This window comes from Streptomyces sp. NPDC101490 (genome assembly GCF_044767145.1).
Classification (GTDB): Bacteria; Actinomycetota; Actinomycetes; order Streptomycetales; family Streptomycetaceae; genus Streptomyces.
Window position 1 is genome coordinate 1 of record NZ_JBIWNI010000024.1, and the last position, 56997, is coordinate 56997.

The 56997-nt window shown below is 72.9% G+C and carries 49 protein-coding genes, 1 tRNA gene and 1 riboswitch (1 of these 51 only partly in view); of the genes, 13 read left to right on the top strand and 37 right to left on the bottom strand.

From position 1 onward, the window contains the following. Positions 1-202: 202 nt before the first annotated feature. The 10 genes from ACIRQY_RS30010 to clpS all read right to left on the bottom strand — a co-directional run bounded on the left by ACIRQY_RS30010 (position 203) and on the right by clpS (position 7972). Entirely contained in the window at positions 203-1153 is a 951-nt protein-coding gene (locus ACIRQY_RS30010) for a PLP-dependent cysteine synthase family protein (RefSeq protein WP_403930933.1), read from the bottom strand. A gap of 5 nt (positions 1154-1158) precedes the next feature. After that, complete coding sequence (locus ACIRQY_RS30015; RefSeq protein ID WP_351782771.1) at positions 1159-1437, bottom strand: MoaD/ThiS family protein; 279 nt, start codon at positions 1435-1437, stop codon at positions 1159-1161. A gap of 90 nt (positions 1438-1527) precedes the next feature. Beyond that, positions 1528-1644 (bottom strand): putative leader peptide, encoded by a 117-nt coding sequence (locus ACIRQY_RS30020; protein WP_351782774.1) that lies wholly within the window; start codon positions 1642-1644, stop codon positions 1528-1530. 44 nt (positions 1645-1688) lie between these two features. Then, entirely contained in the window at positions 1689-2474 is a 786-nt protein-coding gene (locus tag ACIRQY_RS30025; RefSeq protein WP_403930936.1) for an ABC transporter ATP-binding protein, read from the bottom strand. Continuing rightward, entirely contained in the window at positions 2471-3565 is a 1095-nt protein-coding gene (locus ACIRQY_RS30030; protein WP_403930938.1) for a FecCD family ABC transporter permease, read from the bottom strand. Before ACIRQY_RS30030 ends, ACIRQY_RS30025 begins: the two co-directional genes overlap by 4 nt. A gap of 10 nt (positions 3566-3575) precedes the next feature. Next, complete coding sequence (locus ACIRQY_RS30035) at positions 3576-4550, bottom strand: ABC transporter substrate-binding protein (RefSeq protein WP_403930939.1); 975 nt, start codon at positions 4548-4550, stop codon at positions 3576-3578. Positions 4551-4610: 60 nt separating this feature from the next. Beyond that, a riboswitch (cobalamin riboswitch) is annotated at positions 4611-4682 on the bottom strand. A 137-nt stretch (positions 4683-4819) separates the two neighbouring features. Then, positions 4820-5257, bottom strand: coding sequence for a Mov34/MPN/PAD-1 family protein (locus ACIRQY_RS30040; protein ID WP_403930941.1), 438 nt, complete (start codon positions 5255-5257; stop codon positions 4820-4822). A 76-nt stretch (positions 5258-5333) separates the two neighbouring features. Then, positions 5334-6758: an amino acid permease gene (locus tag ACIRQY_RS30045; RefSeq protein WP_403930943.1), complete on the bottom strand. Its 1425-nt coding sequence runs from the start codon at positions 6756-6758 to the stop codon at positions 5334-5336. Between the two features lie 324 nt (positions 6759-7082). Further along, positions 7083-7667 carry a DUF2017 domain-containing protein gene (locus ACIRQY_RS30050; RefSeq protein ID WP_403930945.1) on the bottom strand — a complete coding sequence of 195 codons (585 nt, stop codon included), beginning with the start codon at positions 7665-7667 and terminating at the stop codon, positions 7083-7085. Then, positions 7667-7972, bottom strand: a complete 306-nt coding sequence (clpS, locus tag ACIRQY_RS30055) for an ATP-dependent Clp protease adapter ClpS (RefSeq protein WP_351782794.1) — start codon at positions 7970-7972, stop codon at positions 7667-7669. The genes ACIRQY_RS30050 and clpS overlap by 1 nt, the downstream gene beginning before the upstream one ends. Positions 7973-8084: 112 nt before the next feature. Here clpS and ACIRQY_RS30060 point away from each other — a divergent pair, with 112 nt between their 5' ends. After that, complete coding sequence (locus ACIRQY_RS30060; protein WP_403930947.1) at positions 8085-9461, top strand: nicotinate phosphoribosyltransferase; 1377 nt, start codon at positions 8085-8087, stop codon at positions 9459-9461. Positions 9462-9636: 175 nt separating this feature from the next. Beyond that, complete coding sequence (locus tag ACIRQY_RS30065; RefSeq protein WP_351782797.1) at positions 9637-10236, top strand: nicotinamidase; 600 nt, start codon at positions 9637-9639, stop codon at positions 10234-10236. A 95-nt stretch (positions 10237-10331) separates the two neighbouring features. On the opposite strand, the gene ACIRQY_RS30070 is transcribed toward ACIRQY_RS30065, so the two are convergent. Both ACIRQY_RS30070 and ACIRQY_RS30075 read right to left on the bottom strand, forming a co-directional pair. After that, positions 10332-10643 (bottom strand): hypothetical protein, encoded by a 312-nt coding sequence (locus ACIRQY_RS30070; RefSeq protein ID WP_351782800.1) that lies wholly within the window; start codon positions 10641-10643, stop codon positions 10332-10334. Between the two features lie 134 nt (positions 10644-10777). After that, positions 10778-13216, bottom strand: coding sequence for an immune inhibitor A domain-containing protein (locus ACIRQY_RS30075; RefSeq protein ID WP_403930950.1), 2439 nt, complete (start codon positions 13214-13216; stop codon positions 10778-10780). A 357-nt stretch (positions 13217-13573) separates the two neighbouring features. On the opposite strand from ACIRQY_RS30075, the gene ACIRQY_RS30080 reads away from it, so the two are divergent. Then, complete coding sequence (locus ACIRQY_RS30080; protein ID WP_403930952.1) at positions 13574-13852, top strand: hypothetical protein; 279 nt, start codon at positions 13574-13576, stop codon at positions 13850-13852. A gap of 16 nt (positions 13853-13868) precedes the next feature. On the opposite strand, the gene ACIRQY_RS30085 is transcribed toward ACIRQY_RS30080, so the two are convergent. Together ACIRQY_RS30085 and ACIRQY_RS30090 are read right to left on the bottom strand one after the other, a co-directional pair. Beyond that, complete coding sequence (locus ACIRQY_RS30085; protein WP_403930954.1) at positions 13869-14615, bottom strand: RDD family protein; 747 nt, start codon at positions 14613-14615, stop codon at positions 13869-13871. A gap of 101 nt (positions 14616-14716) precedes the next feature. Continuing rightward, complete coding sequence (locus ACIRQY_RS30090) at positions 14717-16306, bottom strand: RDD family protein (protein ID WP_403930956.1); 1590 nt, start codon at positions 16304-16306, stop codon at positions 14717-14719. Positions 16307-16741: 435 nt separating this feature from the next. Here ACIRQY_RS30090 and ACIRQY_RS30095 point away from each other — a divergent pair, with 435 nt between their 5' ends. Next, positions 16742-17233, top strand: coding sequence for an SsgA family sporulation/cell division regulator (locus tag ACIRQY_RS30095; protein ID WP_366441026.1), 492 nt, complete (start codon positions 16742-16744; stop codon positions 17231-17233). Positions 17234-17424: 191 nt separating this feature from the next. On the opposite strand, the gene ACIRQY_RS30100 is transcribed toward ACIRQY_RS30095, so the two are convergent. Further along, entirely contained in the window at positions 17425-18819 is a 1395-nt protein-coding gene (locus ACIRQY_RS30100) for an FAD-binding oxidoreductase (RefSeq protein ID WP_403930958.1), read from the bottom strand. Between the two features lie 97 nt (positions 18820-18916). On the opposite strand from ACIRQY_RS30100, the gene ACIRQY_RS30105 reads away from it, so the two are divergent. Beyond that, a complete protein-coding gene (locus ACIRQY_RS30105) occupies positions 18917-20605 on the top strand; it encodes a tetratricopeptide repeat protein (RefSeq protein WP_403930960.1) in 1689 nt (562 codons plus the stop codon). A gap of 286 nt (positions 20606-20891) precedes the next feature. On the opposite strand, the gene hppD is transcribed toward ACIRQY_RS30105, so the two are convergent. Beyond that, positions 20892-22037 carry a 4-hydroxyphenylpyruvate dioxygenase gene (gene hppD / locus ACIRQY_RS30110; RefSeq protein ID WP_403930962.1) on the bottom strand — a complete coding sequence of 382 codons (1146 nt, stop codon included), beginning with the start codon at positions 22035-22037 and terminating at the stop codon, positions 20892-20894. A 121-nt stretch (positions 22038-22158) separates the two neighbouring features. Here hppD and ACIRQY_RS30115 point away from each other — a divergent pair, with 121 nt between their 5' ends. The 4 genes from ACIRQY_RS30115 to ACIRQY_RS30130 all read left to right on the top strand — a co-directional run bounded on the left by ACIRQY_RS30115 (position 22159) and on the right by ACIRQY_RS30130 (position 25150). Beyond that, positions 22159-22626, top strand: a complete 468-nt coding sequence (locus ACIRQY_RS30115) for an Lrp/AsnC family transcriptional regulator (protein WP_351782826.1) — start codon at positions 22159-22161, stop codon at positions 22624-22626. Positions 22627-22805: 179 nt separating this feature from the next. Further along, on the top strand, positions 22806-23387 hold the full coding sequence (locus ACIRQY_RS30120) for a winged helix-turn-helix domain-containing protein (RefSeq protein ID WP_351782829.1): 582 nt from the start codon (positions 22806-22808) through the stop codon (positions 23385-23387). Positions 23388-23477: 90 nt separating this feature from the next. Beyond that, a complete protein-coding gene (locus ACIRQY_RS30125) occupies positions 23478-23681 on the top strand; it encodes a hypothetical protein (RefSeq protein ID WP_403930965.1) in 204 nt (67 codons plus the stop codon). Next, positions 23678-25150 (top strand): MFS transporter, encoded by a 1473-nt coding sequence (locus tag ACIRQY_RS30130; RefSeq protein WP_403930967.1) that lies wholly within the window; start codon positions 23678-23680, stop codon positions 25148-25150. The genes ACIRQY_RS30125 and ACIRQY_RS30130 overlap by 4 nt, the downstream gene beginning before the upstream one ends. On the opposite strand, the gene ACIRQY_RS30135 is transcribed toward ACIRQY_RS30130, so the two are convergent. The 6 genes from ACIRQY_RS30135 to ACIRQY_RS30160 form a co-directional block, all read right to left on the bottom strand. Further along, positions 25083-25877, bottom strand: coding sequence for a hypothetical protein (locus ACIRQY_RS30135; RefSeq protein WP_403930969.1), 795 nt, complete (start codon positions 25875-25877; stop codon positions 25083-25085). The genes ACIRQY_RS30130 and ACIRQY_RS30135 overlap by 68 nt on opposite strands. A gap of 361 nt (positions 25878-26238) precedes the next feature. Further along, positions 26239-26880 carry a helix-turn-helix domain-containing protein gene (locus ACIRQY_RS30140; RefSeq protein WP_351782840.1) on the bottom strand — a complete coding sequence of 214 codons (642 nt, stop codon included), beginning with the start codon at positions 26878-26880 and terminating at the stop codon, positions 26239-26241. Between the two features lie 506 nt (positions 26881-27386). Next, entirely contained in the window at positions 27387-29183 is a 1797-nt protein-coding gene (locus ACIRQY_RS30145) for a DEAD/DEAH box helicase (RefSeq protein ID WP_403931053.1), read from the bottom strand. A 355-nt stretch (positions 29184-29538) separates the two neighbouring features. Beyond that, positions 29539-29934, bottom strand: coding sequence for a type II toxin-antitoxin system death-on-curing family toxin (locus ACIRQY_RS30150; RefSeq protein ID WP_403930972.1), 396 nt, complete (start codon positions 29932-29934; stop codon positions 29539-29541). Continuing rightward, positions 29931-30131: a CopG family transcriptional regulator gene (locus ACIRQY_RS30155; protein WP_351782846.1), complete on the bottom strand. Its 201-nt coding sequence runs from the start codon at positions 30129-30131 to the stop codon at positions 29931-29933. Before ACIRQY_RS30155 ends, ACIRQY_RS30150 begins: the two co-directional genes overlap by 4 nt. Positions 30132-30263: 132 nt before the next feature. Next, positions 30264-31754, bottom strand: coding sequence for an MFS transporter (locus tag ACIRQY_RS30160; protein ID WP_403930974.1), 1491 nt, complete (start codon positions 31752-31754; stop codon positions 30264-30266). A 180-nt stretch (positions 31755-31934) separates the two neighbouring features. On the opposite strand from ACIRQY_RS30160, the gene ACIRQY_RS30165 reads away from it, so the two are divergent. Continuing rightward, positions 31935-32009: transfer RNA gene (locus ACIRQY_RS30165), tRNA-Cys, on the top strand. A 232-nt stretch (positions 32010-32241) separates the two neighbouring features. Here the strand turns inward: ACIRQY_RS30165 and ACIRQY_RS30170 are convergent. The 4 genes from ACIRQY_RS30170 to ACIRQY_RS30185 all read right to left on the bottom strand — a co-directional run bounded on the left by ACIRQY_RS30170 (position 32242) and on the right by ACIRQY_RS30185 (position 36457). After that, a complete protein-coding gene (locus ACIRQY_RS30170) occupies positions 32242-32910 on the bottom strand; it encodes a hypothetical protein (RefSeq protein WP_403930976.1) in 669 nt (222 codons plus the stop codon). Positions 32911-33000: 90 nt separating this feature from the next. Further along, positions 33001-33678: a hypothetical protein gene (locus ACIRQY_RS30175; RefSeq protein ID WP_351782854.1), complete on the bottom strand. Its 678-nt coding sequence runs from the start codon at positions 33676-33678 to the stop codon at positions 33001-33003. A 17-nt stretch (positions 33679-33695) separates the two neighbouring features. Further along, positions 33696-36014 (bottom strand): hypothetical protein, encoded by a 2319-nt coding sequence (locus ACIRQY_RS30180; RefSeq protein ID WP_403930978.1) that lies wholly within the window; start codon positions 36012-36014, stop codon positions 33696-33698. 14 nt (positions 36015-36028) lie between these two features. After that, entirely contained in the window at positions 36029-36457 is a 429-nt protein-coding gene (locus ACIRQY_RS30185) for a hypothetical protein (protein ID WP_351782859.1), read from the bottom strand. Between the two features lie 431 nt (positions 36458-36888). Between ACIRQY_RS30185 and ACIRQY_RS30190 the strand changes: the two genes are divergently transcribed. From ACIRQY_RS30190 to ACIRQY_RS30200, 3 genes are all read left to right on the top strand, one after another. Next, positions 36889-37923, top strand: coding sequence for a serine/threonine protein kinase (locus ACIRQY_RS30190; RefSeq protein ID WP_403930980.1), 1035 nt, complete (start codon positions 36889-36891; stop codon positions 37921-37923). 292 nt (positions 37924-38215) lie between these two features. Then, the gene (locus ACIRQY_RS30195) at positions 38216-40393 is read left to right on the top strand and encodes a protein kinase (RefSeq protein ID WP_403930982.1); all 2178 of its coding nucleotides are present in this window, start codon (positions 38216-38218) and stop codon (positions 40391-40393) included. A gap of 76 nt (positions 40394-40469) precedes the next feature. Beyond that, positions 40470-42569, top strand: coding sequence for a serine/threonine-protein kinase (locus ACIRQY_RS30200; protein WP_403930984.1), 2100 nt, complete (start codon positions 40470-40472; stop codon positions 42567-42569). Positions 42570-42666: 97 nt separating this feature from the next. Here the strand turns inward: ACIRQY_RS30200 and mycP are convergent, their stop codons facing one another. The 11 genes from mycP to ACIRQY_RS30255 form a co-directional block, all read right to left on the bottom strand. Beyond that, positions 42667-43896: a type VII secretion-associated serine protease mycosin gene (gene mycP, locus ACIRQY_RS30205; protein ID WP_403930986.1), complete on the bottom strand. Its 1230-nt coding sequence runs from the start codon at positions 43894-43896 to the stop codon at positions 42667-42669. Positions 43897-43919: 23 nt separating this feature from the next. Beyond that, positions 43920-45452 (bottom strand): hypothetical protein, encoded by a 1533-nt coding sequence (locus ACIRQY_RS30210; RefSeq protein WP_403930988.1) that lies wholly within the window; start codon positions 45450-45452, stop codon positions 43920-43922. Positions 45453-45499: 47 nt separating this feature from the next. After that, on the bottom strand, positions 45500-45934 hold the full coding sequence (locus ACIRQY_RS30215; RefSeq protein ID WP_403930990.1) for a hypothetical protein: 435 nt from the start codon (positions 45932-45934) through the stop codon (positions 45500-45502). Between the two features lie 174 nt (positions 45935-46108). Continuing rightward, positions 46109-48430 (bottom strand): xanthine dehydrogenase family protein molybdopterin-binding subunit, encoded by a 2322-nt coding sequence (locus tag ACIRQY_RS30220; RefSeq protein ID WP_403930992.1) that lies wholly within the window; start codon positions 48428-48430, stop codon positions 46109-46111. Next, a complete protein-coding gene (locus ACIRQY_RS30225) occupies positions 48427-50553 on the bottom strand; it encodes a 2Fe-2S iron-sulfur cluster-binding protein (RefSeq protein WP_403930994.1) in 2127 nt (708 codons plus the stop codon). Before ACIRQY_RS30225 ends, ACIRQY_RS30220 begins: the two co-directional genes overlap by 4 nt. Then, on the bottom strand, positions 50550-51425 hold the full coding sequence (locus ACIRQY_RS30230; RefSeq protein WP_351782883.1) for an FAD binding domain-containing protein: 876 nt from the start codon (positions 51423-51425) through the stop codon (positions 50550-50552). Before ACIRQY_RS30230 ends, ACIRQY_RS30225 begins: the two co-directional genes overlap by 4 nt. Before the next feature lie 225 nt (positions 51426-51650). Continuing rightward, a complete protein-coding gene (locus ACIRQY_RS30235; protein WP_403930995.1) occupies positions 51651-53300 on the bottom strand; it encodes a beta-N-acetylhexosaminidase in 1650 nt (549 codons plus the stop codon). Positions 53301-53304: 4 nt separating this feature from the next. Next, positions 53305-54144, bottom strand: a complete 840-nt coding sequence (locus ACIRQY_RS30240) for a carbohydrate ABC transporter permease (protein WP_351782889.1) — start codon at positions 54142-54144, stop codon at positions 53305-53307. After that, positions 54141-55103 (bottom strand): sugar ABC transporter permease, encoded by a 963-nt coding sequence (locus ACIRQY_RS30245; RefSeq protein WP_351782892.1) that lies wholly within the window; start codon positions 55101-55103, stop codon positions 54141-54143. The genes ACIRQY_RS30240 and ACIRQY_RS30245 overlap by 4 nt, the downstream gene beginning before the upstream one ends. Before the next feature lie 5 nt (positions 55104-55108). Continuing rightward, positions 55109-56413: an extracellular solute-binding protein gene (locus tag ACIRQY_RS30250; RefSeq protein ID WP_403930998.1), complete on the bottom strand. Its 1305-nt coding sequence runs from the start codon at positions 56411-56413 to the stop codon at positions 55109-55111. Between the two features lie 562 nt (positions 56414-56975). Then, positions 56976-56997 carry the 3' end of a DUF3039 domain-containing protein gene (locus ACIRQY_RS30255; protein WP_351782898.1) on the bottom strand. The gene runs 272 nt beyond the window's last position, so only the last 22 of its 294 coding nucleotides appear in the window; its start codon lies beyond the right edge, outside the window; it ends in the stop codon at positions 56976-56978.

The window sequence follows — 56997 nt, forward strand, 5'->3', positions numbered from 1 at the left end:
GACAATTCCCGTCGTCGCCCGCAGGGCGGCCGCGCGACGTCAGGTGCGTGCTCTCGGCGTGCCGGCCCCAGGCCCTCGTACTGGACGTACGTGGGCCTGGGGCCGGTGCGCCGAGAGTGCGTGCATGGCGTCGCGCGGCAGGCGGGAATTGTCAGACGGGCCCTAGCCGGGGGCCGGGGTCACCCCCGGCGCCCGTGTCGCGTCAGGCCCAGAGCTGGCCCTGGACCGCGGCGATGGCCTCTTCCGTGGTGGCGGCCGTGTAGAGGCCGGTCGAGAGGTACTTCCAGCCGCCGTCGGCGACGAGGAACGCGATGTCCGCGCTCTGGCCCGCCTTCAGCGCCTTGTTGCCGACGCCGATGGCCGCGTGCAGGGCCGCGCCGGTGGAGACGCCCGCGAAGATGCCCTCCTGCTGGAGGAGTTCACGGGTGCGGGTGACCGCGTCGGCGGAGCCGACGGAGAAGCGGGTGGTGAGGACGGAGGCGTCGTACAGCTCCGGTACGAAGCCCTCGTCGAGGTTCCGCAGGCCGTAGACGAGGTCGTCGTACCGGGGCTCGGCGGCGACGATCTTCACATCGGGCTTGTGCTCGCGCAGGTAGCGGCCGACGCCCATGAGGGTGCCGGTGGTGCCGAGCCCGGCCACGAAGTGGGTGATCGAGGGCAGGTCGGCGAGGATCTCGGGGCCTGTGGTGGCGTAGTGGGCGCCCGCGTTGTGCGGGTTGCCGTACTGGTAGAGCATCACCCAGGACGGGTTCTCGGCGGCCAGTTCCTTGGCGACGCGGACCGCCGTGTTGGAGCCGCCCGCCGCGGGGGACGAGATGATCTCGGCGCCCCACATGGCGAGCAGCTGCCGCCGCTCCTCGCTGGTGTTCTCGGGCATCACGCAGACGATGCGGTAGCCCTTGAGCTTGGCGGCCATGGCCAGCGAGATGCCGGTGTTGCCGCTGGTCGGCTCCAGGATGGTGCAGCCGGGGGTGAGGCGGCCGTCCTTCTCCGCCTGCTCGACCATGTGGAGCGCGGGGCGGTCCTTGACCGAGCCGGTCGGGTTGCGGTCCTCCAGCTTCGCCCAGATGCGGACGTCGTCCGAGGGCGAGAGCCGGGGGAGGCGGACCAGCGGGGTGTTGCCGACCGCCGCCAGCGAGGAGTCGTAGCGCATGTGGATCAGACCATGCCGCCGGCGACGGCCGGCAGGATCGTGACGCTGTCGCCGTCGGTGAGCTTGGTGTCGATGCCGTCGAGGAAGCGGACGTCCTCGTCGTTGAGGTAGACGTTGACGAAGCGGCGGAGCTTGCCCTCGTCGACGATGCGCGCCTCGATCCCGTTGTGGCGGGACTCCAGGTCGGCGAAGAGCTCGGCGAGGGTGCCGCCGCTGCCCTCGACGGCCTTCTCGCCGTCGGTGTAGGTGCGGAGGATGGTCGGGATGCGGACCTCGATGGCCATGGCGTGGGCTCCTGTCGGAAGTGGCGTGCTGGGCGCGCTGCTGGGGCCCCCGCGCGGAGGGGGGTCGTACGGGGTGCGCTCGGCCGGTCTTCAGATCGCGGCGCGGGACGGACAGATCGCGCTGGCGAGGCGGCACAGGTCGACGTGCAGGCGGGCCACGAGCATGACCGTGCCCGGAGTCTCTTCGCTCACGTCGTGGGAAACCATGGGCTCATCGTATCGATTCCCGGTCCGGGTTCCGGAATGTGATCTCACATGGTGGATGATTCCTGACCGGCTGCCGGACGGTGCTGGTAAAGGACGGTCGGGACACCGCTCGTGGGGTGCGGGACGACCTCGGCGCGGACCCCGTAGACGGCCTCCAGGAGGGCGGGGGTGAGGACCTCCGCGGGGGTGCCGCCGGTGACGACCCGGCCGCCCTCCAGGACGTAGAGCCGGTCGCAGTACGCCGCCGCCAGGTTGAGGTCGTGGAGGGCGAGGAGGTTGGTGGTGCCCAGGGCGCGGACCAGGGCGAGGACGTCGAGCTGGTGGCGGATGTCCAGGTGGTTGGTGGGCTCGTCGAGGACGAGCAGGTCCGGTTCCTGGACGAGGGCGCGGGCGACCAGGGCGCGCTGGCGTTCGCCGCCGGAGAGGGTGGGGTACGGGCGGTCGGCGAGGTCCGCGAGGCCGACGCGGGCGAGGGCGGTCCCGGCGCGTTCGTGGTCGGCGCCGGTGTCGCCCTCCCAGAAGCGTTTGTGCGGGGAGCGGCCGAGGGCGACGAGTTCGCGGACGGTCAGTTCGAACTCGACGGCGCTGTCCTGGGGGACGGTGGCGACGCGGCGGGCGCGGGCCTTGGGGCCGAGGGCGCCCAGGTCGTCGCCGTCGAGGAGGGCGCGGCCCGCGGTGGGGGTGAGGGTGCCGTAGACGCAGCGCAGGAGGGTGGTCTTGCCGCTGCCGTTGGGGCCGATGAGTCCGACGGTCTCGCCGGGGCGGACGGTGAGGTCGGCGGAGCGGAGCCGGTCCTCGTACGAGAGTCCGTGCAGGCGCAGTTCGGTCACAGGGCGGCTCCTTCCGGGCGGCGGCGCATCAGCCAGAGGAAGAACGGGCCGCCGGTGAGCGCGGTGAGGACGCCGACGGGGATGTCCTGGGGTGCGGCGACGGTCCGGGCGGCGAGGTCGGCGAGGACGAGGGCGAGGGCGCCGCCGAGGGCGGCGACGGGCAGCAGTCTGCGGTGCGGGGCGCCGACGGCGAGCCGGGCGGCGTGCGGGGCCATCAGTCCGACGAAGCCGACGGCGCCGCTGGCGGCGACCATGACGGCGGTGACGAGGGAGGCGAGGACGAAGACGGCGGCGCGGAAGCGGGCGATGTCGAGGCCGAGGACGGTGGCGCTCTCCTCGCCGACGAGGAGGAGGTCGAGGGGGCGGGCGAGGGTGAGGAGGAGTCCGGTGCCGAGGACGAGGACGGCGGCGGGCAGGAGGAGGGTGTCCCAGCGGGCGCTGCCGAGTCCGCCGAGCGACCAGAACAGGGCTTCCTGGAACTGTTCGGGGCGTCCGCCGACGACCAGGACGAGGGTGGCGAGCGCGGACAGGATGTAGGAGACGGCGACTCCGGCGAGAACGAGCCGGGTGCCGGTCATGGTGCCGCCCCGGCGGGCGAGCCCGTAGACGAGGACGAGGGCGAGGAGGGCTCCGGCGAAGGCTCCGGCGGGCAGGGCGACGGTGGTGGTCACTCCGCCGACAAGGCCGATCCCGCCGCCGACGACCAGGACGAGGACGGCTCCGGCGGAGGCGCCGGAGGAGATGCCGAGGAGGAAGGGGTCGGCGAGCCGGTTGCGGACGAGGGCCTGGAGGACGGCGCCGACGACGGCGAGTCCGGCGCCGACGATGACGCCGAGCAGGACGCGGGGCAGCCGGACGTCGAGGACGATCGTGCGGAACGGGGAGGGGGCGGCCCGGCCGGTGAGGGCGTCGAGGACCTGGCCGGGCGGGACGCGCACGGAGCCGAGCGCCAGGGAGGCCAGGGCGGCGGCGGCGAGGGCGGCGAGGAGGCCGGTGACGACGAGGGCGTACCGGAGGGGGCGGGCGGGCGCGGGGAGGCCGGGGGCCCCGGCCCGGGGGGCGGCCGGGGCGGGGCGGGCTGCGGTCTTCACGGGGCCGCGGTCAGCGGGCGGGGTGGAGCTGGGCGGCGAGCTTGTCGACGGCGGCGGGGACGCGGACGCCGAGGACGGTGTCGGAGAGCGGCATGACGGCGAACCTGCGGTTCTTGATCGCGGGGACGTCCTTGAGGGCGGGGTCGTCGAGGAGCCGCTTCTTCTTCTGTTCGACGGTGGTGGAGCCGTAGTCGTAGATGACGACGACCTCGGGCTTGCGGGCGACGACCTGTTCCCAGGTGGCGTCGCCGAAGGTCTTGTCGAGGTCGGCGAAGACGTTCCGGCCGCCGGCGCGGGTGATGAGTTCGTTGCCGATGCCCTTGCCGCCCGCGGTGAAGGCGGTCTTGTCGCCGCTGTCGTAGACGAGGACGGAGACCGGTTCGACGCCCTTGAGGCGCTTCTCGGTGGCGGCGAGGGTGGCGCGGGCCTCGCCCACCCAGCTGTCGGCGCGGCTGGTGACGCCGAAGGTGCGGCCGGTCTCGCGGACTTCGCGGTAGAGGTCGTCGACGGAGGTCGAACCGGTGGGGCAGTACTCGGTGTTGAGCCGGGTGGCGATGCCCGCGCGGGCCAGGTCGTCGCGGCTGCGGCCGTCCTTGGCGGAGAAGGCGGAGGAGTAGCCGCCGTAGACGAAGTCGGGGTTCGCGGCGAGCAGGGCCTCCTTGGAGGGGTACTCCTTCGCGAGGACCGGTATGGAGTCGTACGCCTTCTTGTAGGCGGGGAGGACGGCGTCGTCGAGGTAGGCGGTGCCGACGAGCGACTTCTCCAGGCCGAGGGCGAGCATGACCTCGGTGACGTGCTGGTTCATGGTGACCGCGCGCTTCGGCGGGGCCTGGTAGGTGCTCTTCACGCCGCAGTTGTCGACGGTGTACGGGAATCCCGCGGCGGCCTTCCCGGCGGCCGGGGCGTCCGGCGCGGGGGTGGTCGCGCAGGCGGCGAGCAGCGGGACGAGGGCGAGCGCGGGCAGCAGCTTGCGGTGCCGGATCATGACGGAACGTGCCTCCTCCGGGGATTTCCACGTCCCCGACCGGTGCGGGAGGCGGCAGGTCAGTTCCTGGCTTCCGTCCCCGGAGGGGCGGTCACAGTGGCGGGACCGTGCCGGATTCGCACCGGCTTCCTGGGCCCTGCCGCCCGTTGGTCCGGGTCAGTGTCTCATCCGGGCGGGAGCGGGTCGCGGACGGTGGCCGTGAAGATCGTCGGGGGCGGGGCCGGGCGGCCCGGGCCGGGGCGCGGCGGGACCGGGGCGGGCGCGCGGCCTCAGACGGTCTCGGGCTCGTACGCCTCGACGACCTTGACGTCCTCCTCGGTGACGACGCCGTCGACGATGGTGAAGGAGCGGAACTGGAAGGGGCCCGCGCCGTCGCTGTCGGCGGTGGAGACGAGGACGTAGTGGGCCTGGGGCTCGTTGGCGTAGGTGATGTCCGTGCGGGACGGGTACGCCTCGGTCGCGGTGTGCGAGTGGTAGACGATGACGGGTTCCTCGTCCCGGTCGTCCATCTCGCGGTAGAGCTTGAGCAGGTCCGCGGAGTCGAACTCGTAGAAGGTGGGCGAGCGGGCCGCGTTCAGCATCGGGATGAACCGCTCGGGGCGGCCCGAGCCCGCCGGGCCCGCGACCACGCCGCAGGCCTCGTCGGGGTGGTCCGCGCGGGAGTGTTCCACGATCTGGTCGTACAGGGCCCGGGTGATGGTCAGCATGCGGCCAGGATAAGCGGACGGGCCGTCCCGTACCGAGGAGTGGTACGGGACGGCCCGGATGCTGGGACGGCGCTGGTCAGGTCCGCTTCTTGAAGGCCGCGCCCTCCGGGTCGCGGGACTTCAGGACCAGATAGGAGACGCCGAGCAGGAGGCCCCAGAGGGGGGCGCAGTAGAGGGAGACGCGGGCGCCCTCGTCGATGCCCATCATCACGATCACCATGCCGATGAAGGCGAGCGCGAACCAGCTGGTCCAGGGGGCTCCGGGGGCCTTGAAGGAGGACTGGGGGAGTTCGCCCCGGTTCGCCTTGGCGCGGTAGCGGATCTGGCAGACCAGGATCATGATCCAGGCCCACATGCCGGAGATGGTGGCGAAGGAGACGACGTACTCGAAGGCCTTGCCGGGGGCGATGTAGTTGATCCAGACGCCGACCAGCATGAGCGCGGCGGAGAAGGTGGTGCCGACGAGCGGGATGCCGCTCCTGGTGAGCCTGGTGAAGGCCTTCGGGCCCTGGCCGTTGAGCGCGAGGTCGCGCAGCATCCGGCCGGTGGAGTACATGCCCGAGTTGCAGGAGGAGAGCGCGGCGGTCAGCACGACGAAGTTGACGACGGCGGCGCCGACACCGAGGCCCATCTTCTCGAAGGCGGCAACAAACGGGGAGACGCCCGGCTGGAACTCGGTCCACGGGACGACCGAGAGGATCATGATCAGCGCGCCGACGTAGAAGACGGCGATGCGCCACGGCACGGTGTTGATGGCCTTAGGCAGAACGGTCTTGGGGTCCTTGGACTCGCCGGCGGTGACGCCGACGAGTTCGACGGCGAGGAAGGCGAACATCACGATCTGGAGGGTCATCAGCGTGGAGCCGATGCCGTTCGGGAAGAAGCCGCCCTGGTTCCACAGATGGGCGACGGTCGCGGTGTCACCGGCGTCGGAGAAGCCGAGGGTGAGGATGCCCGCGCAGATCAGGATCATCCCGATGATCGCGGTGACCTTCACCATGGAGAACCAGAATTCAATTTCTCCGAACAGCTTCACGGAGATCAGGTTCGCGCCGTAGAGGACCACGGTGAAGACGAGCGCGGAGATCCACTGCGGAATGTCCCACCAGTACGTCATGTAGGTGGCGGCGGCGGTGACCTCGGTGATGCCGGTGACGACCCAGAAGAGCCAGTACGTCCAGCCGGTGACGAAACCCGCGAAGGGGCCGACGAACTCGCGGGCGTACTCCGAGAAGGAGCCGGACACCGGGCGGTACATGAGGAGCTCGCCGAGGGCCCGCATGATGAAGAAGATGACCAGGCCCGCGATCGCGTACGCGAGGATGAGACTGGGTCCCGCCTTGGCGATGGCCTTGCCCGCGCCGAGGAAGAGACCGGTGCCGATGGCGCCGCCGATCGCGATCATCTGGATCTGCCGGGCGCCGAGGCCACGCTGGTAGCCCTCGCCGCCGCCCACGGACGCGTCGCCGCCGTGTTCCTGGTCGACCTGCGCAGAGGTCATGGTGGTGCGCCTTTCTCCATGCCGATCCGCGCGTTCGCGTGTGCGTCCGCCGCGGACCGGTTCCTGATCCCCCCGGATATGGATGGAGTGCCACCGGCGGTCAGCCGGTCGAAGCGCCCTCGGGAAACAGGGATGGCGTCCCCCGAGCGGTCGTGAAGATTTATCACGGGGTGGGAGGTGATGGGCGGAGTTGCGTGTGACCCACACCACGGAAAAGAGCAGAGGAAAAGGATTCAACATGGCAAAGCGGACGCTCTGATAACGCATTCGTTATCCGGATTTGAGCGTCCGCTGAGCGAACGGAACGGGTCCTCGCGGCCCCGGCTACGGCATCAGGGTCTCGACGAGGGACTCCTGGAGGGCGCCGAGCCAGAGGTACGCCATCACCATCGGCTTGCGGGGGTCGGAGTCCGGCAGCCGGTACAGCCGCTCGCTCTCCCCGTCGTCCGCGACCTCCAGGCGGGTCCCTATGGTCAGCCGGAGGTCGTTGAGCGCGCCGAGCCACGCCCGGGACTCGTCCGGGGTCAGCTTCAGGACCGCCCCGCCCTCGTCCTCGGCGGCGGCGGAGAGCGCGTCGAGGGCGCGGATCACGACGAGGGCGTCCTGGCGCTTGCGGGCCCGCAGGTCGTTCTCGGTGAAGCGGCGGAAGTCGGACGCGGCGGAGCGCAGTTCCTCGCTCCCGTCGCCGTACGCGTCGGGGAAGAGGCGCCGCAGCGCCGGGTCCGACGGCGGCTCGCTCGGGCCCTCGGCGAACAGCGCGGCCAGCGGGTCGGCGTCCGGCGCGGGCTCGTCGCCCGGTCCGATCAGCTCCATGAGCTGGACCGCGAGGGAGCGCAGGATGGAGATCTCGACGTCGTCGAGCCCGATGGCGGCGCCGCCGTCGGGGAGCCGGTCGAAACGCCCGGCCATCAGCCGCGGTCCTGCGAGAGGGTGGCCCACAGTCCGTAGCCGTGCATGGCCTGCACGTCGCGTTCCATCTCCTCGCGGGTGCCGCTGGAGACGACCGCACGGCCCTTGTGGTGCACGTCGAGCATCAGCTTGTGCGCCTTGTCCTTGGAGTGTCCGAAATAAGCCTGGAAGACATACTCCACATAGCTCATCAGATTGACCGGATCGTTGTGCACCAGGGTCACCCAGGGCACGTCGGGTTCGACGACCGCGGAGACCTCCTCGGCCGATTCCGTACGTTCGATCTCAACAGGCGCGACGCTCACTCACCCCATGCTGCCACTCCGGAGGGCCCGTCGCACAAACGGATGCACCCATTCCGCCTCCTGTGGGCATCGAAATCGTCAGAGTGACGATTTCCGGGTTAGCATCGCTGCCATGAACGCTGCGGACCTTGGGCTGCCGAACGAAGAAGTGCGCGAGTCGCGTCCTCGGGAGGGCGGCGGGCGACGGGTGGGCGTGCCGTCGACCGCGCTCTTCACCGACCAGTACGAGCTGACCATGCTCCAGGCGGCCCTCAGGGCCGGGACCGCCGACCGGCGCTCGGTCTTCGAGGTCTTCACCCGGCGACTGCCCGAGGGGCGGCGCTACGGCGTCCTCGCGGGCGTCGGACGGGTCCTGGACGCCATCGAGAACTTCCGCTTCGACCCCGACCTCCTGGACTTCCTGCGCGAGCGCGGGACCGTCGACGGGCCGACCCTGGAGTGGCTGGCCCGCTACCGCTTCTCCGGCGACGTCCTGGGCTACCCCGAGGGCGAGGTGTACTTCCCCGGCTCCCCGCTGCTGCGCGTCGAGGGCTCCTTCGCCGAGTGCGTGCTCCTGGAGACGGTGATCCTCTCCGTCCTCAACCACGACTCGGCCATCGCCGCCGCCGCCTCCCGCATGTCGGCGGCGGCCGGCAGGCGCCGGCTGATCGAGATGGGCGCCCGGCGCACCCACGAACTGGCGGCCGTCGCCGCCGCCCGCGCCGCGTACGTCGGCGGCTTCGACTCGACCTCGGACCTCGCGGCGGGCTTCCGCTACGGCATCCCGACCGTCGGCACCTCCGCCCACGCCTTCACCCTGCTGCACGACACCGAGCGGGAGGCCTTCCGGGCCCAGGTCGAGACCCTGGGGCGCGGTACGACCCTGCTGGTGGACACCTACGACGTGGCCGAGGCCGTGCGGACCGCCGTGGAGGTGGCCGGGCCCGAGCTCGGCGCCGTCCGGATCGACTCCGGCGACCTGCTGCTCGTCGCGCACCGGGTGCGGGCGCAGCTGGACGAGCTGGGCGCGCGCGACACCCGGATCGTGGTCACCTCGGACCTGGACGAGTACGCCATCGCCTCGCTGGCGGCGGCGCCGGTCGACGCGTACGGGGTGGGCACGCAGCTGGTCACCGGCAGCGGCCATCCGACCTGCTCCATGGTCTACAAGCTGGTCGCGCGGGCCGCCTCGGCCGATCCGGCGGCGCCGCTGGTGCCGGTCGCCAAGAAGTCGCTGGGCGGCAAGGCGTCGGTCGGCGGGCGCAAGTGGGCGGCCCGGCGGCCGGACGCGGACGGGGTCGCCGAGGCGGAGGTCGTGGGCACCGGGCCGGTGCCCGGGGAGCTGGTGGACCACCAGTTGCTCGTGCCGCTGGTCGTGGGCGGCGAGGTGGTGGCCCGGGAGCCGCTGGAGGCCGCCAGGTCCCGGCACCTCGCGGTACGGGCCGCGCTCCCGATGTCGGCGATCCAGCTGTCCCGGGGCGAGCCGGTGCTGCCGACGGAGTACGTGTGACGGGGTGACGGAGCGGGTGCGACGGCGTGCGGGTGACGCGCCCGCGGGGCCGCTCCCGCCGAGGTCGCCCGGAACGCCCCCTCCCGGCGGGAGGGGGAAGTCTCTAGGCTCGGTCCCCTCCCCTTCCCTACGCGCCTTCCCGACGCGCCCTCCCCCCAGGACAAGGACACCCGCCATGCAGCGCGCATTGATCGTCGTGGACGTGCAGAACGACTTCTGCGAGGGCGGCAGCCTCGCGGTGACCGGCGGCGCGGACGTCGCCGCCGCCATCACCGACCTGGTCGGCCAGACGGCGGGCTCCTCGTACCGGCAGGTGGTCGCCACCCGTGACCACCACGTCGACCCGGGGTCCCACTTCGCCCCGGCCGGTGAGCAGCCGGACTACGTGACCTCCTGGCCGGTGCACTGCGTGGCCGGTACGGAGGGGGTGGGCTTCCACCCGAACTTCGCTCCGGCGGTCGCCAGCGGGGCGATCGACGCGGTCTTCGACAAGGGCGCCTACTCGGCCGCGTACAGCGGGTTCGAGGGGAGGGACGAGAACGGGCGGACGCTCGCGGAGTGGCTGCGCGAGCGGGACGTCACCGAGGTCGACGTGGTGGGCATCGCCACCGACCACTGCGTCCGGGCGACGGCCCTGGACGCGGCCGGGGAGGGGTTCAGGACCCGGGTGCTGCTCGATCTGACGGCCGGGGTCGCGCGGCCGACGACCGAGCGGGCCCTGGAGGAGCTGCGGGCGGCGGGCGTGGAGCTGACGGGGAAGCCGGTGCTCGGCTGAGGCCGTGCCGCCGGGAGCGGGGCCGTACCGCTCCTGGGGCGGGGCCGGGTCCCTGAGGCCGGGCGACGCGCCCGGGGCCGGGGGCTTGGGGCCGGTCAGGCCGCCGGTTCCCTGGGGAGGGACCGTACGGGGTGCCAGAGTTCCTGGGCGGCGCCCGGGGTGGATCTCCACAGCAGTCCGTCGGGATGGTGCAGGACGGCGGTGATCTCGTCCGGGGTGGGCGGCTCGGTGTTGCCGCGCAGATAGACCGCCCGCAGTCCCAGGTTCCGCAGCCTGGTCAGGGCGCGGGCGCGGTTCGCGGCGTGGACGAGGAAGCGCACGGTGGCGCCGTCGCGGGCCGGACTGGGCAGTCCTATCGCCACCACCACGCTGCCGCCCGGCAGCTTGCAGAACCCTCCGTTGGGCATGGTGAACCACTTCCCCCGTGGATCGACTGTCAACAAGGACGGTGACAGGGACCGTCAGACGCACCTAAACACGATCGGCCGCCGCCCGCTAGGGGGCGACGGCCGATCATGGCTTGACCTGGTGCTTTACCGAATTACTTGGTGGAGGGACCCACTCGGACCGTGATCGTCTCGCCGCTCTTCGGCTCCTTGATGACCTCGATCTTGGTGTTGGTGTCAGTTGTCTTGACACCGGCGCGCTTGGTCTCCTCGAACCAGTAGGTGCCCTTGCGGTCGTCGAAGACGGGGTTGCCCGCCTGCGACTTCACCCACGTGGCGACGTTGCTCTTGTGCAGGAGCAGGCCGTCGGTCCGGTACGTGCCGAAGGTGGCGTCGTACGACTGGACGCGGTTGCGCATCAGCGTGCCGTCGGACCACTTCAGCGGCGTCGGGTGGGCGTCGACCGGAAGGATCAGACCGGTGCCCGGGTGGACCGCGGTGTTGTTGTCCTTCTGGGAGAGGTCCCACTTCCAGATGAGCAGACCGTTCTGGTACGGGTAGTGCTCGACCCAGCTGGCCTTGTCACCGGTGAAGCCGAAGTTGTACGGGCCGGTCTTCAGCGTGGTGTCGTAGGACACGTACTGGCGGTTCTCCGCGATGTAGTACTGCTCGTACTGCTTCGAGAAGCCGCTGCCGATCCGCGAGAAGCCCTTCGAGACCCAGCCGTTGTCGCCGTTCTCGACACCGTCGGAGAAGACGGGGGCGCCGTCGGCCTTGACGGTGATGGCGTCGGCGGTGAAGCCCTTGCCGCCCGCGCCGCCGTCCGTCTGGTAGCGGAAGCGGAGGTCGAACTTCTTGCCCGCGTAGGCGTCGAGGCCGTAGACCAGCGACTTGTGCGTGCCGGAGACGTCGGTCAGCGCCGGGGCGCCGCTGGCGTCGCGCGGGAGCGCCTTGCCGTCGGCGGTGCCGTCGAGGGCGGTCCAGTTGGCGCCGCCGTCGGTGGAGACCTCGGCGTAGAGGTAGTCGTAGTCGAGCTCGATGTCGTACCAGCCCTTGAGCTCAAGGGAGGCGGACGTCTTGCCGGTGAGGTCGACCGGGCGGGTCAGGGTGTTCTTGAGGTTGTCACCCATGCCGCTCCACCACTGCGTGGCGCCTTCGGCGGGCGCGACGACCTCGGTGGGAACCGTCTTCTTCGGCAGCTCGACGATGAGCGCCTGCGGGTTCTTGGTGTTGTACTCGGAGACGCCCAGCTTGTGCGTGGACTTCGTCTGGCGGCCGTCGTTCGACACCTTGGTGTAGTTCAGCCAGCCGAGCTGGAGCTTGTCCCAGGCGGTCATGTCGCCGGGCAGGTCGCCGATGGCGTCCTTGCCCTTGCCGAGCCAGGAACCGGACGACATGAGCGTCCAGAAGCCGGTCGAGTTCTCGGCGCCGGGGAGACCGGAGGTGTCGTAAAGGTCCGGCAGACCGAGGTCGTGGCCGTACTCGTGCGCGAAGACGCCGAGGCCGCCGTTCTCCGGCTGCATCGTGTAGTCGCCGACCCAGATGCCGGAGTCACCGATCTGGGTGCCGCCGGCCTTGTTGTTGTCGGGGCCGGTCTTGCCCACGTTGGTGCCGTACGCGTACCAGCGGTGCGCCCACAGGGCGTCGGAGCCCTGGGCGCCGCCGCCCGCCGACTCGTCCTCGCCCGCGTGGACGATCTGGAAGTGGTCGATGTACCCGTCGGGCTCGTTGAAGTTGCCGTCGCCGTCGAAGTCGTACCGGTCCCACAGGTCGTACTGCGACAGGTCGGCCTTGATCTGGGCGTCGGTGCGGCCCTTGGCCTTCTGGTCGGCGGTCCACGCGGTGACACCGTCGCGGACGGCGTCCCAGACGTTGGAGCAGTTGTTGTTGCCGCAGTAGTTCGAGCCGTAACGGGCCTCGTTGTACTCGACCTTGACCCAGTCGGAGACGGCGCCGTCGACCGAGTAACGGCCGGACGAGGTCTTCTCGTAGTAGGTCTTCAGCGACTGCTTGGGCTGTCCCTTGGCGTCCTTGCCGGTGCCGAAGTACAGGTCCTGGAAGTGCTTCTGGTTGTAGTCGGCCTTCCAGTCCGTGGAGTTGTCGTCCTCCCGGTCCGGCTGGGCTATCTGGTTGTGCAGGGGTCCCGGCGTGCCGCCGAACTTCGGCTTCAGGTCCGGGGTGTTGTCGTCCGCGCGGTCGACGAGGGTGGTGTTGTCCACCTTGTCGCCGAACTCGACGAGGATCGTGAAGATCTTGTCGGTCTTCTCACGCCCGAGCTCGACGTACTTCTTGCTGTCGAGCTTGACGACCTGGGAGCCGCCGCGGCGCTCCACCTTCGACTTGCCGTTCAGCACCTGCTCCAGAGCGGCCTTGCGCTGCTGGGCCTGCTGCTGGCTGAACGGGCCGTCGAGGTCGTGGTCGACCGTCGTCTTGTCGACTCCGGCGCCGGGCGCCGGGTCGTGACGCACGTCGGCCGCGGTGAGGCGGCCGTTGTTGTCCGCCCAAGCGGTGCTGAAGGTCGAGGCGGTGGCGGCGGTAGCCGCGAGTGCCACGACCACTGCGGACGTTCTGATCGCCCGTCGTCTATTGGTCACTTGAAGTTGTCCTCCCCGGCGCCCACGCCCTCGGACCGAAGGTGGGGTGTCCGTCCGGCGGGGTCGCGCGTCACAAGTGACGACATTCGACCGGAGGGAGACCAGAAAAGACAGATCTTGACTTGCTCACACCAACTGCATTATGCGGCAGATGGATTCCGATTATCGGACAGATGGCGGGTCCATGAGGATGAAGATCACAGAGAGCGTGACTCCGTGCGCCCCCCGTGCACCCGCGCCCCGGGTGCGGCCCCGCACCTGCCGGTTCCGCTCGGACACCCACCGTCGGTACAGTCGAACCGGCGTCCGGACACCGGCGCCCCGGCCGAAGCGACCTCCTGAGGGGGCGGTCCCGACATGCAGCGTCCGAACGCCGCACAGCTCGCCTGCGGCACGGCCACCGTCGTCCTCACGACCGTCGCCCTGCTGCTGCTCTCCGGCACGACGAGCACGCCCGGCATCATCGCGGTGAGCCTCGCCGGACTGCTGCTCGGACTGTTCGTGGCGGTGACGATGCCCGCGCGGGCGGGCTCCGTCAAGCCCCCCGGCACCGTTCTCCCGGACCCGGCGGAAGCACCGGTCCGTGCGCCGGCCGCCCGCGTCGGCGCGGGGACCGAGACCCGGACCGGTCCCTGACGCTCCGGTCCGGCCCCTACTCCGGCACGGCGACGACCACCGTCTTCGCCGCCTTGTCGTGCAGACCCTGCTTGTAGGGCTTGTCGACCAGGATCAGGATCAGCAGGAGCAGCGGCCACAGACAGGCGCAGCAGATCAGCGCGGGCACCCACAGGACCACGGCCCGCAGCAGCGACTGGTTCATCGGGGGCGTCGCGCCGTCGTTGAGCATCGCGACCCGGAGCTTCATCAGCTTCTTGCCCACGGTCTGGCCGGTCCTCGCCGTCATCACCGTGTCGTACGCGACGAACGCGACGATCGTGAGCAGCTGGAAGCCCACCCCCTCACCGCTGCCGAAGCTGTCCTCGGTGGCCCGTCGGTAGATGCCGAACGGGATGCCGATGATCGCCAGCGGAACGGCGATGATCAGCCAGTCGATCACCCGGGCGATGATCCGGCGGCCCGACTCCGCGAGCGGCGGCATCCCGGAGAGCGGATCGCTCCCGCCGTAACCCCCGCCGCCGTACGGGGAGGACGGCGGCGGGGGCATCCCGCCGCCGTCGTAGGGGGAGCCGCCGGAGGACCCGTAGGGAGAACCGTCCGACGGCCCGTACGGGGAGCCGCCGGAGGACCCGGACCCGTACGGGTCGCCCGGCGGGGGTCCTTCCGGGGGCGGGCCGGACGGCGGCGGCTGGCCGCCGGAGGGCGGCGGGGGCTCCTGCGGCCTCTTGAGGAACGGGTCCTCCTCGGGCGGCTGGCCGGACGGCGGCTGGTCGGTGCTCATGGGGGCAGTGCATCCCGGGCCCGGCGCCCCCGCAAGGAATCACCGCCCGTTCGGGGGGACCCTCGCCCGGTCGGCCCCCTCCCGGTCCTCCCGACGCCCCGTCAGCGCGCCACGAACGTACCGGCCGCCTTGTCGTGCCAGCACTGCCGCCAGGGGCGGTCGAAGAGACACCAGGCCACGTTGAGGACACCGACGACGAGCAGGTTCAGGACCCCGTGGACGAGCCAGCGGCGCAGCGACGCGCCGAACCCCGGCGGCTCGTGGCCCTCGATGTCCCGCACCGAGATCCCGCACAGCTTCTTGCCGAGGGTCCGGCCCCAGCGGGCCGTGGGCACCACCTCGTAGAGGACGCCGAGGACGAGCAGCGCGGCCAGCGCGATGCCGAACTGCACCGAGGTCGTCGAGTCCACCAGCCAGACCTGGACGGTGACACCGGACTGCTTGGCCTCCTCGATCTTGCCGTCGATGTGGTCGAGCGCGGCGGTCACGAACGGGACGGCGGCGGCGCCGGAGAGCCCGCCCAGGACGATCGTGTCGATCACCCGGGCGAGCAGCCGCCGCCCGAGCGGGGCGGGCCGGGCCGAGGCCTGCGCGCGGGCCGCCCGGGTGAACACGTCCTCGACGGGCGGCTTCCAGGGCGCGACCGGCTGCTGCTCCTGCGGCGGGGCCTGCCGCTCCCAGGCCGCCGCCTCGGGAGCCACCCGCGTCTGCTGCGGCCCGGCCGGAGGCCCGGGGTGCGCGGGCGCCGGGTTCGGCGGTACGGGCGCGGGGGCCGGGGCGGCCGTCTGCCGGGGCGGGGCCGCCGAGGGGCCCGGCCCGGGGGCCGGGCTCTGCCGCACGGGAGCCGGACCGGGATGTACGGGGGCTGGGGCGGGGTCGGTATGTACGGGGGCGGGATGTACGGGGGCGGGCGTCGGGGCCGGGGTGACGGGCATCCCGCCGAGCCGGGCGGCGCCCCCGGGGGTCCTCGGGTCCGCCACGGGCACGGGGGCCACGGGCCCGCCGCCGCCCGTGACCGGCCAGTCCGCCGGGGTCCGGGGGTCGGCCGCGGCGGGCTGGGGCGCGCCCCAGGAGACCCGCTGGTCCCGGTCGCCGCCGAAGCCGGTCTGCCGGGCGGAGTCCGCCTGCCAGGCGGGGGCGGGCCCGGGGTAGGGCTCGGGGTCCTCGTCGAAGAAGACGGGGCCGGTCTCCTCCACGGCGGGCACGGGCACGGGGGCGGGCCGCTGCTGGGCGGGGACGGGGATCTGGACGGGGGCCCGGTGCGACCCGCCCGCCGGGGGCTGGACGTGTGCTGAGGGCTGGACGTGTGCCGGGGGCTGGACGTGCTCGGAAGGCTGGGCGTGCGCGGGAGGCTGGGGCGGGAGCGGGGTGGCCCGCTCGGCGGGGGCGGGGGTCCTGGCCGGTCCGGGGGCCGGAGCCAGGTCCCTCGTCGGTGCCGCCGCGGCGGGCGCGGCGGACTCCGGCCGTCCGGCCGCGACCGGGGTGGTGGCCGGGCCCGACGCCAGGGCCGGACCAGCCGGGGCCGCACCGGCGGGCGGGTGCGGCGGGGCCTCGCCGTCCCTGGGCGCGGGGCGGCTCGTGCCGGGCACCCAGGCGCCCCCGCTCCAGTACCGGATGTACCCGGGAATGGACGGGTCCGGGTAGTACCCCGCCTGCGGTACCTCTCCGCCGCCTCCAGGAGGAGTAGCCACTGCCCCGACTCCGTTCAGTCACAACGCCTTTGGTCCGCGCGGCCGCGTGCCGGGCGTGCCGCGCCCAAGGAGGACAGTAACGAAGAACGCCCTCCGGGGAACAAGGAGCCGGAGAGAAAGGCCGCCTTCGGGGGCACCGACCCCGGAATCACTCACTCAGCGTGATGTTCGGGGCGGCACATGGGGAGGGCGGGGGCGGGACCGGGGCCGCATCGGGGCCGCATCGGGGCCGTGCGAAAGGCCGGACCAGGGGTCCGGGAAGCGTCCGGTCGGGACGGGGCCGGGGACCCGGCCGGGTGGCGGGTCCGGGGTCCGGTGACGGGCCGGGAAAACTTCTCGGAAAAAACTTCCCGTAGTCGCGTAATGAAGCGCGTCCACCCCGCTCTCTCCTGGTGAAGGCCCGTACGGGGCCGGTCCACGCGAGGGAGCACGACCATGCAGAACACCCACCACACCACCGTCGAGCGCGAGCTGGAGCTGAAGCTGGTGCTCTCCCCCGAGCGGGCCGTCCCGGTGCCCGCCCGGCTGGCGTACCGCACCGACGACCCGTACGCCGTCCACATCACCTTCCACATCGGCACGGAACACCCGGTCAACTGGACCTTCGCCCGCGAACTGCTCGTCGAGGGCGTCTTCCGGGCCTGCGGGCACGGCGACGTCCGCATCTGGCCGACCAAGGTCGACGGGCGGGGCGTCGTCCTGATGGCGCTCTCCTCCCCCGACGGCGACGCCCTCCTGGAGGCCCCGTCCGCGCAGGTGTCGGCCTGGCTGGAGCGGACCCTGCGCGCGGTGCCGCCGGGCACCGAGTCGGAGCACCTCGGCATCGACGAGGGGCTCGCCGAGCTGCTCTCCGCCACCGTGATCGCCGACGAGCTGTGGCTGCGCGACCCGTGGCCGTCGGACGAGTCGCAGGACGGCGAGCTGTGAGCCCCGTAGGGGGTGCGGGACGGCGAGCGGTCGTTCCCGTACGGGATCCGGGACGGCGAACGGTCGTCCCCGTACGGGATCCGGGACGGCTGGCTGTCATCCCCGTACGGGATGCCGGACGGCGAGCCACCGTCCCCGTACGGGATGCGGGGCGGCGAGCCACCGTCCCCGTACAGGACGCGGGAGTCGCCTCAGAACAGCTTTCCGGGGTTGAGCAGTCCCAGCGGGTCGAAGGTCGCCTTGATGCCCCGCTGGAGTTCCAGGCCGACCGGGCCCAGTTCGCGCGCCAGCCACTCCTTCTTGAGGACGCCGACGCCGTGCTCGCCGGTGATCGTGCCGCCGAGCGCGAGCCCCAGCGCCATGATCTCGTCGAAGGACTCGCGGGCCCGCCGCGACTCGTCCTCGTCGGTGTGGTCGAAGCAGACCACGGGGTGGGTGTTGCCGTCCCCCGCGTGCGCGCAGACACCGATGGTCAGGCCGTACTTCTCCGCGACCGCCGCCGTGCCGGCGAGCATCTCGGCGAGCCGGGTGCGGGGCACGCACACGTCGTCGATCATCGTCGCGGACTTGATCGTCTCCAGGGCCGTGAGGGAGAGCCTGCGGGCCTGGAGGAGGAGTTCGGACTCGGCCGCGTCCGCCGCCGGGACGACCTCGGTGGCGCCCGCCGCCGCGCACAGCTCCCCCACGGCGGCCAGGTCGGCGGCCGGGTCCGGGGTGTCGAAGGCGCACAGGAGCAGCGCCTCCGTGCTGTCGGGCAGCCCCATCCGCGCCATCGCGTTGACCGCCCGGACCGTGGTGCCGTCCATCAGTTCGAGGAGCGACGGGGTGTGACCGCGCTCCATGATCGCGCAGACGGCCTCGCACGCGGCGGCGGCCGAGGGGAACTCGGCGGCGAGCGCCAGCTGGGCGGGCGGCTGCGGCCGGAGCGCCAGCACGGCGCCGACGACGATGCCGAGGCTGCCCTCCGAACCGACGAAGAGCCTGGTCAGGTCATAGCCCGCGACCCCCTTGGCGGTGCGCCGCCCGGTCCTCAGGAGCCGCCCGTCGGCCAGCACCACGTCGAGCCCGAGAACGTACTCGGCGGTCACCCCGTACTTCACGCAGCACAGGCCGCCGGAGGCGGTGCCGATGTTCCCGCCGATGGTGCAGGTCTCCCAGCTGGAGGGGTCCGGCGGGTAGTACAGGCCGTGCTCGGCGACGGCCCGTGAGAGGACCGCGTTGACGACACCCGGCTCGACGACGGCGATCCGGTCGACCGGGCTGATCTCCAGGATGCGGTCCATCCTGACCAGGGAGAGCACGATGCAGCCCTCGGTGGCGTTGGCGCCGCCGGACAGGCCGGTACGGGCCCCCTGGGGGACGACGGGCACCCGGAGTCCGGTCGCGGTGCGCATGACGTGCCGCACCTGCTCGACCGTGCGCGGGAGCACCACGGCTGCCGGGGCTCCGGCGGCGCAGAAGCTCGCCATGTCGCGGGAGTAGGAGGCCATGACGTCCGGGTCGGTGAGCACCGCTCCCTCGGGCAGCCCGGCGCGCAGGCGCTCGTGGAGCCGCGAGCGGAGGTCGTCCTGCTGAAGATCGTCCATGCCTCCAGCGTGGCACCCGGGGCCATCGGTGTGAACCCGCCGGAGCGGGCGCATCGTGTGCTCTTCGTACAGCCGCGGCGGGTTCACAGTGAGCGCCATGAAGACCCCGAACGTGTCGAGGACGGTCCTGGTGGCCGGGGCGGGCGCGGTGCTCGCGGCGACGGCCCTGCTGTACGTCCCCGAACTCCTCGGTCAGGACCCGCCGCCCCCGCCGAGCCCGGCCGAGCGGGCGGCCATCGCGGCCCACGCGGGCGCCCCCGCCTCGCTCCCCGACCTCGCCGCGCTGATCTCCGACCGGGAGAAGTGGCTGCGCGACCACCCCGACGACGACTCCTCCTGGGCCCGGCTCGGCGCGGCGTACACGGAGCGGGGCACCCGGCTGGGGGACGTACGGGACTATCAGCGGGCCGACCGGGCGTTGCGCCGCTCGCTCGCCGAACGGCCCGCCGCGAGCGGCAATCTGGACGCGCAGCTGGGTCTCGGGGCGCTCGCGGGGGCGCGGGGCGACTGGCGGACGGCGAAGGAGTGGGGCGAGCGGGTCCGGAAGGCGGACCCGAAGCGGTGGCCCGTCTACCCGGTCCTGATCGACGCGTACAACGGCCTCGGGGACCACAAGGCCGCCCGGAAGGCCGTGGAGAGCCTGGAGGGGCTGCACTCGGGCGCGATGGTGCGCGGGCTCGCCGCGCAGAACTACCGCGACCGGGGCTGGCGGGAGGACGCCGACGCGGCGGCCCTCGCGGCGGCGGCGCTGGCGCGGACCGACGCCGAGAAGACCCCGGCGCTGGTCCGGCTGGGGGATCTGGCGTGGGAGCGGGGCGAGCCGGAGGAGGCGGTGGAGCGGTACGGGGCGGCGCTGCGGCTCGTACCGGACCACGCCCCCGCGCTGGCGGGCCGGGCGCGGGCGCTGGCGGCGCTGGGGCGCGGGGACGACGCGCTGCGCGACTGGCGGATGGTGCTGGCCCGGCTGCCGCTGCCGGAGTACCTCCTCGACGCGGGCGAACTGCACGAGGCGCTCGGTCTGGACGGGGACGCGCGGGCCCTCTATGAGCGGCTGCGGACGAGCGCTCCGCCGTCGGCCGAGGTGTCGCTGGTGCTGCTCGAAGCGGACCACGGCGATCCGGTGGCGGCGGCGGCGCGGATGCGGGCGGAGTGGGCGCGCGGGCACCGCTCGCTGCGGGCGACGGACGCGATGGCGTGGGCGCTGTTCCGGTCGGGGCAGACCAAGGAGGCCCTGGGGTACGCGAAGCTGGCCACCGAGGAGGGGCTGCGGAGCGCGCTGTTCGCGTACCACCGGGGTGAGATCGAGCGGGCCCTGGGTCTGGAGGGACAGGCCCGCCGCCATCTGGCGGAGGCACTGCGGATCAACCCGGCGTTCTCGCCGCTGCTGGCCCCGAGGGCGGAGGAGGCGCTCACGGAGTTGGGCGAGCCCTCCGACGAACTCCCCCGCGAACTCCGCCCGAGGGAACCGGTGAGGCCGCGCGGTACGGATGCGTCCTCGGGTACGGGGACGGGCCCGTCCGCCGGTACGGGGACGCGTCCGGGGAAGCCCTCGGGCGCCGGGCGGCCGTCGTCCGCGTCGCCGGAGACGGCGGCCCCGGGAAGGGGCTCGGACACGGGGCGCGGCACGGGCTCGGGAGGCGGCTCGGGAGCCGCTTCGGGGAAGCCGACGGAACGGGCGCCGGAGAAGCCCGGGCGGGCGGAGAAGCCCGAGCGGCCGGAGCGGACGGAGAAGCCCGCCGGGAGTCCGTCCGGTAACTCCGGCGAGAGGCCGGGCGGGCGGGGGTAGGGCGGGGCCGAAGGGCGGCTGATCGCACTGCGCGGGGAGGGGGAGGGGGATGGGGATGGGGAGCGGATGCGGGGGCCGGTTCGGCCGACGTACGCGCGCGCGTGGGGCCCGTGCCCCGTACGGACGCGTGGCGGGGCCGTACGGACCCGGGTGGGTCTCGTACGGCCCCGAGGTGGGGTCCCGTGAGGACCCGGGGTGGGGCCCGTAAGGGATGCCGGGGTGGGTCCGGGGGTGTTGCCCCGGGCCCGCCCCCGGACCCGCGTCCGGCGCTCGCGTCCGGTGTGGACTACAGGTTGCCGCGCTTCTCCTGCTCGCGCTCGATCGCCTCGAACAGGGCCTTGAAGTTGCCCTTGCCGAAGCCCATGGAGCCGTGGCGCTCGATCATCTCGAAGAAGACGGTCGGGCGGTCCTGCACCGGCTTGGTGAAGATCTGCAGCAGGTAGCCGTCCTCGTCGCGGTCGACGAGGATCTTCAGCTCGCGCAGGATCTCGACCGGCACCCGGGTCTCCCCGGCCCACTCGCCGAGGGTGTCGTAGTACGAGTCGGGGGTGTCGAGGAAGGCGACGCCCGCGGCCCGCATCGCGCGCACGGAGGCCACGATGTCGTTGGTGGCGAGGGCGATGTGCTGGACGCCCGCACCGCCGTAGAACTCCAGGTACTCGTCGATCTGTGACTTCTTCTTCGCGATCGCGGGCTCGTTGATCGGGAACTTCACCTTGAGGGTGCCGTCCGCGACGACCTTGGACATCAGGGCCGAGTACTCGGTCGCGATGTCGTCGCCCACGAACTCCTTCATGTTCGTGAAGCCCATGACCTTGTTGTAGAAGCCGACCCACTCGTTCATCCGGCCGAGCTCGACATTGCCCACGCAGTGGTCGATGGCCTGGAAGAGGCGCTTGGCCGGGGGCTCGACGATGGGCGCGGCGGCGACGTAGCCCGGGAGGTACGGGCCGTCGTAGCCGGAGCGCTCGACCAGGGTGTGGCGGGTCGTGCCGTAGGTGGCGATGGCGGCGAGGACGACGGTGCCGTGCTCGTCCTTCACCTCGTGCGGCTCGACGAGGCCGGTGGCGCCGTGCTCGACGGCGTAGGCGTACGCGGCGCGCGCGTCCGGCACCTCGATGGCCAGGTCGACGACGCCGTCGCCGTGCTCGGCGACGTGGTCGGCGAGGAAGCGGCCCCGGTCGGTGGAGACCTTGATGACGGAGGTGAACACGAAACGGGCGGAGCCGTTGGTGAGGACGTAGCTGGCGGTCTCCCGGCTGCCGCTCTCCGGTCCGGAGTAGGCGACCAGCTTCATGCCGAAGGCCGTGGAGTAGTAGTGGGCGGCCTGCTTGGCGTTGCCGACGGCGAAGACGACCGCGTCCATTCCCTTCACGGGGAAGGGATCGGCCTGCCGCGCCGTGGAGGGGGTGTGCTCGATGGTCTCAGTCATACGAGCAATGTCCCGCTGCCCGGCAAGGTGCGCAAGAGTTTGCTGTTCCCCTGGTCATCCTGTACAGGGAACGTCGAGTATGGCCGGACGACTTGTACATCCTGACCATGAGGAGACCGCTGTGGCGATCGATCATCTGGACGGCAGGCTGATCGTGCTCCTGGCGCGCGAGCCGCGCATCGGCGTCCTGGAGGCGTCCCGGCGCCTCGGAGTGGCCCGGGGCACGGCGCAGGCGCGGCTCGACCGGCTCCGGGCCAGCGGGGTGATCAGGGGGTTCGGGCCCCAGGTGGACCCGGCGGCGCTGGGCTATCCGGTGACGGCGTTCGCCACCCTGGAGATCAAGCAGGGGCAGGGCGCGGACGTCCGGGAGCACCTGGCGACGGTCCCGGAGGTGCTGGAACTGCACACGACCACGGGCCACGGCGACATGCTCTGCCGTCTGGTCGCCCGCTCCAACGCGGACCTCCAGCGGGTGATCGACAAGGTGGTGGCGTTCGAGGGGATCGTCCGGGCGTCCACGGCGATCGTGATGGAGAACCCGGTGCCGCTGCGGATCATCCCGCTGGTGGAGCAGGCGGCGCGGGAGTAGGGGCGCCGGGGAGCGTGCGGCCCGCACCCCCGGGGCCTGCGGACCGTCCGGGTGCGGGCCGCCCAGTGCGGGCCGCTGGTGCGCGCGCCCGCACGGGCGGGAGACGCGAGGAGAACCTTGCAAAGAAGTCGTTGCAAAATTTCCTTGCAACGACTTCTTTGCAACTCTACGCTGAGACCATGCCCGAGCCCGAGGAATTCGTCAGCCGCTCGCTCGACCCCCGCTCCCTGCGCGGGATCGCCCACCCCCTGCGCATCCAGCTGCTGCGCGCCCTGCGCCACTACGGCCCCGCCACCGCCTCCCAACTCGCCGAGCGGCTCGGCGAGTCCAGCGGCGCCACCAGCTACCACCTGCGCCAGCTCGCCGCCCACGGCTTCGTCGAGGACGACCCGACGCGCGGCAAGGGCCGGGAGCGCTGGTGGAAGGCCGCCCACCAGGGGACCAGCTTCGACGAGGAGCTGTACAAGAACCCTGACCCCGAGGTGCAGGGCGCGCTCGACGTCGTCATGCACGAGGTCGCCACCATCCACACCCAGGAACTCTCGACCTGGTTCGCGACCCGCCACACCTGGGACGAGTCCTGGTCCGGCGCCGCCGACATGAGCGACTTCACCCTGCACCTGCCGCCCGAGCAGCTGCGCGAACTGAGCGCGAAGCTGCACGAGTTGATCGACCAGTACCGCGCCGCCGCCGACACCGACGCGCCCGGCGCCGCGCGCGTACGGATGCATCTGCACGCGTTCCCGCAGCACGAGGAGTGACGGCGGGCGCCCCCAAGGCGGGCGCCCCCGGGCACCCGCACCCACGGGACCCGTACCCACACGCGAACCGAGGAAAGGAACCACGGAGCCATGCACGCCGACATCCACTTCCAGCTGCACACCCTGACCGCCGCCGAGCTGCACCGGGAGGCCGCCGGCGGCCACGGCCGCCCCGGCCCCCTCCCGGCCACCGGCACCGCGCCCGCCCTGCGCGTCCGGCTCGGCTGGACCCTGGTCGAGCTGGGCCTGCGCCTGGCCACCCCCGCCCACCACTCCATACGCCTGGCAGCATGAGCGCCCCGGGGGGACACACGGAGGAACCGCCGGACACGGCGGAGGACGGAGTCCGTAGGGCGAGGGACGGAGCCTGTACGGCGAGGGGCGGAGTCCGTACGGCGAAGGGTGACCGGGCTCCCCTGCTGACCGTCCTCGGCGCCAACGCCGTCTCCATCACGGGTAATTCACTCACCCTCATCGGCGTCCCGTGGTTCGCGCTCGAAACCACGGGGAGCCCCGGCAAGGCCGGGTTCGTCGCCTTCTGCGCTGCCCTGCCCGTCCTGCTCGCCACCCTCGCGGGCGGCCCGGTCATCGACCGGATCGGCCGCCGCCGCGTCAGCATCACCTCCGACCTGGTGTGCGCGCTCGCGCTCGCCGCGATCCCGCTGCTGCACCACACCGGCGTCCTGGAGTTCTGGATGCTGTGCGCCCTGATGGCGGTCAACGGCCTGTTCCACGCGCCCGGCGAGACCGCACGGCACGTCCTCGTGCCCGACCTCGCCGCCCGCGCCGGGACCTCCCTCCCCCGGGTCGCCAGCCTCTACGACGCGGTGTCGCGCGGCGCCCGGATGACCGGCGCGGCCGTCGCCGGGCTCCTCGTCGCCGTCCTCGGCGCCGACACGGTCCTGGTCCTCGACTCGGCCACCTTCGCCCTCTCCGCGCTGCTGGTCGTGGTGGGACTGCGCGGGGTCCCGGCTGCCGAGCCGGTACGGGACGGCCCCCGGCTCTCCCCCGCCCGCTACCGCGCCGACCTGCGCGAGGGGTACGCCTATCTGTTCCGCAACCGGCTGCTGTTCGGCATCATGATCATGGTGATGGTCACCAACGGACTGGGCCAGAGCTGGAGTTCGGTCCTGCTGCCGGTCCACGCCCGGGAGCAGCTCGGCGGCCCGGCGGCGCAGGGTCTGATCGTCGCCGTCTTCGGCGGATGCGCCCTCGCCGGGGCGCTGCTCTACGGGGCGGTCGGCGAACGCCTGCCGCGCCGGGCGGTGTTCACGGCGGGCTTCCTGGTCGGTGGCGCCCCGCCGTACGTGGTGGCGGCGCTCACCGACACCACCGCGCCGCTCCTCGTGACGGTCGCCGCGTCGGGCTTCGGCGTCGGTTTCCTCAATCCGATCCTGACCACGGTGATGTACGAGCAGGTCCCCGACGGGCTGCGCAGCCGGGTCGTCGGCGCGAGCACCGCGGGTGTGCTGCTCACCACCCCGCTGGGCGGTCTGGCGGCGGGCCTGCTGGTCGAGCGGATCGGTCTGACGGCGACGCTGCTCGGAATCGGCGGGCTGTACTTCCTGACCACGCTGGCGCCGCTGGTCTTCCCCGCCTGGCGGGGGATGGACGTACGGCCGGAGTCCCGGCCGGAAGCCCGGCCGGACTCTTCGCTGCCGGAACCGCCGCCTCACGGCGGCGGCGCGGTGCCGGTCAGCAGGTCGGGACCTTCGACTCCTGCCCCTGTTCCAGGGCCCGGAGGGACGCCACCGCGTCGCTGAGCGCGGTGACCGGCACCAGCCGCAGGCCCTCCGGCCGCTCGGCGCGGGCGTCGCCGCACTCGGCCTTCGGCACGAGGAAGACGGTGGCCCCGTCCCGGGCGGCCGCCTGGGTCTTGAGGGAGACCCCGCCGACGGCGCCGACCGTGCCGTCCGGGTCGATGGTGCCCGTACCGGCGACGGTCCGGCCGCCGGTGAGGTCGCCGCCGTCCCCGTCGCCGTCGAGCTTGTCGACGATGCCGAGGGAGAACAGCAGTCCGGCGCTGGGCCCGCCGACATCGGCGAGGCTCAGGGTCACCTTCACCTTCTCGGGGTCCTCCTTCAGGTACCCGAGGGCGGCGAGGGCCGCCGCGTCCTGCGACTGCTTCATCTGCCCGAGGTTCCGCTTCTCGATCTCGGCGTCGGACTTCCCCGGCGGGTAGACGGACGCGCGCGGCAGGACGGCCCGGTCGGTACGGAACCAGGCGTCGGTCACGTCCCCGAGGCGGATGTCCGTGGACGGCCCGGTCGCGAGGATCGTCGTCATCCGCAGCTGGCCCCGGGTCTCCCGGACCGGGGCGCCGGTGATCGTGATGATCTCCTTCCCCTTGTTCTCGCCGAGCACGTCGGCGGTGGTGCCGGGCTGTGCGATCGCGTACGGCAGCGGTGCGAGTCCGACGACGGCGAAGAGCGCGAGGACGGGCACGGCGCAGACCGCGAGGGCAAGGGGACGCGAGAGGCTGGAGAACACGCACCCAATCTACTGGGACCCGGAGGCCACCGGGCCCGGGGCGGGGCTGCCCCCGGGGAGCGGCCCTGCCCCTGGGGACCCTGCCCCTACCCGTAGGGGGCCGGCTTGCCCGTAGGGGGCGGGCTTGCCCGTGGGGGCACCCCCGCCCGTAGGGGCACCTGCCTCCGTAGGGGCTCGCCCCTGCCCCTGAGGGAGACCTCACCCTTACGGGCCCGGCGCCGAGGCGTGGGGCCAGGCCGGGAGGGGCCCCGGCGAGGGCCTCCCGAAGTGGGGGCCTCGCCGGGGTGGGCCTGCTCGGGGGTGGAGCGGGTGGGCGAGCCGTGTCGAGAGACGGGGGGCCACCGGGCCCGGGGGCGTATGTCTAACGCAGGGCGTCGGCGACCTCTCTGGCCGCGTCCACCACGCGGGGGCCGACGCGTTCCGGTACGGCGTCCGCGAGCATCACCACGCCGACGCTTCCCTCGACGCCCGTCACGCCCACCAGCGGGGCGGCGGCGCCGCTCGCGCCCGCCTCCAGTTCGCCGTGGGTCAGGGTGAAGCCCTGTTCGGTCAGACCGCCCTGCCGGGCGGCCAGGATCGCCCGGCCCGCCGCGCCCCGGTCGAGGGGGTGGCGGAAGCCGGCCCGGTAGGCGACGTGGTAGTCGGTCCAGGTCGGTTCGACGACCGCGACGGCGAGCGCCTCCGCCCCGTCGACGAGCGTGAGGTGGGCGGTCGCCCCTATGTCCTCGGCGAGCGAGCGCAGCGCGGGCAGCGCCGCCTCCCGCACCAGCGGGTGGACCTGGCGGCCGAGCCGCAGCACGCCGAGGCCGACGCGGGCACGTCCACCGAGGTCGCGGCGGACGAGGGCGTGCTGTTCGAGGGTGGCGAGCAGACGGTAGACCACGGTCCGGTTGACACCGAGTCGGTTGGACAACTCGGTGACGGTCAGGCCGTGGTCGGTGTCGGCGAGCAGTTTGAGGACTCTGAGTCCCCGGTCGAGCGTCTGGGAGGTCTCCGCGGTCACGACGCCCTCTCCTTCGGAGTGAGTGGCGGCGGATCTCTCACGGTGGCCGCGTCGCCGGTCCCGTCGGCGACGCACGTCAGAGGCCGCCGGCAGGAAGGGGTACACCGGCTGCGCTCCGCGGCGGCGCTGCCACGGGGCGATTGCTTTTGAGCCGGGACAGTAGCGACCCGCTCCGCTGAGCGGAAGACCTCGTCCAGAATCCGGGCGCCGACGACCGGATACGGACGGTTCAGGACCTTCGTCGGTCGTACGCGGGACTTTGGAGGACAAGACCGGCTATGTCGTGCCCCTAGCGTGGAGGATGCCCGGAGGCCGACCGTGGGGGCCGGTCTCCGAGGCGGTCCCGCCGCCGGTTCTCTCCGCGCGGGACGGGCCGAGGCCCGTACGAACGCCGTCGTACGGGCCTCAGCCGTTCCTGCCCGGGTGGTCCCGGTGTCCCGAGTGCTTCCGGTGGTCCCGGAGACTCTCCGGGCGCTCCCCCTACGGGTGCGGGGCGCGGAAGGACGTCACCGCATCCGGGTGGCCCACTCCTGGACCTTCTTGATCCGTTCCCTGAGCTGCCCGGCGGTCGCCTCCGCGCTCGGCGGGCCGCCGCAGACCCGGCGCAGCTCGGTGTGGATCACCCCGTGCGGCTTGCCGGTCTGGTGGACGTACGCGCCGACCATCGTGTTGAGCTGCTTGCGGAGTTCGAGCAGCTCCTTGTGGGAGACCACGGGCCGCCGCTCCGCCGGGAGCTCCAGGAGGTCGGCCTCCTCGTCCGGCTTCCGGCGGCTGTGCGCGATCTGCCGGGCCTGCCGCTTCTGCAGCAGCAGCTGGACCTGGTCGGGTTCGAGCAGGCCCGGGATGCCGAGGTAGTCCTGTTCCTCCGCGCTGCCGGGGTGGGCCTGCATCCCGAACTCGGCGCTGTTGTAGAGGACGCGGTCGAAGACGGCGTCGGACTCCAGCGCCTCGAAGGGCAGCATGTCCTGTTCGCCGGTGTCCTCGTCCTGCTGGCGTTCGGCCTCAGCCATCTCCTTCTCGGACTCGGCGTACGGGTCCTCGTCGTCGCCCGCCTTCTTCGGCTTGTCGAGGACGTGGTCGCGCTCGACCTCCATCTCGCTGGCGAAGCCGAGGAGGCTGGGGATCGTCGGCAGGAACACGGAGGCGGTCTCGCCTCGCCTGCGCGAACGCACGAAACGGCCGACGGCCTGCGCGAAGAACAGCGGGGTCGAGATCGTCGTCGCGTACACGCCCACGGAGAGGCGGGGCACGTCGACGCCCTCGGACACCATGCGGACCGCGACCATCCAGCGGGAGCCGTCCTCACTGAACTCGTCGATCCGGCTCGACGCGCCGGTGTCGTCGGAGAGGACGACGGTCGCCTTCGTCCCGGTGATCTCGCGGAGCAGCTTGGCGTACGAGCGGGCCGAGTCCTGGTCGGAGGCGATGACGAGACCGCCCGCGTCCGGGATCGACTTGCGGACCTCGGTGAGCCGCTGGTCGGCGGCCCGCAGCACGTTCGGCATCCAGTCGCCCTTGGCGTCGAGCGCGGTGCGCCAGGCCTGCGAGACCGCGTCCTTGGTCATCGGCTCCCCGAGCCGGGCGGCGATCTCGTCGCCCGCCTTGGTCCGCCAGCGCATGTTGCCGCTGTAGGAGAGGAAGATGACCGGGCGGACGACGCCGTCGCCGAGGGCGTTGCCGTAGCCGTACGTGTAGTCCGCGGAGGACCTGCGGATGCCGTCGTCCCCCTCCGCGTAGGTGACGAAGGGGATGGGGTTGGTGTCGGAGCGGAACGGGGTGCCGGTGAGGGCGAGCCGCCGGGTGGCGGGCTCGAAGGCCTCCAGACACGCCTCGCCCCAGGACTTGGAGTCTCCGGCGTGGTGGATCTCGTCGAGGATGACGAGGGTCTTGCGCTGCTCGCAGCGGTTGCGGTGGAGCATGGGGCGGACGCCGACACCCGCGTAGGTGAGGGCGACGCCGTCGTACTCCTTGCTGAGCGGTCCGGCGCTGTACTCCGGGTCCAGCTTGATGCCTATCCGCGCGGCGGCGGCGGCCCACTGCTTCTTCAGGTGTTCGGTGGGGGCGATCACGGTGATCTGCTGCACGACGTGGTGGTGCAGCAGCCATGAGGCGAGGGTCAGCGCGAAGGTCGTCTTGCCCGCGCCGGGGGTGGCGACGGCGAGGAAGTCACGGGGCTGCTCCTGGAGGTACTTCTCCATCGCTCGCTGCTGCCAGGCACGCAGCTTGCCGGCGGTACCCCAGGGGGCCCGTCCGGGGAAGGCGGGAGAGAGGTGATGGGAGGTGGTGGTGGTAGTAGTCACGATCTCCGGGTTCGACGCTCGTCCAGATATGACAACCGGGCCACCTTACCGGCGGCCCGACCCGAACCTCGTACGAAACGGGCCGGGCACCGCCCCGCTGCGACCCACCTCACTCCGGGGGAGATCGACTCGCGGGGGCGGGCCGGGTCGGGTATGGCGGGGACGGATCGGGGCGCGGCGCCGGGGCGGGATCGGCTGCGGCCGGGAACGCGGCGGCGGGACGAATCGGCTCGGCGGGCGGGCCGGGTGGGACTCGGTCGGCTCGCCGAGCCGGATTCTGCATCACTGGGCCGAAGCTGGTCACGTCACCGGGCCGGGCGCCGCTCGGATCAGGCCGCCGGGCCGGGCGCCGCTCGGGTCAGGCCGCCGGGCCGGGGCCGGTCAGGTCCCGCAGACCGTCCGCGATGGTCCCCACCTCGTGGGTCTCCCCGGTCGCCACGGCGATGACCAGGCGTTCCGCCGCGTCGATGTCGGGGCGGAGCTGGACGCCGTGCATGGCGAGGAACGTCACGCAGGACAGCCAGGCGGTGCGCTTGTTCCCGTCGAGGAAGGGATGGTTCACCGCGAGGGACTGGAGGAGCGCGGCGGCCTTGTCGAGGAGCTCGGGATACGCCTCCTCGCCGAACATGGCGGCGGCCGGGCGGTGCACCGCCGAGTCGAGCAGCCCGGCGTCGCGGACGACGACGTCCTGGTCGTCCACGGCGTGCTCGGCGACGATCAGGGCGTCCTCGGCGGAGAGGTAGACGGCGCTCACTTGAGCCGCTCCATCAGCTCGTGCCACTTGGCCGCCTGCTCCATGGCGGTCCTGCGCACGATGGCCTCCTGGGCGGTGCGCGCCAGGTAGTCGTCGACGGCGCGCAGGACGAGGGCGTGCATGCTCGTGCCCTCCTGCTCGGCGCGCAGCTTGAGCGCCTCGGTCTGGTCGTCGCGCAGACGCAGGTTCATGGCCATGCCGGAACAGTACCGAGCGGTGGGGCCAAAGTGGTACCAGATTTCCCCGCCGGTTGGCCGGGCCCGGAATGGCCCGGCCAAGGACGTCACAGGCGCCGGTCCCCGGGCCGTCGGTCGCGGGGCCGCGTGCCGTCAGCCGCGGGGCTCCGGGACGTGGAGGCGGGTCGCCACCCAGGCGCCCACCGCCGCCACGCCCGCCATCGGCAGGAACACCACCGTGAAGGCCCCCGGGTGGGAGCCCGTGGACGCCGCGGCCGTGACCGCGTGGCCGACCGCGCCGCCGCCGAGCGCCGCGAAGGCCGCGCCGCCCGCGGCGAGCAGCAGGACGTTGGAGAGGCCGTCGGAGATCTGCAGCGCGGCCGAGTTCGCGCCCACCTCGTCCGGCGCGGACAGCTTCATGAGGAGCACGCTCGTCGAGGCGATCACCGCGCCCATGCCGAGACAGCCCAGCGCCCAGGCGACCGCGAGGACCCAGACGGGCACGGCCGTGATCAGCACGCTCGGCGCCGTGGCGATGGCGAGCGCGACCAGCACCATGCCGAGGACGACGAGCCGCTCCCGGTACGGCTCCGTCCACGGCCGGGCCTGGATCCAGGAGCCGAGGGCCCAGGTGAGGCCGCCCATGGCGAGCGAGAGACCCGCCAGGGTGGGGCTCAGGCCCCGCTGGGTGACCAGCATCAGCGGGACGAACGACTCGGCCGCGATGAAGGCACCGGCGGCGATGCCCCGGAGCAGCACCACCGAGGGCAGGCCACGGGCCGCCCGGTAGGTGCCGTGCGGGAGCAGGCCCCGGACGGCGGGCACCAGGAGCGCGATGCCCGCGACGGCCGGGAGGAGGGAGAGCCAGCGCAGTTCCTGGCCCGCGTACTGGAGGAGTGCGGCACCCGCCGAGATCGCGAACGCCAGCCCGATGCGGCGCCGGTCCCAGGCGGCGACGGGCGCGGCCGGGTCGGCGGGGCCCGAGGCCGTGCGGCGGATCGCGGGGAGCGCGAGGGCCAGCGGGAAGACGACGAGGGCGGGGATGCCGAGGAAGACCCAGCGCCAGCCGAGGTGCTCGGTGACCGTGCCGGAGGCGAGGGGGCCGACGACGGAGGGCACGACCCAGCTGGCGGCGAAGGCTGCCATGATCGCGGGCCGGAGGTGTTCCGCGTAGGCCCGGCCGACGATCACGTACAGCGCGACGATGACGAGCCCGCCGCCGAGGCCCTGCACGGCCCGGCCGAGGATGAACAGCCACATGGCCCCGGCTGTGCCGGAGAGCAGCAGCCCGGCGGCGAAGGCGCTGATGCCCGCGGCGAGGGGCGCGAGCGGCCCGCGCCGGTCGGACCACTGCCCGGCGAGGACCATGGCGAAGAGGCTGGTGGTGAAGTACGCGGAGAAGGCGAAGGCGTAAACGGACACGCCGTTCAGCTCGCGGGCGGCGACGGGCATGGCGGTGCCGACGGCGGTCGCCTCGAAGGCTATGAGCAGGACGACGGAGACGATCCCGATGCTGAGCGCCCGGTGGGCGGAGTCGAGGACGGACCCCCCGGTGTCCTGCGCGGTCGCGCGGGGCGCCGGGTCCGGCGGAAGATCGACGACGGTGCCGGGGTCCGCGGCGTCGCGGGGTTCGAGGGCGCTCATTCCCCCAGAGTAAGAGGTGTCCCTGGTGGTGGCACCTGTCAGGAGTCCCGTTCGCCCTCGGTCGTCGGTCGTACGACCATGAACGGAGTGTGGCAGCGGCATGTCAGTCCCGTGGCACACCCCGGGCCCCTCTTGAGCCCCTCCCGTCCCCGCCCTACGGTCGTACCCAGAACACCGCACGACCGTGTGCCCGAGTGGTTGAGGGGCTCGCCTGCAAAGCGAGTTACGTCGGTTCGATTCCGATCACGGTCTCCACGAGGTCCCGTCCCGGGATCTTCACACCCGCGTCGGCCTGTCTCCCACGGCCCGGCCATGAACGCCCGAACCGGACGCGGACCCGGCGCCCTCCTGGGCATGGGAGCCGCCGGTGGCCTGTTGCCCGGCATCACTCCGGGCGCGGGGGGGGCTCGATGAGACTCAAGGCGGCCTTGACTTCGCCCGCGCAGGCGGCGGTCGAGGACCGAACCAAGCGGGCGAGGGGCCGCCCCTACCGCTCCCCGCGCCACTTCTTCGCCTCGAACACGGGCTTCTCGGGCAGACCCGCGTCGTTCTCGCAGCCCAGCTTCCTCACGACCGCCAGCGTCACCGAATGCAGAACGGTGAGGTACGCCTCGCGGGTGGCGGGGGTGTTCTCGGGGTACGCGCCCTTGCCCCGGCCGTCGGACCTGATCATCGCGTGCAGCGGGGCGGGCGCCTTGTCGGAGCCCTTCAGACGCGGACTGGAGCACCCCACGAAAAGATGCGCGTCCTTGTTGTCCGCGCTCGCCTCGCGGCCCATCGCGTACAGATGGCGTCCCTGAGCCTGCCACTTGGTGCCGTCGTCGTACAGGTCGCCAGGACCGTACAGGACCGCGTCGATCTTCACCCCGCTCCGCAGGTCGCCGTCGGCGGTCACCTCGCACAGATCGGGAAGGCCCGGCCCCCCGCCCGGCGTGGCCTGGTCCTGGATCAGCGCCTCGGTGATCCGGCCGAGACCGACGCCTCCCGACCTGAACGCCTCGGTGCCCAGCAGCGATCCGAGTGCCTTCACCGCCTCGGGCGACAGGGTGCTGTCGCATTTCTGGGCGACCTGCCGGTCCTCCTCGCCGCCCCCGCACGCGGTGAGGAGCAGCCCGAGGGCCAGCACGGTCGAGACGGACGCGGACATTCTTCTCATCGGAATTCCTCGTGAAGGGGTGACGGGGGTCAGCCGATCTCGGGGTGTTGTCGGTCCGCGGACGGAGACGCCCGGCCGGAGGCCGTCAGGTCAGCGGGGCAGGAGCGAGGCCGGGACGGTGAGGGGGTTCTCGCAGCCGAGGCGCTCATGGGTCTCGCGCACGAGGGAGGCCAGCAGGGTCCCGGTGAGGGTCTCCCGGTCCGCGCCGAGACCGGCGGTCTCGACCCTGACCTCCAGGGGCAGCGCCCGGTCCTGGCCGGTGGCGGTGCCGGGGACCCGGCAGGGAAGCACGGCGGCGAGTGCGGGCAGCCGCGACACCCACTGGACGTAGACGTCGTCGGCGGCCTTGCGCCAGGCACGCTTCGTGTCGTCCACGGTCACGTGGTCCATGGTGATCAGGGACCACTGGACCCGTGCCTCGACCCGCTTGACGCTCTCGCCCGAGGTGGACATCCGGCACGGCTCGTGCCGCCCGCGCGTCATGTCCTCCTCTCCGGGCACATAGGCCCGCGCCTCCTTGAGCATCGACTGCCGCACGGTGTCCCAGGACGTACCCTCGGCCTCCAGGCCGGACGTGCCGAGCGTGGCTCGGGCCGTGGTCACGCCCTCAGCCCCGAAGGCCTGCTCACAGACCTTCAACGCCGCCACGGTCGAGGGCCCGGGCTTGCCCGATCCCGCGTCCCCGGCTGAGCAGGCCGTCAGCGCCAGTGCCGCGGCGACGGCCACCAGCCCCGCGACCGCGCTCTGCGGCCCGCGCGCGCTCTGCACCTTCCGCATCCTCTGTGTCACTTGTTCCTCGTCAGGTTCTGGACGTCCGTGCCGCCCGCGTCGTAGGAAGCCTCGATCTCACGCATCAGGTCCTGCCGCTCCTTGAGCGTCATGCCGTAGTTCTCGGCGAGGTTGAGGACCGGTACGGCCGCACTGCTCTCACCCGCCGCTCTGACCTTCATGACCGCGTCGTCGGCCTCGTCGTCGTTCTTGTACTCGTTGTCCTTCAGGTACTGCAGGGTGTCCGACGCGTAGCCCGTACTGACCGCGGAACCCACGGTCTCCATCACGAGCGGCACCGCGGTCGCCGCCACGAGTCCGGCGGCCGGGCCGAGTACCACGGCGGATCCGACCCCCACGACCGCGGCGACGCCGCCGCTGACGGCCGACTTGCGCCACTCGGCCTGCTGTTCGAGCTTCAGATTCTTGGCTTCTTCCTCGTCCTTGAAGTCGAGGGAGATCTGGGAGATGCGCGACTCGTCGAGGATTCCGTGCACCTTGGTGGCGTTGTGGGCGAAGGTGAGGGCGGTGTCCTTGTCCCCTTCCAGGGCCTTGATGCCGCTCGCCTCGAAGACCTGCTGCGCGGCGGACAGCGACTTGTACCCGTCCTCGTCGCCCGCCACGGCGTTCATGAACCTGAGGCTGGCGCCTCCCCCGAAGTCCGTACGGGAACTGCCGTCGCTGCTGGCGGGGAAGAGCTTGTCCCTGCCCAGGGAGTCGCCGGTCTCGCCGAAGTTGTACGTCGAGTAGTTCAGGTCGTCGATGTAAGCCGCCCCCATCCTGCCCAGGCTGTCCATCAGCGGCTTGTGCTGCTCTCGCAGCTCCGTGCTCGTGCCGTACGAGTCGATGACCTGCTTCATGATCTCGGCGGACTTCTCGTCGCGGTGGAGCTGGGGGTTGGGGTCGTCCCAGCCGTGGCCCGTGGTCGCCGCCTCCAGGGCGTGGCCGAGGGCGTCCGGCATGAAGGCCATGGACTTCTTGGCCTCGTCCGGGTCGTGCCCCTCGATGTCCATGAAGAACTCGTAGTCCTTGTTCTGGAAGTACTCCAGGTAGCCCTGCTGATTGCCGTCCTTCTTGCCGTTCAGGTCGACCGTGCCGCCGACGCTGCCGTCCTTGTTGTACGACGTCGGGTCCTTCGAGAAGAACTCCTTCGCCGCGTCCGGGCTGTGCCCGAGGGCCTCCAGCATCGAGACCACCGGGTCGTAGCCGGAGCCGTTGACGCCCGAGGGGTTGAAGAGGTTCTTCTCCCAGCCGCCCATCCGCCTGCTCTGGCCGAAGAAGTCGGGGTCCTTCGCGTGCAGCTGGGTGACGTGTTCGGCGATCGGGACCAGGAACTTCTTGTCGTAGTCGCCGTAGCGCATGATGCCGCCGAGCAACTGGTAGCCGAACGGCGGGTTGTTGTCGTACTTGATCAGCGGAATCCGCTCGGTGCCCAGCTTGCGCATGTCCGCGGACCACTTGTCGGTCCACCCGTCGCCGCCCTGCGTGGCGGTCGCCAGGTTGAGGCCCAGGTTCTTCTGGAGCGCCTGGACGTCGGCGAGGCGCTCCTTGTCGACCTTCGAGTAGTCGTAGGTGTCCGTGGACAGCTGCCCGAAGAACGCCAGGGCGCCCTTGGGGCCGAGGTGGTCGTAGAAGGTGCGGGAGAACTCCTTCGAGCCGCTGTTGTCCGCGAGCAGTTCGTTGAGCCGCACCAGCTCCTCGTGGCTGATGTCCCGGCCCTTCTTGGCCAGGTCGGCGGCGCGCTGCGCCTCCTCGGCGTCGAGGCTGCCGTACTTCGGGGCGCTGAAGTTGTTCCGGTCGCCGGTGATGTTGGCCTTGAGCGCGTTGGAGCAGGACTCGTCGGCGTCGTCGCAGGTCTCGACGATCGCGTCGATCCGCCGCTGCATCGCGTCGATGTCGGCGATCTCCTGGCTGACCATCATCCGGAAGTCGGGGTCGTGCCGCATCCCCTGGTCCTTGGTCTGCGACAGCGGTTCGACGGCCTCGACCCTCCCGCTGGAGGTGACCCTGAAGCGCTTGGCGGGGGCGTCGGTCTCGACGATCTTCTTGAGGTCGTCCTTCGCCTTCTTGAAGGCGTTGTAGCCGTCGAGCAGGACCTTGTGGATGCCGTCGGCGGCCTTCGCCGCGTCGTCGAACTCCTTCGCCGTCTTGTCCACGAACGGCTTGGTGACCTCGGCGTTCACCCCGCGCCAGTAGTCGTCCCTGGCCTTCGCCGCCATGGTCGTACGGGCGTCCTCGGCGAGCTTGTCGAGCTTGCCCTTCATCGCGGACCAGTCGTCGGCGGCGGACTTCATCTTGTCCAGCGGCGCCTGGTACACGTTGTCAAAGGTCAGCACAGCAGGTCCCCCGCCTACTTGAAGTACTCGTTGATCTTGGAGGCCGCGAGGGCCGCCTGGATGTCCGCCTCTTCCTTCGCGTGCGAGGCGGCGCTGTAGTCGAGGTGGTTGGAGATGTTGGCGCAGGCGTCGAGCAGCGTGTTCAGCTGCGAGCTCCACGTCTCCTGGACGGTCGCCATCGCGGACCCGGTGCGGAAGCCGTGGCTGGACATGCCCGTGGCCGCCTCCGTGGTGTTCGTACGGGCGTGGTTCCCGTCCGTGGCGAGCCGTCCGTGCAGCGCGTAGGCGGCGCTGCCGATGGCTCCCAGCTTGTCCTGGTCGACGCCGAGGTCGGCGTTCCCGCCGCCGTTTCCGCCCGGCTCCGGAGGGACCTGGTTGAGCCGCATACTGACGGTGGCCGTGGACGTGGTCCGGACGGACGCCCACTCCTCTTCGAACGACATGCTCCACCCCCGCTGATACCGCTGTGCTCACGCGCCCGTTCGGGCTTCGCCCCCGCAAGTTCGGCATCTGCGGAAGCACCGCGATCGTAGCCGCAGGGAACTCCGTCCGAGCACTGTCGGCGCGGATTCCGCCCCGTCAGGGAGATCTTCACGCGGTACGCGCTCCCGCTTCACCTTCGCAACCCGGACAGCCCGGACTTTTCCCGGACCCGGGGCCGTCGGCCCCCCTCCGGACACCCCCTCCGGGCACGGCCGCCGCCCTCCTCCTCGGTAGGCTCGGCCCGCCCCCGTCGCCACGGGGCGCACGGACGACGGGGGAACGGGGAACGGGAACAGTGGAGCGGTCACGCGCTGAGCGGACGGATCGGACGAAGCCGACGGGGCAGGCCGAGCCGGTCGAGTCGACAGACCCGACAGACCCGATAGAGCCGATGAAGCGGACGGAGCGGACGGAGCCGGGACACGAGGGGCAGGAGTACGCGCCCCCGCGCGAGCCCGGCCCGCGCGAGTCCGGCCCGCGCGCCTCCGGCAGCCCCGCCCACTCCCCCGCGCACAACCCCGCCCCGCACGCCCCCGCGACTGTCCCCACCCCCCACGACCCCACCCGCCACATCGGCCCCTACCGGCTGATCACCCGGCTCGATCCGCCCCGACCCGCCCCGCCCTGCCGCCGGTTCGTCGCCCGTGCGGCGGACGGGGAGCGGACCGTGCTCCTCAGCGCCCCGCTGCCCGGCGCCGACCCGGCCCGCTTCGCCGCCGAGGCCGATGCCGCCCGCCGCCTCACCGGCCCCTGGACCGCGCCCGTCACCGAGACCGCCGCCCCCGGCGAACCCCCTTGGTACGCCGTCCCGTACGTCCCCGCCCTGCCGCTGCCCGTGGCCCTCGCCGTCCACGGCGGCCCGCTCCCCGAGGCCACCGTCCGCGCCTTCGGCGCCGCTCTCGCCGAGGCCCTCGCCGCCGTGCACGCCCAGGGGCTCACCCATGCCGGGGTCTCCCCCTCCGCCGTCCTCCTCACCGCCGACGGACCCCGGCTGACCTGCTACGGGGCGGTTCGGGCCGCCGCCGCCCACGACGGCGAGCCCCGCACCGGTCTGCCCGGCATCGACCCGGGGTCCCTCGCCCCCGAGCAGTCCTCGGGGGGCCGCCCGCGCCCGCCGGGGGACGTCTTCGCGCTGGGTGCCGTCCTCGCGTACGCCGCCACCGGCCACACCGTTCCCGAGCGGGACGAACTCCCGCCCGCGCTGCGGCCGGTGATCTCCGCCTGTCTGGCCCGCGACCCGGCCGACCGGCCCACCGCCGCCGACCTGGTCTCCGCCCTCGCCCCGCCCACCGCGCACGGGACCGTCCTGGACCCGGCCGGTTCCCCGCTCGCCCCGGGCTGGCTGCCGGGCCGGGTGGTGGCCGCGCTGGCCCGCCAGTCGGCGGAGCTCCTCGCGGTGGAACTCCCGGTCCCGGCAGGACCGTGACCCTCCCGCTGTCACCGGACCCCCGGATACGGGAGGGGTGTACGCCCCTCCCCTGGCCGAACTCCCGGCTCCGGCCTTGGCTCCGGCTCCGGCTCCACCTGCGGCCTCGGCCTCGGGAGGGCCGCACCTCCCTGCCTTTACGGAACTCCCGCCCCTGGAAGGGCCGCGCACCCCTCCTCCTTCAAGGGAACTCCCGGCCCCGGTAGGGCCACATCCCCCTCACTTCACCGCCCCCTCTCCCCCGGTGGGCCGTGCACTCTCCCCCGCTCCCGGACCTGACGGACGTCTTCCCATGCTGTCGCCCCTGACCCACGACGACCCGGCCGCCGTCGCCTCGTACCGTCTGCTCGCCCGCCTCGGCACCGGCGGCATGGGCACGGTCTATCTGGCGCGCACCCCCGGCGGCCGTACGGTCGCGCTCAAGACCGTGCACGCGCGGCTCGCCGCCGACCCCGCGTTCCGGGCCCGGTTCCGGCTCGAAGCCGACGCGGCCAGGATCATCGGCGCCCGTCACGGCGCGGCCGTCGTGGCCGCCGATCCGCTCGCCGGGACGCCGTGGCTGGCCACCGAGTACGTCCTCGGACCGCCCCTGGACGACGCCGTCGCGCTCGGCGGCCCGCTGCCCGAACCGACCGTCCGCGCCCTCGGCGCCGCGCTCGCCGGGGCACTCGCCCAGCTGCACTCCTCGGACGTGGTCCACCGCGACCTCAAGCCGTCGAACGTCCTCGTCACCGCGTACGGCCCCAAGGTCATCGACTTCGGCATCGCCCGCGCGGCGGGCGACGACCACCTCACCCGTACGGGAGCGGCGGCCGGAACGCCCGCGTTCATGTCACCCGAGCAGGCGGGCGGACAGGAACACCCGCCCGCGGGTGACGTGTTCGCGCTGGCGGGCGTTCTCGTCTTCGCCGCGACCGGCCACGGCCCCTTCGGCACCGGCTCCCCCGCCGACCTCCTGTACCGCGTCCGGCACGCCGAACCCGACCTCACCGGCGTACCCGAACCCCTCCTGCCGCTCCTGACCGCCTGTCTCGCCAAGGACCCGGCGGCCCGCCCCACCACCGCCGTCCTGGCCGACCGGCTCCACGACGGCCACGGCGAGTTCGCCGACCACCTGCCGCCGCTGGTCCTCGCCGACATCGCCCGCCGCGCGCACGACGTCTGGCTGCCCGCCCCGCACCGCCTCCCGGCCCCCTCGACCGCCGCCGTCACCCCGGCCGCACCGGCGCCGCCCCCGCTCTCCCGCCGCCGCCTCCTCATGACCGGCGGCGCGACCCTGCTCGGCGTCGCCGGGGCCGGATTCGGCCTGAAGGCGTGGATGGCGGCCCGGGACGTCCCGCACCGCTCCGGCGGCGCACCGGCCCCCACCGGCCCCACCGCGGTCCCCGCGACGACCGCGTCCGACGGATCGCCCACGGCCCTGTGGCGGGGCGACTCCCTGGACCGCGAGGAAGGCCTCACCCCGCTCCTCGCCGGGGGCGTCGTGGGCGTCGCGGAGACGGTGTCGTTCCGGGCGCTCGACCCGAAGGACGGGCGCGCGCTGTGGGAGGACCGGATGGTGAGCGACCCCCGGCAGATCACCACCGACGGCGGCCTGTTCTACGCGTCCGGCTACCCCTCCGACGGCAGCTCGGCCCTGGTGGTCCGCACGCTCGCCGCCCGCACCGGCGAGGAGGCGGCCCGGACCATCGTGCTGAAGGAGTACGAGGGTTCCCCGTTCGGCACGGAACTCCTCACCGCGTCCGGGGGCGTGCTCTACGCGGCGTCCCGGCGGGGCGACAGGGACGCCAGGGACAAGGAGAGCGGCTGGCATCTGCTCGCCGTCGATCTGCGCACCGGCCGGGAGGTCTGGCGGCAGCCGTACGCGTGGGGCAATGTGCGCCCCTGGCTGTGCCGGATCGTCGGCGACCGGCTGGTGCTCGGCAAGAACAGCGACGACCTGACGTCCTTCGACGTCCAGGCGAGGGATCTGCGCACCGGGCGGCGGCTGTGGCGGCGGACCGTCCCGCTCCGCGAGTCCCCGTCCTACCGGCCGGGCCAGCTCGCCGCCGACGACCGGCACCTGTACCTGGGCGGCGACCGGCTGCGCGCGCTGCGGCTCTCCGACGGCGGCGTCGCCTGGGAGTACGGCGGGGGCTCCGCCTTCGGGCTCCCCGCCGTGTCGGGCGGCCTCGTCCACGCGAACGAGGCGGGCCGGGGCCTCGTCGTCGTCGGCGCCGACCGGGGCGCGGAACGCTGGCGGGAGGAACCCGGCGGCCGGGCCCTCACCCCGGGGCTGCTCACGGTCCCGGTGGTCGGCACCCGGTACGTGTACGCGCCGGTCCGGGGCGGACTGAGCGCGGTGGACCGGCGGACGCGCCGCTCGGCGTGGGTCTTCCCGACGGACGCCACCCGGTACGTCGTCGACGTCCCCGGACGGCGGATCGTCGGCGCGGGAGCGACCTCGGTGGTGGCGCTGCCGTACGCGTGACCGCGTCCCCCTCGATACGTCCCCGGGCGGGCCGGGCCCCTGTCCGCTCCTCCGTCCGTCCGACCTGGAAGTCCCCATGACCCCACAGCCCCTCGCCACCGGCGACCCCCTCCGGCTCGGCCCGTACCGTCTGCTCGGTGTCCTCGGCGAGGGCGGCATGGGCAAGGTGTACGTCGGCCGGGACGCCGACGGGCGGCCCGCCGCCGTCAAGGTCCTCCGCCCCGAACTCGCCCACGACCCGCACCTCGCCCTGCGGTTCGTCCGCGAGGCCGCCATGGCGCGGGCCGTCACCGGCGAGGGCGTGGCCCGGGTCCTGGGGGCGGAGACGGAGGGCGGACGGCCGTGGATCGCCGCCGAGTTCCTGGCCGGGCCGACGCTCGACGAGGCCGTCCGCGCGTACGGGCCGATGGACGGGCCCACGGTCCGCGCGCTGGCCGCCCGGCTCGCCCTCGCCCTGCGGGACGTCCACGCGGCCGGACTGGTCCACCGTGACCTCAAGCCCGCGAACATCGTGCTCACCTCGACGGGCCCGCGCGTCATCGACTTCGGCATCGCGCGCCCCGAACACGGCCTCACCCTCACGACGACCGGCCAGATCCCCGTCACCCCCGGGTACGGAGCCCCCGAACAGGCCCTGGGGCAGCGCGTCGGCCCCGCCTCCGACGTCTTCTCGCTCGGTGCGGTCCTCGCGTACGCGGCGAGCGGGCGCCGCGCCTTCGACGGCGGGCACGTGGCGGCGGTCCAGTACGCGGTGGTGCACGGCGAACCGGACCTGAGCGGGGTGCCGCCGGAACTCCGGGAGCTGATCGGGCCGTGTCTGGCGAAGGACCCGGCGCTCCGCCCGCACCCGGTGCGGATCGCGGAGGCGTTCGCGCCGCCGAAGCGCGCCTCCCGGGTCTGGCGCGAGGGCCCGCTCGCGGAGGACATCGCCCGGCGGGAGACCGCCGTACGACGGCTGGTGGCACCGCCGGACACCTCCGTGCCGTCCTCCGGTCCGTCCCGGCGCCGCTTCCTCACCGGGGCGGCGGCGGGCGTGGCGGTCCTGGGCGCGGGCGGCGGCGCGGGCGCCTGGTGGTGGCTGGGCCGGGAGGGGAAGCCTCCGGTGTTCGACGTGCCACCGGCGGCGGTGGTCCCGGAGGCCGCGTTCCTCTCGGCCGTGGACACCGCGCCGGGCGAGGTCCCGAAGACCCTGTGGGGTCCCCTCGACGTGGCCGCGCCGGACGGCGGGCTCCCGCTCCCCGTCCGGGACGTGCTGGTGGTGCGGGCGAGGACGGGCGGGCTGCTCGCCCTCTCCGTCACGGACGGCGCGGAGCGGTGGCGGGCCCCGGACGTGGCCGCCGGCACCGGTTTCGTCTCGGTCGCGGACCGGCTGGTCGTCGGCGTCGGGAAGGAGGGCGCCCTGCACGCGTACGTCGCCGCCACCGGCGCCCCCGTCTGGCGGACCGGTGACGGTGTCGACGACGTCCTCGCCGCCGACGGCACCCGGGTCTACCTGGTGACCGAGGACGACGAACTGCGCGCGGTCGACGCCTGGACGCTCACCACCGCCTGGACCCGCCCCATGCCGTCGCCGCGCTCCCCGATGGGCCCGGCGAAGGCCGCCGTGGGCCGTGGACGGCTGGTGGTGCACGGCAGGGACGGGCGGGTGGAGGCCCTCGACACGGCGACGGGCAGGACGATCTGGACGGTCGAGGGCCAGGGCACCCACGGCCAGGCGCCGTCGATCGGCGGCGGCGCCGTGTACCTGGGCGGTCCCCTGCTGATGGCCCGGCGGCTCGACCGGGGCGAACTCCTGTGGAAGGAGGACGCCGGTGACCTGGCCGACACGGAACCCGGCTGGGGCAGCCCGGCCGCCGACGGCGACTCCGCCGTGGCCGTCGAGGGCTACCAGGCGCACCGCTACCGCACCCTGCCCGGCGTCGACCTCCCGAGTGCGGAGTGGATGGAGGTCATGGACGTCCGGGGCGGCATCACCGCGCCGGTGGTGGAGGGCGCGACGGTCTGGCTGCCCGAGGGCGACGACAGCACCGTCCGCGTGGTCCACAAGGCCACGCACGCGGTCCTGTTCACCGTACGGATGCAGCGCGAGGGCCCCTACCGGATGGCGAGCGCCGCCCACCGCGTGTTCCTCGCACGCGGCGGGCGGATCGCGGCGATGCCGGTGTACGGGGTCTGACCCGGGCGGGTCGGGGGCGGGAACGGGTCGGACCCGCCCGTCCAAGGCGGGAACGGGTCGGACCCGCCCCTGCCGCGCCTCCCCGGTCCGGTGCCGCTCAGCCGCGCCGCGAGCGGAGTACGGGCACGGCGACGGCCCCGGCGAGCAGGACGGCGGCGCCGATGCCGAGGCCGATCCAGAGCCCGCCGCTGCCGCCCCCGGCGTCGGCGGCGGCGGCCTGCGGGGCGGGCGCCGTCGAGGCGTCCGAGGGGGCCGGTGCGCCCGGGGTGGAGGCGGAGGCGGACGGCCCGGGGGTCGCGGCCCCGGCGAGGTCGTCGATGGGCCGGACGTCGGCGGGCCCGGGGTCACCGGGCGTCTTCAGCGTCCGCAGCGGCCGGATGGCACCGTAACCGACGAAGTCACTGCGCTCCTCACCCTTGAGCGGCTTCGCGACCGTGTTCAGCATGACCTTCAGGACCTGGTTGTTGGTCCAGTCGGGATGCTTCGCCCAGAGCAGCGCGGCGGCGGCGGAGGCGAGGGCGGTGGCGTTGCTCGTGCCGGTGGACCTGCAGACTCGACCGTCGCCACAAGCCGCGACCGTGTCCTTGCCTGGAGCGACGAGATCGACTTGGGGTCCGTGCTGCGACATCGGGATGCGTGCCGCCTTGTCGTCGACGGCTCCGACTCCGACCACGCCAGGGGTCGCCGCCGGGTACATCAGTTCGTTGCCCTTCTCAGCGTCATTACCGACACCCGCAAAGATCAGCGACCCTTTGTTGAGGGCGTAGGTCACAGCATCGGTGAGCTGCTGTGACGTCGTCGCGACCGCGACGGAGATGTTGATGACCTTGGCCCCTGAGTCGGCCGCGTACCGAATTGCCTGAGGCATGATCCTGGTGAACTGCTCATCGGCCTCCGCCCGGCTCATCCCCCCGGAATCACCGCCCGGAACCCTGACCGGAAGGATCTTGGCGCCCGGCGCCAACCCGAACGCCCCCTCACCACCGTCTCGTTGACCCGAACCCGCGATGAGCCCCGCCATGCTGGTGCCGTGACCGCTGTAGTCCGTGTATTCGTCACCCGACTTCTCCGGGAAGAAGTCCTTGCCTTTGAGGACCTGGCCCTTGAGGTCGGGGTTCTCCCTGTCCACGCCGGTGTCGATGACGGCGACGGTGACGCCCTTGCCCGTGCTGAGCTGCCAGATCTCCTCGGCGCCCATGGCGTCCAGGTGCCACTGCCGTTCCCGGGCCGCGTGGGCGGGGACGGAAGCGATGCCGACCAGCAGCATCCCCAAGGCTGCCGAGGCGGTGACCCGGGCACGACTCCGCCGAACACTGCTGGTAGGCATCTGCTTCCGCTTCCTCGCGCTGATCAGTCGATGACGGGCGGCGCCACGCGGCGGCCCTGCTGCCAGGTCTCCTCGTCCTCGACCAGGTAGTCGGGACGCTCTCCGTTCTGCTCCTCGCGCTCGTCGGGCTTCGTCTGGCTCCCGCGCACGAGACCGGACCCACCGGGCGTGAAGGGACGTCCGGTGCCGCCGACGGCTCCGGCGCGCTGCGCCTTCCCGCCGACGACCCCGCCTGCCTCCCCGGCGAGCCTGCGCCCACCGCTGATGCCGCTCTGGCCCGCGCCCGCGCCGCCCATCGGACCGCCCATGCCGGGCGCGCCCATGGGACCACGTCCCATGCCCGCGCCCGCGCCGCCGCGCCCGGTCGGCTCGCCGCCGATGACGGTGCCGCGCGGAATGCCGGTGGCGGGACGGCCGGTGGTCTGGGGGACGGCACGTCCGCCGCTGATGCCCTCGCGGGGGCCGCCCCCGAGCGGGCCGAGTCCGCGCGCGCCGCCGGTGACCGGGCTGGTGGTGAGCGGACCGCGCGAGCCGGAACCGCCGGTGACCGGAGCGGTGGGACCCAGCGGGCCCGGAACGCCCTTCACTCCGAGCGGGGGCACGCCGGTGGGCACGAGCGGAGGCGTACCGCCGTCCGGCTTGGTGACCGGGGGCTGTCCGGTCTGCGTCGGGCCGGGCCCGGTGGTGGTCGGGTTCGGCAGGGTGTCCACGCTGTCGATGCCCAGGTCCACGGGGACTTCGGGACGGACCTCGGGCCGGACGACCCGCGTCGGCCCGGTGGTGTCCTGCGACGGCGGGACGACGTTCGTGTCGGCGGGTGGGCGAGAGCCGCCCGGCTGGTCGTACACAGCCGTGGAGTTCTGAGTGGAAGAGCCCGTACCGGTACCCCCTCCGCGTCGCCCCGAGGAGCCGGCATGCACGTAGTTGCCACCGACCATGTCGTTCTGCGCGGGCACGAAATCCCCCGGCGGCGGCGGAAACGTGGGCGGTTGCAGGCCCTTCATGTTGTACGAGGACCAGGTGTACGCGCCGGAGAGCTTCTCCAGTTCGGCGGCGGCCTCCTGCTGGTTGGCCCGCTCCTTGGCCTCGATGGCCTTGAGGTCCTCGCTCGCGGCCATCGACTTCTTGGCGTTGTTCGCGACGGTCGCCGAGTCCGGGTCGTTGCGGTACTTGATCGCCGCCGCCAGGTTCTCCTTGGCGGAGGCGTGCGAGGTGTAGCGGGGTGTGGTGTTCTGCGCGGTGGCGATGGCCAGGGCCGCGTGGTCCATCCAGGTGGCCGCGCCGGAGCTGTAGTCGCCCAGGGAGTGGGTGGAGCTGATGACGCTCTCGGCCCACTTGGTGAACGCCTTCTCCGCCTCGCCCTCCCACGCCACCGAGCTGGTGCGGGTCTTGAGCGCCTCGGCGATCTGGTGCAGTTCCGTGGACGCCTCGTTCAGGCGGCCCGCCGCGCTCCCCACGTAGAACGAGCTGGCCTCGTCCAGCCACGCCAGCATCTGCTGGTGGGACATCGAACGGAAGTCGGTGCCCCCGCCTCCGCCGCCCTCTGCAGGCCTCATCCTTCGCCTCTTCCCCCGTGTGTGCTTCTGGTCCCGTCCCCGGCGCGTTACCTGAAGGTGCCGCCGCCCTCGGTCGCCCCGCTGCCCGTGCTGACGGGCACGCGCCCGGCTTCCACGTCGGCCTGGCGCTTGGCGTCCTCGGTCCGCTGAGTGATCTGGAGCATCTTGTACCGGGTGTCCTCGTCGAGCTGCTCGAAGCCGTCCTTGGACGCGACGACCGCGATGCCGAGGCCCTCCAGGCAGTCGCGCAGCAGGCCGGAGAGTTCGACCAGCTGCTTGAGCACCGTGTTGTACGCGTCGTACACGCCGGCGGCCTCGGACCAGGCGGCGCCGCCGCCGCCGAACTGGGCGCGCACCACCGGGTCCGTGTTCATCTTGCCCTTGTCGGCCTCCGAGGAGGTGAGCTTCGTGATCAGGGCGTCGATGCTCGCCTTGAACTCGGTCATGGACTCCGAGTTGTAGAGCACGGCTTCCCTGCTCATGCCGTACATTCCAGGCTCATAGGGCCTCATGCCCGCGTTCCTCCCCCGTGAACCGCCGTGGCAGGGCGTCCGGGACCGCCTGGACGCCCTCCTGCCGAGTCTAGAAGTTCAACTGTAGCCAGGAACGACGACAGTACGCACCTCCCGGTTGCACAAGCAACGGACATCGCACGGTCACGAATGGGGCACGGCGACGGCCGCCTGGGGCCTGATCGGAAGGCGGTTGACCGGGCGTCCCGTCGCCGCGCGCACGGCTGAGGCCACTGCGGCGGGTGAGGTGACGACCGGGACCGCGCTCGCCGCCTTCGCGCCGAAGGGCGCGACGACGTCCCGCTCCTCGACAAGTTTCACGATGCGAATGTCCGGGGCGTCCAGGGATGTCGGGAGTGCGTAGCCCGTGAAGTCGGGGTGGCGGACCAGACCCCGGGTCGTACGGAGGTTCTCGGTGAGGGCCGCGCCGACGCCCTGGGTGACGCCCGCCTCGATCCGGGCGGCCAGCTGGGCGGGGTTGAGGACCCGGCCGACGTCCTGGGCGACGGCCATCTCCACGACCCGTACCGAACCCAGCTCGATGTCCACGTCGACCACGGCGCGGATCGCGCAGAACGCGAGACCCACGAACGCGTCGCCCTGGCCCGCCTCGTCCAGCGGCTCGGTCGGATGGGGGCGGCACTGGGCGGTCGCCCACAGTTCCTTGCCGTCCAGCGCCTCCGTGACCGTCGTCGAGAGGACCCCGTCGTACGAGGTGATCTTGCCGTCGTTGATCTGGAGCAGCTCCGTGGACATGCCGAACTGGTGGGCCAGCGGCTGGAGGAGCTGCGTCCGCACCATCTTCGCGGCCCGCTCGACCGCCCCGCCCGACACCCAGGTGTGACGGCCGTGCGCCGACGGTCCCGCCGGGGGCTGGTCCGTGTCCACGGGTGCCACGTGGACCTCCTCGATGCCGAGGGTGTCCTGCACGATCTGCCGGGCGAGCGTCGAGAAGCCCGAACCGGTGTCGACCGCCGAGCAGATGACGGTGGCCGCCCCCTCGTGGACCCGTACGGTCGCCGTCGAGACCTCGTCGGTGCCCTCCGCTCCCAGCATGTGGACCATGCCGAGCGCGTACCCCACGCCCCGCCGGACCGCGCCGGGTTCGCCCGCGCCCTCCGGTCCGCCGGGCAGCAGCCAGTCGTCCTCCGGGGTGTCCTTGGGGAGCGGCGGCAGCGGAAACTCCCGTACAGCGGAGAGGAGTTCGGCCACCGGAGCCGGGCAGGTCACGGTCTGTCCGGTGGGCAGGAGGTCGCCGGTCGCCATGACGTTCCGCATCCGGAGCTCGGCCGGGTCGACGCCCAGTCTCGCGGCCAGCCGGTCCATCTGCGCCTCGTAGGCCGCGCACACCTGCATCGCGCCCTCGCCCCGCACATGGCCGGACGGCGGGTTGTTCGTACGGACCGCCCAGCCCTCGACGAAGGCGTGCGGGACGACGTACGGGCCGCAGGCGAAGGCGACCGCCGCCGCGAGGGACTCGGACGAGAAGTCCGCGTAGGCGCCCGCGTCGAGCAGGATCTGCGCCTCGACCTTCACCAGGCGTCCCTCCGCGTCGGCGTGGTGCCGGTAGCGCAGCAGGGTGGGGTGGCGGTGGGCGTGGCCGAGGAAGGACTCCTCGCGGGTGGCCGTGAGCTTCACCGGGCAGCCGGTGCGCAGCGCGAGCAGGCCCAGCGGGATCTGGAAGCCGGGGTCCTCGCGGTCGCCGGTGGCGCCGGGGACGCCGGTGACGACCAGTTTGACCTGCTCGGGGGGGAGTCCGAAGCAGGCGGCGGCCAGGTCGCGGTCGGTGTGCGGGTCGGTGGAGGCGGTGTACAGCTCGACGCCTCCGTCGGGCCGGGGCACGGCGAGTCCGGCCTCGGCTCCGATGGGTGCCGGGTCCTGGCGGCCGATCCGGTACAGGCCCTCGACGACGATCTCGCCGGCCGCCGTCGGGTCGCCGAAGCGCAGCGGGATGTGCCGGATCAGGTTCCCGTCGGGGTGCAGGGGTTCGGCGGCGAAGGCCTTCTCCGGGTCGGTCACCGGTTCGAGCACCTCGTACTCGACGGTGATCGCGGCGGCGGCGAGCCGGGCCGTGTCGGGGTGGTCGGCGGCGACGGCGGCGAGTGCCTCGCCGTGGTGGCGGACCAGGTCGGAGGCGAAGACGGGCCGGTCGGCGACCCGGCGGCCGTAGGTCGCGGCGCCCGGCACGTCGGCGGCGGTCACCACGGCGCGGACGCCCGGCATCGCGGCGGCGGCGCTGGTGTCGACCGACAGCACGCGCGCGTGCGGGTGCGGGGAGCGCAGGATCGCCGCCCAGAGCAGGCCCTCGGCCCACAGGTCGGAGGCGTACGGGAAGGTGCCCTCGGTCTTCGCGCGGGCCTCGGCCTGCGGGAGCGAGATGCCGAGTCCGTGCGCGGCCGGTTCCCCGGCCGGGGCGCCCGAGAGGTCGGGGAGCGTGGGAATGGCGGTGGTCGCGTCGGTGCTCACGCCATGCCTCCGTCGTGCGTGGGGGGAATCTGGTGCGGGATCCGGGGTCCGTCGGCGGCCTCGTGCGCGGCGGCGTCCGCCTCGCGTCCGGCGACGACCTCCTGGACGGCCGCGAGCACGTTCTGGTAGCCGGAGCAGCGGCACAGGTTGCCCGCGAGGGCCTGGCGCGCCTCCAGTTCGGTGGGGGCGTGGTTGCCCTCCAGGAGGTCGTGCACGGTCATGCACATGCCGGGGATGCAGAAGCCGCACTGCACCGAGCCGCACCGGGCCATCGCCCGCTGCACGTCCGAGGGTTCGCCGTCGGACGCGAGGCCCTCGACCGTCCGGACCTCGCTGCCCGCCGCGGTGGCCGCCGGGACCAGGCAGGAGGCGACGAGACGTCCGTCGACCTGCACGTTGCACGCGCCGCACTCGCCCTGTGAGCAGCCGTCCTTGGCGCCCGCGAGGCCGAGCCGCTCGCGCAGCACGTAGAGCAGGGACTCGCCGATCCAGGACCCGGTGACGGGCCGGTCGGTGCCGTTGACCCGCAGGGTGTACGAGGTGTGGGGGTGCTCGTCGCTGTCGGTGGACGCGAAGGGGCCCGCGGCGGGTTCGGGCGCGGGGACGGGGTCGGTCCCGGGCTCGGGGACGACGACGGGACCGGTCGGCTGCCCGGGACCGGTCGCCTGCCCGGGGACGGTCGGCTGCCCGGGGGCCGGCGGACCGGCGTGCTCAGGCCGCTGCCCGCCCGCGTGTCCATCTACGTGTCCACCTGCGGAATCATCCGCGGAATCGCCCGCTCCGTGGTCACCCGCGGAGTCTCCCGCGACCTCCTCCGCGTGCTCGGCCGCCTGCCCGGAGCCGGGCCCGGAAGGGGAGCCCTGGCCGGAGTCGGGACCGGGCGCGGGGTCAGATGGGTGGGCCGCACCGGGCCCGTGGGGCGCGGCGGGCGCGTGGGAACCGAACGGTCCGTGAGGGTCCGGCGATCCGTGAAGATCCGGCGGTCCGTGCGGGTCGGCGGGGGCGGGCGTCGCGGATGCCTCGTGCGGCTCACCGGCTCCGGCGCTCCCGCCGGGCCCGTGGGCGTCTCCGGCCCCGTGGGCGTCTCCGGCCCCCCGGGGCTCTTCGGCCCCATGGGTCTCTCCGGACGCGTGTACGGGCTCGACCGCGTGGGTCTCGCCCAACTCATGGACCTCACCGGCCCCGTGGAGGACATCGGCCGTCTGGCCGGGGCCACCACTCCGTACCGGATCGACGGTCCCGTGGACCCCACCCGGACCGTGGACCTCACCGGGGCCGTGTGCCCCGCCGGAGCCGTGCTCCGGGGCCGGTCCCTGCGGGGGGACGGATCCGTGCGTCGGCTCGTCGCCCGGCACCGGCGGGCGCTCCTGTGACGGCGCCGGGCCCTGCTGGACCGCGTGCCCGGTCCCGTGGGGCACGCCGGAGGTCCGGGCCGCGCCGGAATCCCGCTCGGGCCCGTGCTCCGGCACCTGGCCGGGCGCGGGCCGGAGCGCGTGCTCCCGCTCCGCCGTCCGCGTGTGCTCCGCCGAGGGCGCGCGGCTGTCGCCGGGGGCGGGTGCCGGGTCCTCCGGCAGCGCCCACGGCGCGGGGGCGCCGCCCGGCAGGGTCGCGGGGGCCTCGGCGTAGGGGCGGACGGCCGACGCGGCGAACCCGCCCGGCGCGTCCTCCGGGCGCGGCGCGTCCGGCACCGTCCACTGGCCGGTGGCGCCCGGGTCGGGGGCCGTCGTCTCCGGGAAGTGCCACTCCGCCGTGGCGTGCGGGTCGCCCTGGCCGGGCTGCGCCGGGTAGGGGGCCGTCCGTTCGGCGTACCGCCCGTACGCGGGAGCGTCGAAGTACGGGACCTGCTCCTGGTAGGGGGGCTGCTCCGCCTGGGCCGGCACGTGGGCCGACCAGCCGCCGGTGGCGGCCTGGCCGTCCGGCGTCATCGGGGCGAGCGGCTGGAGCGGGGTGATCATCGGCGGCACGTAGCCGTGGCCGGGGGCCTCCAGCGGGACGCCCTCCAGCATGAACTCCGGCGGGAGCTGGACGAAGGCCGTCGCGTCCCCGTCGTACCCCTCGCTCTGCGGGATCGGTTCCCAGCCGCCGGGGCTCCCGCCCTGGTTGCCCTGCTGTTCGTTGCTCACGACAGTGCCCTCCCCAGTGCCCGTCGGGCGAGTGCGGCGACCGTGCGCCGCAGGTGCAGTACGGCCGGGGGCAACGCCTCGTCGCCCGGTGGGTCCGGGATGCAGGCGGCGGCGACGTACTCGCCGAACGCCGCGAGCGCCTCGGGGGCCAGGCCCCGGTCGTTGTCCCAGTCCACGAGCGAGGCGATCCAGCGCTCGGCCTCCAGCGGGCGCAGCGGCATCGGGGCGACGGCGCCGACCGCGCAGCGGACACCGCGCCGGGCCGGGTCGAGGACGACGGCGACGGAGGCGGTGGCACGGGCCGGGCCGGTGCGGCCGGTGGCCTTGACGAAGACCTGCGGGGCGTGGAGCAGCGGGACGCGGACGAAGGCGACGAGTTCGCCGGGGGCGAGCAGGTCGCGGCCCGCGAGCAGGTGGGAGACGGGGATCTCGCGGCTGCCGAGCGGCCCGAGGACGACGAGGTCGGCCTCCAGGGCGGCGAGGACGGGCAGCGAGTCGCCGGTGGGCGCGGCGGTGACGACATTGCCGCCGAGGGTGCCCGCGTTGCGGATCTGGGGCGGTCCCGCGGCGCGGGCGGCGGCGGCGAGGGCGGGGATGAGGGCGGCGAAGTCGGGGCGGCCCATGCGGGCGTGGGTGAGGCCCGCGCCGAGGAGGGCGTGGCCGTCCTGGTACTGCCAGCCGCGGATCTCGTTGATGCGGCTGAGGCCGACGAGTCCGGCGGGGCGGAGCTGGCCCTTGTTGACGGCGGCCATCAGGTCGGTGCCACCGGCGACGGGGACGGCGGCCGGCATCGCCGTGAGCGCCGCCACGGCCTCGTCGAGCGAGGCGGGCAGCGTCACGGACTGCGCCGTCTGTGGTGCGTGCGTGGTCAACCCGCTGCCCCTTCCCGGTGTCCCGGTGGTCCCCGAATGTGCCCGGCCGTCGCGCCTGCGTGTGGGCGTACCGTACGTGCTCACAGGCCGGACGTGGCAACTCTGGCACATCTTGGGAGCGGTCCGGCGCGAGGGTCCGCGAAGGACTGTTCCGTCCGGGACGCCCCGAGGAGGGACGGTAACTTCCGGTTCGCCGCTCTTGGGTGACGGGGACCACCGGGTGTCTCACACGTTCGGGGGCGTCCCTTCCCGGGGGCGGCCGATGATGCCGGGGCGCTGTTGACGGGCGTACGGTCCGGCGGGCGGGCGGTAGTCCACGCCGAGGGCGTCCAGGCGGCGGTAGTGGGTGGTCATGCGGCCTTCGAAGGCGGGGTAGTCGCGGGCTTCGGGGGCGGGCAGCGCGGACCAGGCGACCTCGGCGAAGGCGGCGAGGCGCGGGAAGACCTGGTAGTCGACGCGGGAGCGGTTCTCCATGACCTCGGTCCACACGTTGGCCTGGGTTCCCAGGATGTGGGCCGCGGCTTCCGGGGAGAGGCCCGGCGGGACGGGCTCGAAGCGGTAGACGTCCTCCAGGGTGCGGACGTACGCGATGGGTACGGGCTCCTCGTCGCCGGGGGCCTGCCGGTAGTCGAGGTAGACGTGCTGTTCGGGGCACATGACGACGTCGTGCCCGGCGTTCGCGGCGGCGATGCCGCCGCCGTAGCCGCGCCAGGAGGAGACGGCGGCGCCCTCGGCGAGGCCGCCCTCCAGGATCTCGTCCCAGCCGATCAGGCGGCGGCCGCGGGCGGTGAGCCAGCGGTCGAAGTGCCGGATGAACCAGGACTGGAGCTCGTTCTCGTCGGCGAGGCCGAGTTCGCGGATGCGGTCCTGGGCGGCCGGGGAGGCCTTCCACTGGTCCTTGGGGCACTCGTCGCCGCCGACGTGGACGAAGGGCGAGGTGGCTGCCGGGAAGAGGTCGAGGACCTCTTCGAAGACGCCCTCGTAGAAGCGCAGGACGGCTTCGGTGGGGGCGAGGACGTTGGGGTTGACGCCCCAGGTGTCCCAGACGGTGAGGGAGGCGGTGTCGACGACGTCGGTGTTGCCGAGTTCGGGGTAGGCGGCGATGGCGGCCTGGGAGTGGCCGGGGATGTCGATCTCGGGGACGACGGTGATGTGCCGTTCGGCGGCGTAGGCGACGATCTCGCGGATGTCGTCCTGGGTGTAGAAGCCGCCGTGCGGGGTGTCGTCCCAGAGCGGCGAGGCGCGGTGGCCCCACTTGCTGCGGGCGCGCCAGGAGCCGACCTCGGTGAGCCGGGGGTGGCGCTTGATCTCGATGCGCCAGCCCTGGTCGTCGGTGAGGTGGAAGTGGAAGACGTTGAGCTTGTGGGCGGCGAGGAGGTCGAGGTAGCGCAGCACCCCGTCCTTGGGCGTGAAGTGCCGGGAGACGTCGAGCATGAGGCCGCGCCAGCCGAAGCGGGGGCGGTCCTCGACGGTCACGCACGGGAGTTCACGGGCGCCGCCGCCGACGGGGGCGCCGCGGTACGCCTCCGGGCCGAGCAGCTGACGGAGGGTCTGGGCGCCCCAGAACACTCCGGCGGGGCCGCCGCCCTCGATGACGACGGCGGCCTCGGGGCCGCCGGTGGTGAGGCGGTAGCCCTCGGGGCCGTCCGCGCGTGCCACGTCCGGGCTGATCCGGAGGCGTACGGAGCCGGGTCCTGCGCCGTCGGTGAGGGGCAGTCCGGTGGCGGCGCCGAGGACGGTCCGCAGCCAGCGGGCGGTGGACCCGGTGCCGGGGCCCGCGTCGATCGTGGTGCGGGCGTCGAGGGTGAGGTGCCGGGGGCCGTCGGCCGGGTGCTCGACGGTACGGGGGGCGGGGATCAGGGCGAGGTCGGTCATCGCGTCAGTCCTTCACCGCGCCGCCGAGCCCGGAGACCAGACGGCGCTGTACGAGTACGAAGAAGACGAGCACCGGGATGGTCATCACGGTCGAGCCGGCCATGATGCCTCCCCAGTCGTTCTCGTCGGGCTTGAAGAAGACGAGGAGGGCCATCGGGAGGGTCGACTGCGAGGTGTCGCTGATGATGAACGACTTCGCGAAGAGGAAGTCGTTCCAGGTGGAGATGAACGAGAAGACGCTGGTGGCGACGAGGCCGGGGAAGACCAGCGGGAAGAGGATCTGCCAGAGGAAGCGGCTGCGGCTGGCGCCGTCGATCTGGGCCTGTTCCTCCAGGGCCTCGGGGACGGCCTTGACGAAGCCGCGCAGCATCCAGATCGCGAAGGGCAGCGAGAAGGCGATGTGCGGCAGGATCAGCGAGCCGAGGGTGTTGAGCTGTCCGGCGTCCCGCATCAGGAAGAACAGCGGGATCGTGAGGGCTTCCACCGGCACCATCTGGGCGACCAGGAACATGATCAGCAGGGTGGTGCGGAACTTGAAGCGGAAGCGGGTGACGGCGGTCGCCGCCAGGAAGGCGATGAGCGCCGAGGCGAGGACGACGGTGCTCGCGACGATCAGCGAGTTGAGGAAGTAGCGGCCGAACTCCTGCTGCTCGAAGACCCGCCGGAAGGAGTCGAGGGACGGGGACAGGGTCCACGGCCGGGGGTTCGTGGACTGGATCTCTCCGGCCGGCTTGAAGGCGGAGAGGACCATCCAGTACAGCGGGAAGGCGACGGCGGCGGCGACGAGGAGGGTGACGGCCTCGGCGGCGAGCCTGCCGGGCCGCCGGATGCGGAACGCGCTCACAGTTCTTCTCCCTGACGTCGCAGCAGGCGCAGGTAGACGAGCGTCACGGCCAGCAGGATCAGCAGCATGACGACGCCGATCGCCGAGCCCAGGCTGTACTGGGACGAGGCGAAGGCCTTCTGGTAGGCGTACACGTTGAGGACGAGGTTCTGGCCGGCGATGCCGCCGCCGTTCGTCATCACGTAGATCTGGGTGAAGACCTTGAAGTCCCAGATGATCGACTGGATGGTGACGACGACCAGGATGGGCCGGAGCATCGGTGCCATGACCGCGCGCCAGATCCGCCACTGGGAGGCGCCGTCGAGGGACGCGGCCTCCAGGACCTCGGACGGGATGGCCCGGATGCCCGCGTAGACGGTGACCATCACGAACGGGAACGAGCACCAGACGACTTCCATGAGGACGAGCGCGAAGGCGCTGTAGCGCCCGTACGTCCAGGAGAAGTCGCCGAGCCCGAGGAGCTTGTTGACGGGGCCGAAGTCGGGGTCGAAGAGGAAGACCCAGACGGTGGAGCCGGTGACCGCGGGCGTCGCCCAGGCGCCGAGCGCGGCCATCATCAGGACGAGCCGGGGCAGGGCGCGGACGCGGGTGAGGAGGACGGCGAGGGCGCAGCCGACGGCCAGGGTGGTGACGACGCAGGCGGCGGCGAAGACGACGGTGGCGAGGAGGACCTGCCAGAACTGGGGGTCACCGAAGAGGGCGGTGTAGTTGCCGAAGCCCTTGAAGGTGGTGGGTTCGCCGCCGCTGACCTGGGCCTGGGTGTACTCCAGGAAGGAGATCAGGCCGAGTTGGTAGACGGGGTAGACGAGGAGCCCGCCGATGACGACGAGGGCGGGCAGGAGGTAGAGCCAGGGGGTCCAGGCGCTGGTGCGGCGCGGGGTGCGGGGGGCCCGCGCCCCGCCGCGGGGGGCGGGGCGGGGGCCGGTGCCGGCCCGCTTCTCGGTGAGCTGGGTCGTCATGCGTCTCAGCCCGCCGGAGCGAAGGCGGTGTCCATCTTCTTCGCGGCGTCGTCGGCCGCCGCCTTGACGTCCTTACGGCCGCTGACGACCTCCTGGAACATCGTGGGCAGCACGAGACCGGCGTCGATCTGGCCCCAGCCGGCGGACGCGGGGACGAACTTGGTGCCCGCGCCGAGGGTGTCGATGAAGGGCTTCACGAAGGGCTGGCGCTGGGCGGCGGCGCCCCGGACGTCGGTGTAGGTGGGCAGGAAGCCCATGGCGTCGAAGAGGCGGGCCTGGCTCTCCTTGCCGGTGAGGGACTTGAGGAGGTCGACGGCGAGGCTGCGGTGCGAGGTGCTCTTGAGGACGCCGATGTTGTTGCCGCCCGCGAAGGCGGGGGCGATGGAGCCGGGGGTGGTGCCGGGCAGCGGGACGACGGCGTACTTGCCCTTGACGGTGCCCGCCTCGACGGCGGCGTGGCTGAAGTCGCCGCCGATGGCCATGCCCGCCTTGCCGGAGGCGAAGGCGGTGACGGTGGCGTTGCCGCCCATCTGGGCGCACTTGGCGGCGGGGCAGTTGTCGTCGCCGAAGAGCGAGGTGTACGTGGTGATGCCCTTGACGGCGGCCTCGCTGTTGACGGCGGCCTTGTAGGAGTCGCCGTTCGCGGTGGCGAGTTCGCCGCCCGCGGCCCAGACGAAGGGCATGGCGCCGTAGGTGTAGGCGCCGCCGACGGCGATGCCGTACAGCTCGGGCTTGGCCTTGCGGATCTTCTTGGCGGTGCTGACGAGTTCGGCCTGGCTCTTGGGGGCGGTGAGGCCGAGTTCCTTGAAGACGTCGGTGCGGTAGTAGAGGGCGCGGACGCCGACGAAGAGCGGGGCGCCGTAGACCTTGCCGCCGACGGTGACGGACTGCTTCGCGGTGGGGTCGGTGTCCTTGGCCTCGTCCCAGGCGCCGAACTCGGCGGTGATGTCGGCGAGTCCGCCGTCCTTGACGTATCCGGCGGTGTCGGTGTTGCCGTACTCGATGAGGTCGGGCGCCGACTTGGGGTCGTTGAAGGCGGCCTTGACGCGCTGGGCGCGGGTCTCGACGGGGATGTACTCGACCTCGACCTTGGCGCCCTTGTGCTGCTTCTCGAAGGTGGCGACGGCCTGCTGGACGACCTGCTCCTTGGGCTTGTTGCTCACCTCCTGGAAGAGCCAGACGCGCAGGGTGCCGGTCTTCTCGTCCGTCGTGGCCTTGCCGTCGGAGGTCCCCGGTGCGCAGGCGGTGGCGGTGAGACCGGCCAGCAGGAGTGCGGCGGCCGGGGCGGTGACGCGGGCAGGAAGCTTCATGACGGATCCCCTCCGAAGGCGTGCGTTGCAGCATGTGCAATGTGCGTTTCGTTCTGCACAACACGCGTGAGGTTAGGCGCGCCTCAGGCGGCCCGACAAGAGGTCTCGACCACCTCAACCACTCCGTGACCGGCGAAAGCATCCTGCGCAACGCCCGAAAGGACACGGTAAGGACGGAAACGCACCCGCCGCCCACCGCGTGGACCCGCCCGAAATCCCGGGCGGCGGCCCCGGAAAAAAACCGGAAGACCCGGGACCGGCTCCAGGTGACCCCCATGCCCCCATGTCTCCCGTCACGTCTCCCGTCATGTCTCCCGTCCCTCCTCCCTCCACCACCCCATCCCTCCATGACCCCAGGGCTTCAGGGCTTCAGGGCTTCAGGGCTTCAGGGCTTCAGGGCTTCAGGGCCCCATGAGGCTCCGGGCCCCATGGGCTCCGGGAGACTCCCCGAGGCGGGAAACAGCCCCCTCCCAAGACCCCGGAGACGCGGAACGGCCCCCGGCGCACGCACCGGAGTGCGCGCGCCGGGGGCCGTCCCGACGTGCCGGGAGGAGGACCGCCGCTACTTGTCCTTGCCGCCCTTG

Coding starts and splice junctions, on each gene's coding strand:
- ACIRQY_RS30155 (WP_351782846.1), bottom strand. CDS start 30,131: ATGGCCATGAACCTGCGTCTGCGCGACGACCAGACCGAGGCGCTCAAG.
- ACIRQY_RS30040 (WP_403930941.1), bottom strand. CDS start 5,257: ATGCTGACCATCACCCGGGCCCTGTACGACCAGATCGTGGAACACTCC.
- ACIRQY_RS30010 (WP_403930933.1), bottom strand. CDS start 1,153: ATGCGCTACGACTCCTCGCTGGCGGCGGTCGGCAACACCCCGCTGGTC.
- ACIRQY_RS30085 (WP_403930954.1), bottom strand. CDS start 14,615: ATGAGCACCGACCAGCCGCCGTCCGGCCAGCCGCCCGAGGAGGACCCG.
- ACIRQY_RS30065 (WP_351782797.1), top strand. CDS start 9,637: ATGCAGCGCGCATTGATCGTCGTGGACGTGCAGAACGACTTCTGCGAG.
- ACIRQY_RS30095 (WP_366441026.1), top strand. CDS start 16,742: ATGCAGAACACCCACCACACCACCGTCGAGCGCGAGCTGGAGCTGAAG.
- ACIRQY_RS30105 (WP_403930960.1), top strand. CDS start 18,917: ATGAAGACCCCGAACGTGTCGAGGACGGTCCTGGTGGCCGGGGCGGGC.
- ACIRQY_RS30185 (WP_351782859.1), bottom strand. CDS start 36,457: ATGTCGTTCGAAGAGGAGTGGGCGTCCGTCCGGACCACGTCCACGGCC.
- ACIRQY_RS30060 (WP_403930947.1), top strand. CDS start 8,085: ATGAACGCTGCGGACCTTGGGCTGCCGAACGAAGAAGTGCGCGAGTCG.
- ACIRQY_RS30070 (WP_351782800.1), bottom strand. CDS start 10,643: ATGCCCAACGGAGGGTTCTGCAAGCTGCCGGGCGGCAGCGTGGTGGTG.
- ACIRQY_RS30170 (WP_403930976.1), bottom strand. CDS start 32,910: ATGAGAAGAATGTCCGCGTCCGTCTCGACCGTGCTGGCCCTCGGGCTG.
- mycP (WP_403930986.1), bottom strand. CDS start 43,896: ATGCCTACCAGCAGTGTTCGGCGGAGTCGTGCCCGGGTCACCGCCTCG.
- ACIRQY_RS30125 (WP_403930965.1), top strand. CDS start 23,478: ATGCACGCCGACATCCACTTCCAGCTGCACACCCTGACCGCCGCCGAG.
- ACIRQY_RS30200 (WP_403930984.1), top strand. CDS start 40,470: ATGACCCCACAGCCCCTCGCCACCGGCGACCCCCTCCGGCTCGGCCCG.
- ACIRQY_RS30215 (WP_403930990.1), bottom strand. CDS start 45,934: ATGAGCAGGGAAGCCGTGCTCTACAACTCGGAGTCCATGACCGAGTTC.
- ACIRQY_RS30120 (WP_351782829.1), top strand. CDS start 22,806: ATGCCCGAGCCCGAGGAATTCGTCAGCCGCTCGCTCGACCCCCGCTCC.
- ACIRQY_RS30035 (WP_403930939.1), bottom strand. CDS start 4,550: ATGATCCGGCACCGCAAGCTGCTGCCCGCGCTCGCCCTCGTCCCGCTG.
- ACIRQY_RS30045 (WP_403930943.1), bottom strand. CDS start 6,758: ATGACCTCTGCGCAGGTCGACCAGGAACACGGCGGCGACGCGTCCGTG.
- ACIRQY_RS30050 (WP_403930945.1), bottom strand. CDS start 7,667: ATGGCCGGGCGTTTCGACCGGCTCCCCGACGGCGGCGCCGCCATCGGG.
- ACIRQY_RS30190 (WP_403930980.1), top strand. CDS start 36,889: ATGAAGCGGACGGAGCGGACGGAGCCGGGACACGAGGGGCAGGAGTAC.
- ACIRQY_RS30195 (WP_403930982.1), top strand. CDS start 38,216: ATGCTGTCGCCCCTGACCCACGACGACCCGGCCGCCGTCGCCTCGTAC.
- ACIRQY_RS30020 (WP_351782774.1), bottom strand. CDS start 1,644: ATGGTTTCCCACGACGTGAGCGAAGAGACTCCGGGCACGGTCATGCTC.
- ACIRQY_RS30235 (WP_403930995.1), bottom strand. CDS start 53,300: ATGACCGACCTCGCCCTGATCCCCGCCCCCCGTACCGTCGAGCACCCG.
- ACIRQY_RS30210 (WP_403930988.1), bottom strand. CDS start 45,452: ATGAGGCCTGCAGAGGGCGGCGGAGGCGGGGGCACCGACTTCCGTTCG.
- hppD (WP_403930962.1), bottom strand. CDS start 22,037: ATGACTGAGACCATCGAGCACACCCCCTCCACGGCGCGGCAGGCCGAT.
- ACIRQY_RS30245 (WP_351782892.1), bottom strand. CDS start 55,103: ATGACGACCCAGCTCACCGAGAAGCGGGCCGGCACCGGCCCCCGCCCC.
- ACIRQY_RS30160 (WP_403930974.1), bottom strand. CDS start 31,754: ATGAGCGCCCTCGAACCCCGCGACGCCGCGGACCCCGGCACCGTCGTC.
- ACIRQY_RS30250 (WP_403930998.1), bottom strand. CDS start 56,413: ATGAAGCTTCCTGCCCGCGTCACCGCCCCGGCCGCCGCACTCCTGCTG.
- ACIRQY_RS30015 (WP_351782771.1), bottom strand. CDS start 1,437: ATGGCCATCGAGGTCCGCATCCCGACCATCCTCCGCACCTACACCGAC.
- ACIRQY_RS30100 (WP_403930958.1), bottom strand. CDS start 18,819: ATGGACGATCTTCAGCAGGACGACCTCCGCTCGCGGCTCCACGAGCGC.
- ACIRQY_RS30080 (WP_403930952.1), top strand. CDS start 13,574: ATGCAGCGTCCGAACGCCGCACAGCTCGCCTGCGGCACGGCCACCGTC.
- ACIRQY_RS30130 (WP_403930967.1), top strand. CDS start 23,678: ATGAGCGCCCCGGGGGGACACACGGAGGAACCGCCGGACACGGCGGAG.